The organism is Pseudomonas sp. NFACC56-3 (genome assembly GCF_900100025.1).
Taxonomy (GTDB): domain Bacteria; phylum Pseudomonadota; class Gammaproteobacteria; order Pseudomonadales; family Pseudomonadaceae; genus Aquipseudomonas; species Aquipseudomonas fluorescens_AA.
Window position 1 is genome coordinate 569877 of the sequence record NZ_FMTK01000001.1, and the last position, 56834, is coordinate 626710.

The following is a 56834-nucleotide window of genomic DNA, read 5'->3' on the forward strand; positions in this document are numbered from 1 at the left end:
ATGACGACCTCCTGATCAGGACGGCCTCTGCATGAGGCCCTTATTGGGTTTGAGGCACGGAAAAACACCCGGGTTTCATTTATTTGCGGGTCCTGGCCGACGGGGCGATAAAGGGAATGAAACACAACGGCGAAGGTCAACCCATCAGCATCCCTGAAGGACCGTCTGCCATGACTGTTGCCCAAATCCTGGTTGATTATTTGCGTGATCATGACCTGCGCCTGACCACGGCCGAATCCTGCACCGCCGGAAAGATCGTCACATTGCTGGCCGAGGTGCCCGGCAGTGGGTCACTGATCGAAAGCGGTTATGTGGTGTATTCTCCGGAGGCCAAGCAGCGCTTGCTCGGTGTCAGCCCACGCACCATCGAGACGTTCAATCTCACCAGCCGCGAAGTCGCCGAGGAGATGGCCCTCGGTGCCTTGCACGATGCCAATGCCAATACGGCGGTGGCCACCACCGGTCTGCTCGGGCCAGACGACAAGGACGGAATACCCGCCGGCACCGTCTGCTTTGCCTGGGCGTTCGACGTGGACGGTCAGCGAGCATTGTTCAGCCGTTGCGTGCGGTTCTTCGGCAGTCGCGGTCAGGTGCAATTGCAGGCCGCCGAATACGTGTTGCAACAACTGCCCGGCTTTCACCAGCGCGCCGTGGCCGGCGAGCGGCGATAGGGGGCGGGCCATGAGCGATCCATACGAGCAGGACGACCACCGGAGCCGCCAGTTTCCGGTACGCGAAGACATGGCGTTCCAGCATAAGGTCTGGCGTTTCGAACGAGTCGGCTGGTACGTGTTGGTGTTGTTGGTGGTCCTAGCCTTGCTGGGGCTGTTTTCCCGTGGCCCGCTGAGCAACCGGGAGCTGCACAGCGACGACGGCAGCCTTGGCGTCGAGTACCAGGCTTTCCACCGCAACGGCTCCAGCAACGCCTTGGTCATCCGTCTCAAGGGCCAGCCCAACGCCGTGTTGGAAGTCGAGTTGGGTGGCGATTGGCTGGAGGGTTTCGAGGTGCAAGCGTTGCAACCTGCACCGATGCGCTCGGCGGGCGCGGGGCAGGGCATGACCCTCTGGGTACAAGCCGATGAACGAGGCCAGGCCAGCCTGCACCTGTCATTGCTTGGCGATGGCTTCGGGACCTATCACTGTCGCATCGCAACCCCCCGCGGTGCCTCGGTGAGTTTCAATCAGTTCATTTTTCCTTAGGTGACCTATGGATTCGGTGCTGCGAGCTGCCGTGATGTACGCGGCGTTGATGGTGTTGTTCAAGATCGCCGGGCGACGTTCGCTGGCAGAACTCACCACCTTTGACTTCGTGTTGTTGATGATCATCGGCGAGGCCACTCAACAGGCGCTGTTGGGGGATGATTTCTCGATGACCAACGCGCTGATGGTGATCGTGACGCTGATTGCCATCGATGTCGGCTTCTCATTGCTCAAGCTGCGCTCCCAATGGGTGTCGCGCCTGATCGACGGTGGTCCGACCATCATCGTCGAGGACGGACGAATTCTGCGCGGCCGGATGCGTCATGCGCGGTTGGTGGAGGCGGACATCATGGAAGCGGCACGCTCCAGCCAGGGCATCGAGACCCTGGAACAGATCAAGTTTGCGATCATCGAGCGCAACGGGAAGATCTCGGTGATTGCCAAGGAGCCGTCCTGAGCACTGTCGCCGATACCTTGTGTCAAGGGCACTGCTGTTACCGATCGACTGGCTGGGCACAGTCCACTGTGGGAGCAAGCTTGCTCGCGATAGGGGCAGCCCAGGCAACATCAATGGTGACTGGTTCACCGCTATCGCGAGCAAGCTCGCTCCCACAGGTAAAACACTGCGCGATGCTTAAAGCATCGGCTTGCCCCCGGTAACCCCATAACGGGCCCCGGAGATGTAGCTGCCTTCGTCCGAGGCCAGCAGCACATAGATCGGCGCCACTTCAACCGGCTGGCCAGGGCGGCCAAGGGGTGTCTGGGAACCGAAATTCTGCACTTCTTCCTCGGGCATGGTCGCCACGATCAGCGGCGTCCAGATCGGTCCCGGGGCCACGCTGTTCACGCGGATGCCCTTGGGCCCGAGCATCTGCGCCAGGCCACCGGTAAAGTTGGCGATGGCGCCTTTGGTGGTGGCATAGGCCAGCAACGTCGGCTTGGGCATGTCGGAATTGACCGAGCTGGTATTGATGATCGAGCCACCAGGCTTCATGTGCGGCACGGCGGCCTGGCAGATCCTGAACATCGCCGTGATGTTGATATCGAAGGTGCGCACCCATTCTTCGTCGGGAATGTCCTCCAGGTTTTCGTGGGTCATCTGGAACGCGGCGTTGTTGACCAGGACGTCGATACGGCCGAAGCGGGCGACGGTTTCATCGACGATCTTGCGGCACAGGCCTTTGTCCGCCAGGTCACCGGGCAACAACAGGCACTGGCGTCCGGCCTGCTCGACCCAGCGTGCGGTTTCTTTGGCGTCTTCATGCTCGTCCAGGTAGGCAATCGCCACATCCGCACCTTCACGGGCGAAGGCAATGGCGACCGCGCGACCGATGCCGCTGTCGGCGCCGGTGATCAGGGCGATCTTGTTCGCCAATCGTCCGGAGCCGGTGTAGCTCTGTTCGCCGCAGTCCGGGTAAGGGTCCATTTTGCGCTGGGTGCCGGGCACCGGCTGGCTTTGTTTAGGGAAAGGCGGGAAAGGGTAGTCGACCATCGTCGTTCTCCAGGTGGGTTGCGATGGAGGGTGGACTTTGGGTTTTCGGGCAGAGTTCGGTCGAATTGTTCGGCCAGTCGATGAGCGTGACAAGCAGCGTTTCGTCGGCGAATAGAGAGGCCTGGCGAACATTGGACGAGCCTGTATTCTCCAATGTCAGTACAGGTGTCGTTTAAGGAGCGGGGCAATGTTCAGCCACATACAGATCGGCGCGCGCGATCTGCCGACAATGGTCGCTTTTTATGATGCAGTCCTCGGCTGCCTGGGGCTGGAGCGTATCGAGGGCGAAAACGATTCGGGCCCGCCGGGAGAAGGCTGGCGTCAGCCCGGCAAGCATTGGCCGCAAGTTTTTGTCCAGTTGCCTTTCAATGGTCTGCCCGCGACCTGGGGCAATGGCATGCAAGTGAGCTTCGCCGCCGATTCCCCGCAAACCGTCCGCGCCGCCTGGGAGCAGGCGATGGCCATGGGCGGTACCGACGAAGGTCCACCGGGGCCGAGGCCGCAGTATTGCGAAGGTTATTTCGGCGCGTACTGCCGCGACCCGGAGGGGAACAAGCTGTGCTTTGTCCATGCGCCGGATATGCATGAATAAAGCTCAAACCCTTGTGGCAAGGGGCTTGCTCCTTCACCACAAGGGGCATTGGCAGTTGAATCAGTCCCTGGCTTTCAGGCTGCGCTCCATCCGCGCGATGCCTTCCTCCAGCAACGCCCGCGGGCAGCCGAAGTTCAGGCGCACGAACTGCCCGGCATCGTCAGCAAAATCCAGCCCGGCACTCAGCCCGACCTTGGCTTCTTTCAAGAAGAACCCTTGTGGGTTATCCAGCCCCAGCCCGGAGCAATCCAGCCAGGCCAGGTAAGTGCCCTGGGGTACGGTCATGGTGATGCCCGGCAGACGGGTGCTCACCGCCTCGACCAGGTAATCGCGGTTGGCTTGCAGATAAGCTTTCAAGGCCTCCAGCCATGGGCCGGCTTCGCTGTAGGCCGCGCGGGTCGCTTCCAGGCCCAGGGCATTGACGCTGTCGACCATGCCGGCCCGCGCGTTGTTGACCCGTTCGCGCAGCTTGGCGTTCTGGATAATGGCGAACGATGTTTTCAGCCCGGCGATGTTGTAGGCCTTGCTGGCGGACATCAGGGTGATGGTGCGCTCGGCAATTTCCGGGCTGAGGGAGGCGGTCGGAATGTGCACCCGGCCGTCGAAGCACAATTCGGCATGGATTTCGTCGGAGATGATCCAGGCGTCCTGCGCCAGGCAAATGTCCGCCACGGCCTTGAGTTCTTCGCGGCCAAACACCTTGCCCAGCGGGTTGTGGGGGTTGCTCAGCAACAGGGCGCCGCCGCCCTGCAACGCTTCGCGCAACGCGGCCAACGGCGTGTGGAATTCCCCCTTGACCGGGGTGAATGGCAATTCCACTTTGTTCAACTGCCAGTGACCGGGGGCGTGGCGCAGCGGAGGGTAGTTGGGCACCTGCACCACGACATTCTGTCGGGGGGCCACCAGGGCATGCAGTGCCATGTTGAAACCCGGCTCGACGCCAGGCAGGAACACGATCTGTTGAGGTTCGACGCGCCAGGCGTACTTGCTCCACAGGTCCGCCACGATGGCCGCGCGCAGATTGTCCTGGGCGACGCTGTAGCCCAGCATCGGATGTTCGAGGCGCTTGTGCAGCGCGTCGATGACCACCGGCGGGGCGGGGAAGTCCATGTCGGCCACCCACATTGGCAACACATCGGCCGGGTAACGGCTCCATTTGGTACTGCCGGTGCCGTGGCGCTCCAATACGGTGTCGAAATCGAAAGTCATGGGGATTCCATCAGTCAGTCATGAGATGGCGGACATCATAAAGCAAAGGCCGCTGAGAAAAGCTTGGTGGCGCTGTGCTACTAATTGATGATAATCAGTTAAAGTTTCGTCTCGAAACGCCGCTAAGCCATTAGCGGTATTCGGCAACGGACCTCCAAGTCTCTGAAAAGGACGACCCCCATGACATCGCCCGTGCGCTTTAACGATCACCACCGTAAAGCCGACCGCATCATGCTGGGGCTGCTTTGGCTCACGCTGCTGTATTCCCTGGGCCTGGCATTCCTGCACTCGACGTTCACCCAGGCGTTGCTGGTGGGGGCGACAACCTGCGTGGCAAGCACCGCGCTTTATCGCGTCCTGGCTGGCACCCGGGTCATGCGCTGCGTCATCGCCGTGGCGCTGATGATCATGGCGGCATTGCACATCAACCAGACTCACGGCGTGATCGAATTCCACTTCGGGATCTTCGTGCTGCTGGCCGTGTTGACGTTCTACCGTGACTGGCTGCCGATTGTCGTTGCCGCCGCCACCATCGCGGTTCATCACCTTGGTTTTCACTGGCTTCAACACCAGGGTTATCCGGTATTCGTCATGGACACCCACGGTGGCTGGTCGATGATCTTTCTTCACGCGTTCTACGTGGTGGTGGAAAGCGTGATCCTGATTTACCTGGCGAACCAGAGCCTGGCCGACGCCACGGAAAACCAGGAGGTGCTCGACAAGGTACTGGCGGCGGCCGCGCAGTTGAGCAACGACGCCGACAGGCAGCGCAGCGACGGCGTCAAGGTCTCTTCGAGTGAGCGTTTCGATCATTTCCTCCAGCAGGTCACCCAACTGGTGGACGGCGTGGTGCGCGACACCCGCAACCTCTCGGACCTGGGCCAGGACCTGTCCCAGGTTGGCCAGACCCTGGAAACCGGTGCCCGCCACCAACTCGATGAGGTGGCACAGATGAGCGGTGCGATCAGCCATCTGGTGGAGGCCATGGAAAACATCGCCAGCCATGTCGACCAGACCCTGCAGCGCGCCGGCCAGGCCAACGAGCAGGTCAACCGCGGGCGCAGCACGGTTGACCAGACCCGGGAAGAGATTGTCGAGCTGGCAGGGCGCATCAACCTGACCAACGAAACCGTGCAGGTCCTGGCCGACCAGGCACAGCAGATCGGTCAGGTGCTGGATGTAATCAACGGCATTGCCGAGCAGACCAACCTGCTGGCCCTCAACGCCGCCATCGAGGCGGCCCGGGCTGGTGAGCAAGGCCGAGGGTTCGCGGTAGTGGCTGACGAGGTCCGCACCCTGTCACAAAAGACCTCGACGTCCACCACCGAGATCCAGCAGATCATCGCCAAGCTGCAGCAAGGCAGCCGCCAGGCCGCCGCCGCGATGCAAGACAGCCGCGATGGGGTGGAGCGCTGCGTGTCCGCCAGCCAACAGGCTTCGCAACTGTTGCACGCCGTCGTCGAGGACATTGCCGTGATCAATCATTTCAACGACCTGATCGCCAGCACCACCCAGGAACAATCCAAGGCGTCGATGGGCATCAACCAGCGTCTGCAAAGCGTGCAGGCCGTGGCTGAGCGCAACGCCGACAACATCGGCATCCTGACCCGCAGCAGCCAATGCTTGCCACCGTTGGCGGAGCGGTTGGCGGTGTTGGGGCAGGCGTTTCATGGGAAGCCACTTTAAGCGACTGGCCGGCCCCTCGATCGAAACCCGCAGCAAGCGCGTAACCCGCATGTATCTCTGTGTATCCAGGGACATGGCCGATACGTGCCGTTGCATTCAAGCCCGTCGCTGACACATCCGCGATACCTGGCCAACGTCAAATGGGGCCCATCGAGACAGCCCAAGCCGTCTCACCGGCTCACCCCACGTCGTTCGCAAGGAGCTTCACATGGATATAAACCCTACCTCCGCTTCCCGGCATCGCCGCCGGCTCGCGCCAACCCTTCTGGCGTTGGCAATGATGCAGCTTGGCGCCTTGGGATTGACCTCGTCCCAGGCAAGCGCGGCCGATGTGCCGGCGAGCACTGTCGGCGCGATTACCCCCGGCAGCCACACGTCGTTCGGCCCGCTCAAGCACGTCAAGGCCGGGCTGCTGGACGTTGCCTATGCCGAGGTCGGGCCCGCCGATGGGCCGGTGGTGATCCTGTTGCACGGTTGGCCCTACGACATCCATAGCTATGCGGATGTGGCGCCGGCGCTGGCAGAGAAGGGCTATCGTGTGTTGATTCCCTACGCCCGCGGTTATGGCGATACACGCTTCCTGTCTGCCAAGACCCTGCGCAACGGCCAGCCTTCCGCACTGGCAAGCGATCTCATCGATTTCATGGACGCGCTGAACATCAGGCAGGCGGTGCTGGGCGGTTATGACTGGGGCGCACGCACCGCTGACATTGTCGCGGCCCTTTGGCCGGAGCGGGTGAAGGCGCTGGTGGCGGTCAGTGGCTACCTGATCGGCAGCCAGGAGGCCGGCAAGGCGCCGTTGCCGCCGGCCGCGGAGTTGCAGTGGTGGTATCAGTTCTACTTTGCGACAGAGCGTGGCCGCCTGGGCTACGAGGAAAACACCCACGACTTCGCCAAGCTGATCTGGAAGCTGGCGTCGCCGAAGTGGAACTTCGATGACGCGACGTACGACCGAAGCGCCGCCGCCTTGCAGAACCCCGATCATGTCGCGGTTTCAATCTTCAACTATCGCTGGCGCCTGGGCCTGGTCAAGGGCGAAGCCAAGTACGACAGGCTGGAAAAGAAACTGGCAACGTTCCCGTCGATCGGCGTACCGACCATCACCCTGGAAGGCGACGCCAACGGCGCTCCCCATCCGCCCGCTGAAGCCTATGCCAAGCGCTTCACCGGCAAATATGAGCATCGCCTGATCGACGGCGGCATCGGTCACAACCTGCCGCAAGAGGCGCCGCAGGCGTTCGCCCAGGCTGTGATCGATGCTGATCATCTGCGTTAACGGCGCAAACCGAAGCAGGTGAAACCGTCGCCGGTCACGTTAACTTGAACGGCAACTCACGCAACGGTTTGCCCGTCAGGCTCGCCACGGCGTTGGCAAACGCCGGGGCCAGCGCTGGCAGGCCGGGTTCGCCCATTCCCGTGGGCGGCTCGGCGCTGGGCACGATGTGGACGGCGAATTCCGGCATGTCGGTAATGCGCGGCACGCTGAAGTCAGCAAAATTGCTCTGCTGCACGACGCCGTCTTTCAGGGTGATGGCGCCACCGGGCAGGCACATCGACAAGCCCATCAGCGCCGCGCCCTGGACCTGAGCCTCGACACTGCGTGGGTTGACGGCCAGGTTGCAGTGCACGCCAGCGGTCACGTTGTGCAGCACCGGACGGCCATCCTGCACCGAGGCCTCGACCACATAAGCCACCACCGAACTGAACGACTCGTGGACCGCCACGCCCCAGGCACGGCCCGCCGGTAGCTGGCGCTTGCCGTACTCGCTCTTGTCCACGGCCAATTGCAGCGCCGCGCGATGGCGTGGGCTCTGGTCGCCAAACAACTTCATCCGATAGGCCACCGGATCCTGTCTGGTGGTGCGGGCGATCTCGTCGATCAGTGTTTCCATCACAAAAGCCGTATGGGTGGAACCGACGCTGCGCCACCACAGTACCGGGACGTTGAGTTTCGGGTGATGCACCGTCAGGCGCATGGGCAGCGGATACGGGTTGCGCAGGCCCTCGGTAGCGGTCGGGTCGATGCCATTTTTCACCCGCCCGCCAAACACGGTGCCGGTGATGATCGATTGGCCAACCAAGGCGTGGTCCCAGGCGAGAACCTTGCCAGTGTCATCAAAACCGATGCGCGCACGGTGCAGGTGCATGGGGCGGTAGTAGCCGCCCTTGATGTCGTCTTCCCGGCTCCAGAGTGTGCGGATAGGCGCATCGACCCCGGCGGTGCGGGCGGCCTTGGCCACTTCGCAAGCCAGTACCACGAAATCGTTGGTGGGTACGCCGCGCCGGCCAAAACCTCCGCCAGCGGTTTGCACGTTCACCTGGATCTGCTCGGGCTTGAGGTCCAGCACCTTGGCGGCGGCGGCCGCATCGCCGCCGGGAAATTGCGTGCCGACCCACAACTGAGCGCCGTTGCCGGCAAGCTGCACGGTGCAATTGAGCGGTTCCATGGGGGCATGGGCGAGGTAGGGGAACAGGAACTCGGCCTCCAGTCGATGCGGCGCCGTGGCGAGTGGCGTCATGTCGGCATCGAAGTGCAACGGGCCGGGCTGGCTGGCCAACTCGCGGTATTGAGCCAATTGTTTTTCGCTGTCCACCTTTTCCACGGCGGACGCGTTCCATTCAACCTTCAGCGCATCCCGTGCCAGCTTCGCCTGCCAGTAGCTGTCGGCGACCACCGCGACACCTTCGGCGCCGCCATCCAGCGGTACGCGCAACACGGCCTTCACGCCTTTGGTGGCTCGCGCCGCGCTGTCGTCCAGAGCAGCGATTCTGGCGCCGAACACCGGTGGCCGGGCGACGACCGCCGTGAGTTGCCCCGGCAGGTGCATGTCGATGCCGAAGTCCTGCTGGCCGCTGCTCTTGGCCTTGGCGTCGATGCGGGTGGTGGCCTGGCCGATGATGCGGAAATCCTTGGGATCCTTGAGGGTGATCTGCTCGGGTACAGGCATCGCCATCGCGGCTTGCGCCAGTTCGCCGTAGCTCGCTTTACGGCCCTCCGGGCCGAGCACCATGCCGGCCTGGGTACTCAGGCTCGCCACGTCCACGTTCCAGCGCGCGGCGGCCGCACCCAGCAGCATGGCGCGCGCACGGGCGCCAAGTTCGCGGTACTGGGTGTAGCTGTTCTTGATCGTGTTGGAACCCCCCGTGAGGTGGATACCGAACGCCGGATCCATGTAGGCCGCGTCGTTGCTGCCGTTGCGACTGCGCACCAGGCTCCAGTCGGCATCCAGTTCTTCGGCGAGAATCATGGGCAGGCCGGTCTGCACGCCCTGGCCGAATTCCAACCGATTGATGGTGACCGTAACCTCGCCATTGGGCGCGATCTGCACGAATGCGGAAGGTTGCTGGGTCGGTTTGAGCGGCGCTGCGACGGCGCCATTGGCTTCCTGCGCCAGGGCCAGGTGTGGAAACGCACCCAAGGCCAGCCCGCCGATGCCGACGATCTTGAGGAAGCTGCGCCGGGGCAGGGCAGCGGGGCCGTCATCCTCGCCGCGTTCAAGCATATGTTGCAAGGCGCGGGGGAGCTCGTTTGGGAAGATTTCGTTCAGCATGGTCAGCTCCGATCAGGCAATGGCTTTGGCGGCATCAGCCACCGCGGCGCGGATTCGGGCGTAGGTGCCACAGCGGCAGATATTGCCGGCCATGGCCGAGTCGATCTCGGCCGCCGTAGGCTGCTTGCCCTTGGGCTGGGCCTTGAGAAAAGCCGTTGCGCTCATGATCTGGCCACTCTGGCAGTAGCCGCATTGCGCCACGTCGTGTTTGACCCACGCCTCGTGCACGGCGCTGCCGACCGGATCGCTGCCGTTGGTTGCCGCTTCGATGGTGGTGATCTTCTTGCCTTCGGCGGCGGCGATAGGGGTCACGCAGGAACGAATGGCCTGGCCATCCAGGTGCACGGTGCAGGCGCCACACAGCGCCGCGCCGCAGCCGAACTTGGTGCCGGTCATGCCCAGTGTGTCGCGCAGGGTCCAGAGGATAGGGGTGCCAGGGTCGACGTCGACCGTGTATTCACGGCCGTTGATGTTCAGGGCGCTCATAGGGGGACCAGCTCCAGATGGTTTGGCTCTGGTTAACTATAGGAAGGAATAGTCGGGGGGGCTTGCACGATCCGGGCTGATTATTGCCTGATCATGCGAATCAGCGTGCCCCCGCGAAGGTGCACGCTGTTGTGTCGGCGCAACAGGGCGGAGGAAAGGAGCCGCGGTGGGCGTGCTTCCGGCTCCTTCCTCCCGCACGGTTACATCAACGGAATGCTGTAGCTCACAAACAGGCGATTCTGATCCTGGTCGCGAGCAATATCGCTTCGCGACATCCCGTTGCGCCAGCCGAAGCCGACATTCTTCAACGCGCCGCTCTGGATCACATAGTCCAGGGAGATATCACGCTCCCATTCACTGGCGTCCCGGCCGCTGGCCGTCTGGATGTTATCGCCCTTGAGGTACATCACCGATGCCTTCAAGCCTGGAACGCCAAGTGCTGCGAAGTCATAGGCATATTGAGCAAATGCAGTGCGCTCGCCGGCCTGGATGAACGTCTGGATGGTACGGTCGGTGTAGAGATAAAGACTCGCGCCGCCTTCACCTTTGCCCACCAGGCCGCCCTGGTTCAGTTGCGTAAAGTTGCTGTCTTCGGAAACACGCTGGTAACCCGCGGTAATGGCGTGGCCGCCCAACGAATAAATGAACGCTGCGCTCCAGGTATCGTTGTCGATTTCGCCACTGCCGTCCTTGGTAAAGCCGCCGAGTTTGTAACCACTGGCGCGACCGGCGGCGCTGCTGTTCTTGCCATCGGACGTGGTCTTGAAGTAACGCAGGTCGGTTTTCAACGAACCGTATTCACCCAACGGTAAGACATGCAGCAAACCGGCGAAGTGCTGTTGATAGTAGTCTTCGAGATTGGCGTAGTAATACTGCGCGGTCAGATCCTTGGTCAGTTTGTAATCGCCACCGGCAAACGTGAATTTATTGCTTTCCTGGGTGCCGCCGGCAACAGCCAGGCCGGCACTGTCGCTGGACGCACGCCCTGTGGCGTGCTCCAACTGGCCAGCGGTGAAGGTCAGGTTGTCGATTTCATTGCTGGTGACTTGCCCCCCCTCGAACGTTTGAGGCAACAAACGGCCATCGTTGGAGACCAGGATCGGCAATTTCGGCTGTAAGGTGCCGTACCGCAGCTCGGTCTTGGAGACGCGCATCTTCGCCGTGGCACCGAGACGAGCCCATTGGTCCGCCGCCTTGTCCCCGTCATTGGGAAACATCGAGCCACCGACATGACGGCCCGCGCCACTGTCGAGCTTCAGGCCCAGCAACCCGATGGCATCCAGGCCGAACCCCACGGTGCCGTCGGTAAACCCCGATTGATAATTGAGCATGAAGGCCTGGCCCCATTCTTCGGTCTTCGAAGGTGCGGCGGCTCCATCACGGTTATCGTTGTTGAAGTAGAAGTTGCGCAAGTTCAAGTTGGCTTTGCTGTCGCTGATAAAATCAGCCGACGCCAACGGACTCAGGACCAGACTCACACCGCCAGTTAAAAAACTCAGTGTTTGCAATAGGGCTTTCATCAGGACGAACTCCACCGCGGAATCACTGTTCCGGGCATATTGAAAAGGCAGCAGGAAGCCTTCAGCCGATCAGTCGATTGGCCGAGGCGTGAATGAAAAACGTTAAGAAACTTCAATCAATGGAATGGGACAGTGGTTCAAACCTCCGAGGAGCACCTTCAGAACAGCACCATGAAAGTCCTTGGGTTATCAGTCGATCAATCCGTGAGCGTCATAAAAAGGATAGGGGCCGGGATACTCACCCAACACGCCGTTATGGGTCACCAGTCCGTGGGGATGCCAGTGATGCAACAAATACCCGGGCGGCTCCAGATTGAAGTGCGCTGGAGCGGTTTGCTGTAGATCCAACACGATTTGATGGGAGACGCCAGGGCATACACAGCTCAGGCTGCCACCGAAACGCCGCTGCATCGGCCGATGCAAATGCCCGCACAGCAAACGCTCAACCTGTGGGTGGCGGGCGATGACCTGCTCCAATGCCGGCGCGTTGATGAACGGCTCTCGGTCCATGTGGCCGATGCCGCTGATAAACGGCGGATGATGCAAAACCAGCAACGTTGGCGCATCGGGGCGGGCGGCCAGCTGTTCATCGAGCCAGCGCAACTGGCTGTCCAGCAAGCGGCCGCCATGGGCACCGGGAATGGTGCTGTCCAGGCCGATCAGGCGCAGCGGATGCGCCTCGACGACCCAGTCCAAGGGGGTTCCGGCCAGGCTTGGCAAATAGTCGTGATCGGCAAATGCCGCCCGCAGATGCTCGCGGTTGTCGTGGTTACCGGGCACCAAGTAGCAAGGCATGTGCAGGCGCGCCAGTTCGGGGTGCAGCACGGCATATTCATCAGGGCGACCGAAGTCGACCAGGTCGCCACTGATCACCACGACGTCGGGACGCGGCACGCGGGTATTCAAATGATCGATCGCACGACGCAACGCGGCGAGGGTATCGACCACACCATAGGTCAGCTTTCCCCCGGCTTTAAGATGCAAATCGCTGATTTGCGCAACAAGAAACGGACGCTTCAAGACAAACCCTCTGAAAATACGAATGTCACGACGACAGGGTGAACAGCACTTGCGGCTCGACGGCCAAGGCGATCAGGGCACCCGGGGCGTGGATGACGCTGTCGGTGCTGTCTACCAGCAATGGCTGGGTGGCACCGACCTCCACCAACAGGCGGCTTTGGGCACCCTGGAAAAACTGGCCCACCAGGTGCCCGCGCAGATGCCCCTCGCTGTCCATCACCCGCAAATGCTCCGGGCGGCAATAGACGGTGGCAGGCCGGCCAGCCCCCCGCCATGGCAACTCTCCGCCATGGACTTTCAAGCCTTGGGGCGTGTGCTCGAGCACTGGAAAAGCGTTGAGGTTGCCGACGAAACTGGCGACGAACGTGTTGGCCGGGTGTTGGTAGATGTCCCTTGGGCTGGCCAACTGCGCGACGCGACCGTGCTCCATGACCAGAATCCGATTGCCCAAGGCCATGGCTTCGCCCTGGTCATGGGTGACGAACACCGCCGTAATGCCCAGATGGCGTAGCAACTGATCCAACTCGCTACGCAGGCGTTCGCGCAACTGCGCATCCAGTGCCGCCAACGGTTCGTCAAGCAGCAATACCCGAGGCTTGGGCGCCAGGGCGCGGGCGAGGGCGACCCGCTGGCGTTGACCGCCGGACAGCTCGTGGATGCTGCGCTTGCCATGATCCTCAAGCCCCACCAGTTCCAGCAACTCCGAGCAACGCTTGTTTCGCTCTGCAGGCGCCATGCCGCGAATTTTCAAGCCATAAACGATGTTGCCGGCCACGTCCAGGTTGGGAAACAACGCATAGTTCTGGAACACCATGCCTACGTCGCGTCGTTCGATGGGCAGGCGGGTGACGTCGGTGTCGCCAAAAAACACCTGTCCCGCATCCGGACGCTCAAGACCGGCGATCAGGCGCAAGGTCGTGGTTTTACCGCAACCGGATGGGCCGAGGATCGCCAGGGTTTCCCCGGCATTGATGGTCAGGTCCAGATCATGTACGGCAACGGTGCCGTCCGCGAACGCCTTGCGGCAACCCGCCAGGCGAATGGTGGTTCCGGTCATCGTTTTTCTCCACGGGAAAGGCGGGCGCTGATGGCCTGCAACGCAATCAACAGCGGCACGATCATCAGCAGGAATATGAGGGTGTAGGCGCTGGCCACTTCCAGCCTGGCCGAGGCATAGCTGTCAGCCAGGCCTACCGGCAATGTCTTGGTCATCGGGGTGTGGAGCATCCAGGTCAGGTTGAACTCGCCCAACGACAGCGTGACGACCATCAAGACCCCGGCGAGGATTCCCGCCCGGCAGTTGGGGACCACCACACTGAAGAATCGTCGTAGCGGCCCGGCGCCCAGGCTGGCCGCGGCTTCTTCGAGGACGGGCAGGTGCTGACGTTGCATCACCGCCATCACCGGGCGCACCAGGAACGGCAAGGTGAACAGCACATGGCCGACGAGAATGAACAGCCAACTGCTGCGAAAGTCACCGAATTGCCCATAGGTGAGCAGCAACGCCAGGGCGCTGGCCAAGCCTGGCATCGCCACCGGCAGCACCATCAGTTCCTCGAACGCACGGCTGAAGCGGTTGTTCATCCGTACCAGCGCGTAAGCCGCTGGAACACCCACCACGCAGACGCACAGCGCACAGGCCACGGCCAGTTGCAGGGATAGCCAGACCGTTGGCGAATAGGCCTGCCAGACCTGCTGCAACCAATCGAACGTCAGGCCACTGGCGATGCCCTGGAAATAATTGCGCGTCAGTCCGGCCAGCAGCGACATCAGTACGGGCACCAACATGAATGCGCAGACCAGCAGGGTAAACACCAACTGACCGATAAACAGTGTTGAGCGCTTCACAAGACGGTCCTCGAGTTTTTCGCCAGCCGTCGGGCCAGTAGCAGTACCGCCCAGGTCAGCGCCCCCAACACCACCGACAGCGCAGCGGCCACGGCGAAATTGGCGTAGTTGGTGAACACGTTGTAGATCGCCACCGGGGTCACGTTCAGACGGGTGCCAAGGGTGAAGGCCGTGCCGAACGCCCCCATGGAGGTCGCAAAGCAGATCGCCCCGCACGACACCAATGCCGGTGCCAGGCCGGGGACGATGACATCACAGACCACTCGCCAGTGACCGGCCCCCAGGGATTGAGCGGCTTCTTCCAGGCTGCGATCCAGGCTTTCGCAGGCGGCCATTACCGTGAGGATCACCCGCGGAATCGAAAAGTACAGGTAACCCAGACACAACCCCATCAGCGAGTAGGCGAAGATCCAGCGTTCACCCGCCAGCTCGAGCCCGAGGCTGGCGAACAACCCTTGGCGCCCGGCCAGCAGGATCACCAGGAAGCCGACCACCACGCCGGGGAATGCCAACGGGAAGGTCAACAAGGCGACCAGCAGCGAACGGCCGAAGAAGCGTTGGCGGCTGAGAAAAAAGCCACTGATGCCGCCCACCAGGAGTGCCGCGAGGGTCGTCGCCAAGGCCAGCAGGCAGGTCTGAGCCAGACTGCCCAGGTATTGCGCACTGCTCAGTACCTGCCAATAGCCGCTTTCGCCGCCATCGCGATGTTGCCCGCCCAGTACGATCAGGTGCGCCAGCGGCAATAACCAGAATGCGAACAGCACCGCCGCCGCAGGCGCCAGGGCCCAGGCCGCGGTCAGCCGCAAACGCGGCGCCGTGGCCTGGCCCGAAGGGACTCCCCGGGCTTTTATTACCGAGGCGGTCACTTACTTGACCTCTTTTAGATAACGTGCGGAAAAGGCTTCCTGTACCGCCGCCATCTGCTGGTAGTCGACCACGCCGGCCCGTGCGTAATCGCTGTCTGGCAGGAACTGCGCAGCGATGTCGGCAGGCATCTTCGTCGCCCGTACCGGTCGCAAGTAGGCCTTGGCCCAGAGCGCCTGGCCCTGGTCGGACAGGACGAAATCCAGGACCTTCTCGGCATTGGCCCGATGCGGCGCGTTGCCGACGATGCTCATGACGTAGGGCACGCTGATGCTGCCTTCCTTGGGGATCACGAAAGCGACGTTGGCCTTGTCCTTGTAACGTGCCCGATAGGCGTTGAAGTCGTAATCCACCAGAATCGGCAACTCCCCGGACAGCACCCGCGCATAAGCGGTCTGTTTGGGCACGATGGGCGAGTTTTTCGCCAGTTTCTGGAAGTAATCGATCGCTGGCGTGAAGTCGTCGAGGCTGCCGCCCATGGCCTGGTTGATCGCCACCGCGGAAACGTAACCGACAAATGCGCTGGAGGGATCAAGGTAACCGACCATGCCTTTGTACTCGGGCTTGAGCAGATCGCCCCAGCTTTGCGGGACAGGCAAGCCGCCCAAGGCATCGACGTTGACCATGATGCCCAAGGTGCCGGAGTGAATGGCAAACCAGTGTCCCTGTGGATCTTTCAGGCCTGCCGGAATCTGTTCCCAACCCTTGGGTTGATAGGTGCCGACCACCCCGGCTTTTTGTGCCTGCAAACCGAAGGTCACGCCGTAATACACCACATCCGCCACAGGCGCGGCCTGCTCGGCGACCAGTTGAGCCAGTGCCTGCCCGGAGTTCTTGTTGTCCAGCGGGACCTGCACGCCAGTGGTATCGGCAATGGCCTTGAGCTGTGTGCCCCAGTCGGCCCACTCCGGTGGACAGTTGTAGCAAATCGCCGTTTCGGCGGCCTGGGCCAGGCTGGCAACGCCGCAGAACAGCAACGTCGCCAGGGTTTTACTGAAGCGGATCATCAAGTGTCTCCTCGTAGGATTGAGTACTTTCGCCCGGCCGGATATGGCAGGGCAGGCAATGGGAAACCGGTGTGGCGCCGGCGATCTGCGCGAGCAATTGATCGATTACGGTGCAGGCCAAGGTCTCGATGGGCTGCACCACACTGCACAACGTCGGGTGCATTTGAGTGCCAAGGGCGATACCATCGAACCCCATGACCGAGAGCTGCTGGGGCACGTGCCAGCCGTTGCGACGCAGTTGCGCGATCAGGCTGATGGCCAACAGATCGTTGGAGCAAACCAGTGCGCTGAGCGCCTGCGGACCTTGCAGGAAGGGGGCGATGGCCGCGAAGTCAGCCTGGGTATGGGCGGGCATTTCAATCACCGGCAGGCTGTCGAGGCCGGCCTCGCCCATGGCGTCGCAATAACCGGCGTAACGCAGGCGAGCACGGTCAGATTGCAGGGCCGGACCGGCAACCATGCCAATGCGCCAATGCCCGGCTTCCAGCAGATAGCGAGTGGCGAGGGCCATGCCGGCGCGGTTGTCCACCGACACGGCGCTGTAGTGCGGATTGCCCGGCTGGTGATAGGCCAGCACAAACGGCGTGTCCTCGCTGTCCAGGCTTTGCAGCACGCGGTTGCTTTCGGCGTCGGTTACCGTGAGGACCAGGCCATCGACCCGCTGGCGCAACAACTCCTCGACCACCAGGCTTTCGCGCTCGCTGCTGTAGTCGGTCGTCGCCAGGAGCAGGTTGTAGCCGCGCAAACGCGCAGCGCGCTCCATGGCCTGGAATTGTTCGGCGAACACGGGATTGAGCAGGTTGGGCACCACCACGCCGATCAGCTTGGTCACTTGCAGGCGCAGCTGACGACCCAGACGATTGGGCCGAAAACCCAACTGGCGGGCGGCGGCGAACACCTGCTCTCGGGTCGCCGGACGCACCACTTCAGGGGAGGCAAAGGTGCGGGCCGCGGTTGCCCGGGAAACCCCTGCCAAACGGGCCACTTCTTTCAAATCAGTCATTGTCACTCGCTTGAGATCGATCTCATTGGCGAGGACAGTACCCAAACGTCATGGCATTTCAGCGACAGTGGGATGACGATTGGATGTCGGTTTGGCGACGGTTGCTCTGGCGACCATCCGGGAGCGCACGTCGTACCTGGTTGAAGGTCGGCGAAATGGACGCTGGCACCTGCCTATGTCGCAGGCGGGTGCCAATGGGACGGTTGTTACTTGCGAATCAGGGCTATGACGTATTCGCACACTTGCGAGGTGGTGTTCTCGAACGTGCAGGCTTCTTCAGGCAGCCCCAATTGCAAGCAGTCGCCTTGCTCCAGGATGTAGGTGGTGGTGCCCTTGGTAAACGTCAGTGTGCCTTGCGTGGCCCACACCTGCTGATGAAGGAACGCGTAGGCCGTGGCGGGGTAGCTGATGCGCACTCCCGGGGGCAGTTGCACGCTGATGAGCTCCAGCGGCCAGCCCTCCCGCGGGGAGACTTGCTGGCGCGCGTAGCCCGTTTCCGGGTCTACCCAGCGCGGCTGCTCCGCCGCCCTTGAAAGAAGTCCCGAGCGTCCCTCGGCTCGATGCAGCAGGGTGGAGAGGGGCAAGCCGAAAGCCCCCGATAACCGGCCCAGGATGGTCGAGGTCGGGCTGACCTGTGCGTTTTCAATTTTGCTGATCATTGCCTTTGATACGCCCGATAACTGGGCAAGCTCGCCGATTGACCATTCTCGCGCCGTTCGTTCGGCTTTGATGGTGAGGGCTATATCGATGGGTTGGTTGTTCACTATAGAAGACTTCCAAATCGGGGTGATTTAATTTGAGCTTAGCGCCCGACATGCAGCTTGCTGGTGCAAAAAATAAATAACGCTCTGTTTTTGTGCGCAAAAACCATCTTGATTTATATGGCTTTGATTTTAAATAGAATTAATAACGCCATTTTAATGTTTCAAAATAAATCTATGGTTTATGCCTTCGTCGATTAAAAGTATCAATTTGTTTGCTTGCGCGGCTTGTTTACTATCTGAAACACGCAGCGACATCCTGTCACTGCCGTCCAAGCTACCTTATCGTATTTGGGGGGATCTATGCCGGCTCAGCAAATGGAACAAGGCTGTCTGACGGGTGAGCAAATCATCCATTCGATTAAAGGAATGATCACGGCTTCGGGGATCAATACCAATGCGTTCTATAAAACCTTTCGACAGGCCCCGCTGCCCAAAGCAACCCTGAAGAAAGTGTTCCAGCAGTACTTTTATTACATTCGGACCTTTCCGCAGATCCTGGCAGGTACTTCGCATCGCACCGACAGCGAAGTGATTCGGATGAAGTTGGCGCGAACGGTTGTATCAGAGCTGGGCGATGGGGCAGGCGAAGCCCACTTCATCATGTTCGAGCGTGTACTGGCCGGCGTCGGCATCACGTTGGATGACTGGAAGAAGGTTGAATACATTCCCGAAGCCAGTGATCTGGTCGATGGCCTGCGTCGAATTTTCCTCGAGGGGTCGACAGAACATGCCATTGGCGCTCATTACGTTATCGAAGAATTCGGCTTTCCGATGATCGCCAACCTGTACGAGGGCTTCCGTCTCTACGACGGTTGGAAACACGAAGACTTCACCTACTTCTATTTGCACATGCTGGTAGAAACCGATCATGTGCAATGGATCAGCGACGCGGTCATGGAGGCCGCCCGGGACACTGACAACGGCAACGACATTCTCGAGGGTGCTGCCGATGTTCTGAACTTGTTGACCCGATTCTGGCAAGGACTCAACCGAGTAGCCACTCACGCCTGACCGATCAAGCAAGGGGGCGGGAAGTCATGGATGATTTGACATTGATTGGTCGCGTGGCGCCCTTCAGGGATGCCAGTGCATATGCCGCATCCTCAGGGGCGTTGAACCTGTCCCAAGGACTTCCTGAACCCTTGTTCGACAATGCCATGAATGCGGCGTTGGCCCGCCAGGTCCGGGCGGGTTGGCAGTATGCCGACCCTCGCGGCGAGATGATCCTGCGCGAAAGCGTTGCGGCCCACATTGCCGGCTACGCGCCCGACAGCGAAGTGCTGGTGACCAGCGGCTGTACCGAAGCCTTGTATTTGGCCCTGTACGCTGCCTCCATGCAGTACGGCAGCAAGGTCGCGTTCTTTGAACCCTTTTATCCCTATTACCCGGGAATGGCCACGTTGCTGGGGGTGGAGTTTGTTGCCGTGCCGTTGTCGGTGGGGGCGTCGATCGGCCCCGATTGGGCAATGCTCGAGCAGCAATTGCGCGCGGGTGTTCGCATACTGCTGCTCAATACGCCTCACAACCCGACAGGGTGGTGCATGTCCGCTGATGATTGGCAGCACATGGTGGCGTTGGCCAAAAACCATGACTTCATGGTGATTGTTGACGAAGCCTATCGTTACTATCAGTACGACACAGACACACCGGTGCCGTACCCCCATCGGCAGATTCCCATGATGGTGGCCGGCAGCGCTTCAAAGTTGTTGTCCATGACAGGCGTCCGGATCGGCTGGTTATGCGCACAAGCCACTTTCATGGAACGAGCGTATGCCCACCACCTCTACCTGAGCTACTGCCAACCCAGCCCCATACAGGCCGCCGTTGCTGTTTTGCTGGATGAGTTGACCGCCGGGCGACTCGATCGCTTGCGTGAGCACTACAAGCACAAACGCGATCACCTGGCAGGTGCACTGATGGCCGCCGGGCTGGATATCCGGTTACCGGCGGGCGGCCATTACATCATGGCCGACTATTCACGGCGGGCGCCTTCATTGTCCGCCGTTGAATTCAGCCAACACCTGGCCGTTCGTTGCGGGGTCATGCCATTGCCTGCGACGCCCTTCTACCTGGGGCAGTGCCCCACCTTTGTCAGGTTCTCTTTCTCGGTAGCCAAACCCATTGTTGATCAAGCTTGTGCCCGCCTGGAGGATTTTTGAAATGGAACAGCATGTGTTCGACGTCATTGTGGTAGGCGGCGGCCCCGCAGGGCTTGGCGAGTGTATCCGGCTGATCGACCTGGGCCTGGAAGTCGCTGTCATCAGCGATGTATTCGGAGGGTGCATGGGCATGATGGGAGACCATCCATTGCAGTCATACTGCAATGAACTGGAGATCGAAGGCGCGCCCCATCCCTTGCATCGATTCATGCGCAAGCTGTGCGTCAGCCCCACCGGTGAGGAATACGCAGCCTATATCCGTAGCAACTTCGAAGCCTTGCCATTGACCCGGATCCAGCAACGGGTGGTCACCGTCAGCAAGGTCCAGGGGCTGTTCGAGGTGAGCCTGGAGCAGGGCTCCCAGCAGCGTGCCTTGCGTGCGCGGCAGATTATCCTGGCAACCGGGATTCGCCCGAAGGCGCCGCCCTTCGAAATGCCCAGTGTCCGCTGGTTGAATTGCTTTGAAGTCTACCAAATGGTTGCGCGGGGCCAGGGCCACCGTTTTCAGCAGCAGGACGTGGTCATCTTCGGTAGCGGTAACAGTGCGTTTCAAATCGCACTGCTGCTGGCCCCGTTCGCCCGTAATGTGTCGATCCTGATCAAGTCCTATCTGGGGCTGTATCCCCAAGAGACCGATGATCGCTTTGCCCTCAGGTCCCTGAGCCAACGCACGCTGGAAATGATTGCAAAAACGTCGTCCAGTTCCTTCCAAGGGCCGCTCAACAGCATCCACAGCACGGGCCGGGCCAATATCTGGCTGCATGCCTACAACCGCATTCGCCAGGATGGCGACAAGGTCGTGCTGGACGTGCCGGCGTCACTCAACGGCCATTCGCTGCTCCAGGCCTCCTGTCGCAAGGCTCAAGAGGCTGGCCGGTTGGTCGCCGCCCAGACATTCGAGGGGTATGAGCTGCACGTGGAGGTGTCGGCGAAGGACCAATGCCTGGTTTCGGCCATCGGCGTCACCGCACAACTCCCCGTCACTGACTGGCCACAACTGCTCAACCAGCAAACCGGCTTTACCTGCCACCAGGACGGGAAAAGTTCTGTGGCAGGCTTGTATTTCGCCGGGGCTGCCTCAGGTTATGCGTCGATCAACACGATGGTGCCCGCCGCGGCAGAAATGAGTGCCGCCACATCGCTGCAAGAAGGGCTGCGGTCATGGGCGTGAGCGTGTTCCAGCCGCTGCGCCTGACGCTGGGCGATGTGCTCGGGCAGTCGGCAGCCGAGCTCAAGCAGGCCATCGCACAAGCCAAGGTGCTGGTCATCGCCAACCAGGATGTCAGCGTTGCCCCCTATGTGCAGTTGATGCGCAGGCTGGGCTCGCCTGTCCATCATGTGTTGGCCAAGTACTGTCTCGAGGATTATCGCGAAGTGCTGACCGTGACCAATCTCCATCGGGACGGCCAGGCCTTGGGCGTGCATGAAGGAGGAGGGTATTGGCACACTGACATGTCGTACAAATCGGCGAACACGGTGTTTACGTCGCTGCTGTCGGTGCGTGTACCGGACCGACACGGCGAGACGCAGTTCATCGACTGTGTCGCGGGCCTGCATCAGGTTCGCCGGTGGCTGGAAAGTCCTGCCTGCCCGCCGCACCTGAAGAATCTTGACCTGGAAAACCTGCGGATTCACCACCGCTTTGGTAATCGTGACGCGTTGCGCAATGCCGACGCCGCAGTGCAACCGCTCAATTCCCAGGAGGCGGGCGCACTGGAAAACACCGTGGTTCACCCCTTGGTGTACAAACACCCGCTCGCTTGCACGGCGTCGCTGTATGCACCGGCTGCCACGGCCATGCAGATAGAAGGGGTAGCGCCTGCTCTGTCCCATCGGATTCTCGACAGCCTGGTGGACTTCCTTGTCCGGCACGCGCCGCGCTATCGGCATGCCTACCGCCCAGGCGACATCGTGATCTGGGACAACCTCTCAACGCTGCATAAAGGTCCGCCAATACCCAAAAGTGAAGGGGGCGCCGATGCGCGCCTTCTCTATCGCATGAACGTCGACTTCCAGTGAGGCATTACCATGATCAAGACCATCGTTTTCCTGACGCCCCATTACCTCAACTTCGCTTCCGAGAAGGCGTTGCAGACGCTGGGGCGAGATTGCCGGACCGTGCTGATCGCCTATCATGCCGACGTCCTGCCACCTGTGCTCGAGCGCAATGTCTCGCAGATTGTGCGCGTCGATGCCGACCTGCAGCGCAACATCCGCCCGCTGCTGGATCATGACCAATGTCGCAACATCATCAGCGATGAGCTGCGGGCCGTGCAGGGCAATACATCGTCGTTGCGTATTTTCTGCCAGGAAGAATGCCACGTTGAACTGGCGGCTCAGTTGCGCGAGGAGTTCGGATTAGAGGGCGATACACAGGCGATCGTGGCGAACTTTCGCGACAAAGTGCTGATGAAACATGCCGTCAGCCAAAAGGGGATACGCATTCCCGAGTTTGCGCCACTGGATCACGTACGGCTATCGGCTGAACCGCAGACTTACTATGCCGAGCTGGCGGCGCGACTGGGCTTGCCCCTGGTCCTCAAGCCGGTGAACGCAGCGGGCAGTTTCGAGGTGTCGATCATTCGCAACGAGGCCGAATTCCTCAAGGCCCGCGAACAAGTGTTGGCCTCACCCTATCATTTCGATTACGAGGTGGACGAGTTCATCGACGGCGCCATGTTCCAATGCGACTCGTTTGTAGTCGACGGCCAAATCCGTTATTGCGGCGTCCTGGAGTTGGGCTGCACCAACTTTGACTTTGTCCAGGGCAAACCCTTGAGTGTGATTCCCGTCGCCGACCCCACGCTCAAGGCGACCCTGGAAGCATTCAACCGGGATGTGATTGCGGCCCTGAACTTTCGCAACGGTTCGACGCACCACGAGGTCTTCGTGGACCGCAAGCGCGGTTATCCGGTGTTCCTGGAAATTGCTGCACGCGTACCGGGTGGCATCGGGGTGCCTTACCACGAGAAAAACAGCGACATCAACCTGATCGACGCCAATCTCTATCTCATAGCCGGCGCCGCAGCGCTCGATGACATCAAGCCCAACGAGAAAAACAACGTGGTGTCCGCCTTGTTGCCCTTGCGCAAAGGCCGGATCAGCCAGCTCAACGAGCCTCCCATCTCCAGTGCATACACCATCGACTGGCGGGTCGCACCCGGAATGACGGTGGATTCCCGGTCCCTGGCCGATACCGCGGGCATCCTGACTTTGTACAACACCGATCCAAAGGTACTTCGCGCCGACTTCGAGGCCTTGCAGCACTACGTACCGACCCAGGTGGAAGTGCTGGAGCCGGGAACCGCTTGATCGATCAGGTGGCGCGGCAAGCACAGGTTTTTCTCAAGGAGCAGGCATGAAGACAGGAATACTCGGTGCCGTCAGCATGGCGGTCTACTGCATCTCGACGGCGCTGTCGGCCGTCTGGGTCATGGTGGCGTTTACCCGTATCAGTGGGGCGGCGTTGACATTCATTACCTTCCTGATGGCCTGGGCGGTCTTTTTCCTGGTGCATACCTTGCGTGGTCATGATCCGTTTCGCCTGCTGCGCGAGGAATGGCGCGGCGTGTTGCTGCTCAATGTCCTGACGCTGTTCAGTTGGTGGCTGATGTTCATGGCGTTGCAGCGCATCGAGGCTTCGGTGGAGTCGGCCATCTATCAGGGCTGGATGCCGTTGGTGGTGGTGGTCTGTGAAAGGCTGGTGGCGCGGTCCTCGGTCAGTCGATCGCGGTGGCTGGGCGCGCTGCTGATCCTGTTGTCGCTGATGGCGCTGGTCCTTATGCGTCTCGCGCTTGGCGTCACGGCCCAGGTAAGCCTGGTCAACTTGCATGAGGGCATTGCCCTGGCCACTGTCGCCGGGATCACCGGCGGGATCTATGTGTTCTGCTCGGCTCGGCTGAACCGCGACAGCAAATACAGCGCCATGGATATCCTGTGCGTCAGGTTCTTCCTGCTCTTGATTGTCACGGGGTGGGTCGGCCGGGAAAACTTGCACCAGTTGCTCACGCTGGATACCGCCATGCTCGCCCAATTGATCAAGCTGGCGTTCGTCAGCGTGCTGATTCCGGTGTTCACCCTGCAATTTGCCATTCAGCACCTGGGAGGCGGGCGGGTATCCATTCTCACACCTTGCGTGCCGGTCATTGCCTTGGCCGCCGAGTTCGTGCTCTCCACCTGGCATAGCCCTTGGGTACCTGTCCTGGTGACGGTGGTGTGCGTGGCGGTGTTGTTGTCAAACGTCTGGTTTTCGCGAGACAGACACGTTGTTCGCTCAGGGCCCATGCCTGTTGCCCTTCAAAAATAGATACTGTTTGCTGGAGCATCCCATGACTCTTTCCTTGGCCTATGCGCAGGGGGCGGCAGACGCTTGCCCGAATGACGGCCGCAGCGTGCTGGCACGCACGTTGGAAATCGCACGTACCTTGATCGGTTTCCCTTCGGTCAGCGACCGCTCCAATCTGGACCTTATCGAGTGGGTGAGTGGCTACCTGCATGGCATCGGGGTGCAGGCCCAGATCCTACCGGATGCCTCCGGGCGCAAGGCGAACCTCTTTGCCAGCCTTGGGCCGCCGCGCCCTGGAGGCATCATCCTGTCCGGGCATACCGACGTGGTGCCTGTCGCTGGCCAGGCTTGGACGCAAGATCCGTTCAGTGCCCACCTGGTTCAGGATCGGCTGTACGGTCGCGGCAGTTCGGACATGAAGGGATTCATTGCTGTGGTACTGGCGATGGTTCCGGAGCTGATGGCGTCTACACGGCAAAGCTTTCACCTGGCCTTGTCCTATGACGAGGAGGTGGGCGCGATGGGGGCGAAACATCTGGCCCCCTTTATCACCCAGGCGCAGTTGGAACCCGCCGGTTGCATTATCGGCGAGCCAACTTCAATGGTGTTGGTGATCGGCCACAAAGGGCGTCATGAAATCAATTGCTGTGTCCATGGCAAGGTGGCGCACTCATCGTTACCGGGCGAGGGGGTCAACGCCATCGACTACGCCGCGCGGGTACAAATGCAGCTTCAGCAAGTGGCCAGGCGGCTTTCACAGGGGCCGTTGGACCACGGGTTTGATGTGCCGTACACCACCGTTCAGGTCTGCCGGGTCAATGGCGGTGTCGCTGGCAATGTCATTCCCGGTCAATGCAACTTTGACTTCGAGATTCGCTACCTGCCCGGGTGCGATGCCGAGCAACTGCTGGTACAGATCGAGGACGATGCCAAGCAGGCCATGCACAGTGAGATGAATGATCGTGCCGCGGTCGCGTCCATCGAGTTTTCCCACACGCTGCATACCCCGGGTTTGGATGAGAAGGGCAATCAGGCATTCGCACAGTGGGTCCGCGAGGCCAGCTCAATGGTCCATGGCCGACAGCGAGTGGCTTACAGCACGGAGGCCGGATTGTTCCAGGCCGCAGGGATCCCCACGATCGTCTGCGGCCCAGGGAGCATCAAGCAAGCGCACAAGGCGAACGAGTATGTGGACCTGGCTCAGCTCGAGGCGTGTGAACAGTTCCTGCGTCGCCTGGCACGTTGTGAGTCATTGCCTCCGCTTCCCGCCGGGGGTGAGCAATGAACACCACCGCCCTGGATCGCCAGGGTCGCGGGCGAGAACGCAGAAAACTGGTGCTGGCGGTGAGCGTAGGTGCCGCATTGGAATGGTTCGACTTCACCCTGTTTGCGATCTTCGCCTTGCAGATTGCCGCAGCGTTTTTCCCGGCATCCGACCCATTGATGTCGTTGCTCGCCTCTTACCTGGCGCTCGCCGTCGGCTTCGTGGCCCGACCGTTGGGCGCGTTGCTGATGGGGCGCTATGCCGATCGCCAGGGGCGCAAGGCGGCGCTGACCCTGTCCATCATGCTGATGGGCGCAGGGACCCTGATCATCGCCGTATGCCCGACCTACGAGGCCATCGGTTGGTGGGCACCGTTGAGCATTGTCGTCGCGCGCATATTGCAGGGGGTCGCAGCGGGGGGAGAGATCGGCGGCGCGCTGGCCTACCTTGTCGAGACGGCCCCTGCGGACCGTCGCGCACTGTTTGCGTCCAGTCAACAAGTAGCGCAAGCCGGATCATTCCTGCTATGTGGGTTAAGTGCGAGTCTATTGTCGAGCGCGCTGACGCCAGCCCAGTTGGATGAGTGGGGTTGGCGCGTGCCCTATTTCTTCGGACTGCTGGTCGTGGTGGCGGGCCTGAAAATTCGCCGCAGTCTCGAGGAAAGCGAACCGCTGCGCCGCTTTCTCGATAATCAAGATAAGCAAGCGATGGCAGGGAAGGGGCCTAGCCTTCGCCCCTATCTGCCCAGCCTCGTGATGGGGGTGTTGATCGTCGTTCTCTGGACGGTCGCGACTCAATTGATCAATTTCATGCCGACCTATGCGTCGATGGTCCTTGAGCTTCCACGCAACAAGGCATACCTGGGTTTGGTACTGGTCGGTCTCATCACGCTGCTGTGCCCCTTGACCGCACTGCTGTCGGACCGTATCGGGCGCTACACCGTCATGCTCATCGGTGCCGTGGGGGTCGCGCTCTGTGCTTACCCGGGGTTCGTATGGCTGAACAACAGCCCCAGTCTCCAGACATTGATCAGCTTCCAGTGCGGGCTGGCAGTGTTGATGGTGCTTTACACCGGGCCGGCTTCGGCGGCATTGGCAGAGCTGTTTCCGGTGCAAGTCAGGGCCCTGGGGGTCTCGTTGGCCTACGCGTTGTCGGTGACCCTCTTCGGCAGCGCCACGCCTTCGCTGATTACCCTGATCTACCGCCAGAGCGGGGATGCTCTGGCGGCGGCTCATTGGCTGTTCGCGGCGGCTTGCCTGAGTGCGATTCCACTGGTCTGGGTAAGCCTGTCGAAATACCGGGCAAGTGCCACCCCGGCGCTGACTGCAGAGCATGAGACTTGAGTGACGTTGATTCACGCTCCTCATTGAACGCTCTGCGCAAACCCGTACTGCCTGGCAGACCACACCACCGCCAACGCCAGCAGCAAGAGAACGACCAGGACCGGCGCAAACGCCACGACCCCCAGGTGGTCGAGCAGAATGCCGCCGACGATCCCGCCGCCGGCAATGGCGAGGTTCCAGGCCGTGACCAGCATTGACTGGGCGAGATCCGCCGCCTCTGCGGCTGTCTTGGCGATGGCCGTCTGGAACAGCGTCCCAGCCCCTCCGAAAGCGACTCCCCAAGCGGCCACGGCGATATACACCGCCGCAGGCCTGTCGCTCATTGCCCCGAGCATCATTGCCGAAAGGGCGAACAGCACCGTACCTGCCAGCGTCAACGCCCGCAGATGGCGATCGATCAGCACGCCGACGACCCAGATCCCCAGCAACGACGCGACGCCAAAGACCAACAGGAGCAGATCCGTCCGCTCGCCCAGGCCCGCCGCCGTCAAAAACGGAGCGATGTAGGTAAAGAGAATGTTGTGCGCCAGGACAAAAGCCAGTACCACGAACAACACCGAGCGAACCCCCGGCAGGCTGAAGACCTGGCCCAAGGCAAGACGTTTGTTGGAGGACTGCCCCGGAAAGTCAGGCACCTTGAGTCGTACCCAGACCATCAAGGCCACGGCGAACAGGCTCATGAGGGCGAAGCTCATTCGCCAGCCGACCAGATTGCCGAGCAGCGTGCCAGCCGGCACGCCCAGGGATAACGCCAAGGGCGCGCCCACCATGGCAATTGCAATCGCTCGACCTTTCTGGCTTTCGGGCACCATGCGGGCGGCATAACCGGCCAACAAGGCCCACAGCAGCCCGGCCGATACGCCACCCAGCAAGCGCGCGACAATCGTCAAACCATAATGGGTAGAAAACGTCGTGACGGTATTGGCAACGGCGAAACCGGCGATGGCCGTCAGCAAGAGCGATCTGCGTCGCATGCCTTGGGTCGCGGCGGTCAATGGAATGGCCGCCAGCAAGGAACCGATCGCGTAGACCGTGACCAACTGGCCGGCGAGGGCTTCGGAAATCGCCAGCCCGTCGCTGATCTGGGAAAGAAGACCGGCGGGCAAGGCTTCGGTGAGGATGGTCAAGAACGCCGCCAGTGCGAGGGCAAACAGTGATCCTATGGGGAGCGGCGCAGTGTCTTGAACAACCTCGGCATCTGCATCGATAGGGGGGCTGGCAATCGTCATGTGTCACCTGCTTGGAGCGCTCCTGACCCGCCGGGACGACGCGGTCAATCGCGGATTGATAAGTACTACGGTAGGCGCCCCTCTTTGGCGAGACAAGAATGCTAGAGTGCACAACACATCGGAAAAAATGTCCGCAATAGGAGCTGGCGTGGAATCACTGAGCGGGATTGATTTTTTTGTACGCGCGGCCGAAACCCGCAGTTTTTCAGAGGCGGGCAGGGCGCTGGGCATTTCGTCTTCGGCGGTGGGCAAAAGCGTCGCCCGGCTCGAGGAGCGGCTGGGTGTGCGGCTGTTTCATCGCAGCACGCGAAGTATCACGCTGACGGCGGAAGGGACGCTGTTTCTCGAACGTTGCCGGCGCATTCTCTGCGAAGTCGAAGCGGCCGAGCAGGAACTGTCGCAAACCCGCCAAGCGCCACGGGGCAAACTGCGCGTGAGCCTGCCCCTCGTTGCGGACCTGGTCATGCCGACGCTGATCGCCTTCATGCGGCGCTACCCCAGTATTGAACTGGACCTGGATTTTTCCGACAGGCTGGTGGACATCATCGAGGAGGGGTTCGATGCAGTCATTCGGACCGGAGAGCCGAACGACTCCCGGCTGATGTCCCGTCCGTTGGGCCCGTTCAAGCTGGTTGTGGTCGGTTCGCCCCGGTACTTCGCCGAACACGGCACACCGCATGTACCGACGGATCTTCTGCGCCATGCCTGCCTGTTATACAAGTTTCCCAGTACTGGCAGGATGCAAGTCTGGCCGGTAACCGGGGACGGGGAGCCGGAACTCAACCTGCCGGCGACCCTGGTCTGCAACACCACCGAGGCGTTGCTGCACGTGGTGCATGATGCGCTGGGGATTGCCTGCGTGCCGGATTTCACTGTGCGTAAGGCCATCGCGGCCGGTGAACTGGTCACCGTCCTGGACGACTTCAACAGGCATCAGAGCACCTTCCGCATGCTCTGGCCCTCAAGCAAACACCTGGCGCCGAAACTGCGGGTGTTCATTGATTTCATGAGCAGTGAGTTATTCAAATGACTGGCCCAGCCCCCTGTGGGAGCGAGCTTGCTCGCGATCGCGGTGGTTCAGTGACAGGGATGCTGGATTGGCTGCCTTCATCGCGAGCAAGCTCGCTCCCACAGCGGGCCGGGCCATGGATTCAGATCACGGGGCCTTGTTCTCCACCAGGCAGTTGCCGCCATCCACCACGATGACTTCGCCCGTGATGTAGCTCGCCTCTGAAGACGCCAGAAAAGCCACCAGTGCCGCCACCTCTTCGGGACGTCCCGCCCGGCCCATCGGTGTGTAGCCTGCCGCCGTGGCTTCCTCGGCAGTGGTCGACCCTGTGGTGATCCAGCCGGGCGCGACGCTGTTTACAGTGACCCCTTGCTGGGCGACTTCCAGCGCCGGGTGATTGCCAGGTGTAGGAGCGCTATATAAACATCCTGATCAACGCCCGAACACCGCCGTCATCCCCAACAACCGCTTTTGCCGCCAAGCCGGTGCGCTGGTAGGGAAAAGCACCTCGTCTGGCCGGAAGCGGGCGAGACCGCAGGCCGCGGCGATGCGCTGGCGTTGCTGACCGCGGACAAGGGCTTGCTGAAAGCTCTGTTCGCTATGGGCCAATCCCAGCATATAACGAGTCCCCTCTTGGAAGTGTCCGCCGTTGGCTTGCCACCAACGTTCGATTGCCTGCGGGTCGGGCCAGGGCAGGTTTTCATCGGGGTCCATGGCCACATTGGGATCTTCAGGATTGTCGTTCGGGCCTGCATCGAAATCCGGCAGGTCCTGCAATTCCAGATCAAGCAACGCCAGGTCAGCGCCGGTGATCACGCTGAAGGCTTCACCGGCGACGCGGGCATAGGGCAGGTCGCTCATCTGCTGGATCAACCAGGGCACGCTGACCGGATCGCCCAGCAGTCCAAGAGCCTGGATGCCGACGCGCCGATCCCGGGGATCCTGTACCCACTGGCGTATCCAGGCGATGCTGGATTCGCGTTCTTGCCAAGCCAGCAGTACGCAGAGCGCGCGGTACTGGAACTCGCCCGGTTGCTCGGCGAATGAGCGCAGAGGCTCCAAGGCCTGCTGGTCGCCCATTTGGACAGTGGCCCAATTGGCCCAGAAGCGCGTGGCGGCGTCTGCATGCTGGCGGTGGGCACGAATCGTCGGGAACAGGTCACGCCGGCGCAGTTCGCCAGCCGTGCGGGCGGCACGTGCCAGCACGCTTGGGTCGGCATCGGAAAGTCCGGCCAGCAGGGCGGGGCCGGGGTCGTGGCGATGCATGCCACAGGCGGCCAGGCCGAGGCGGCGAAACAGTGGGTCGGGGGAGGCGAGCATGCGCTCGATCCAGGGCGACACCCGTTCCCAGTCGAGCCACCCCAGGGCCATCAGATAACCGCGCTCCGTTTCCAAGGCACTGCGCAAATGCTCGCTGAGCCGCGACAGCACTTTGCCGTTAGCCGCTTCGAAAGCCAGCACCACGCTGGCGAACATCTCGCCGATGGCGTGGGGACTGAGCTGGGCCAGCAGGATTTGCAAACCCGTGGAGCCAGCGATCCGCAGGCCGTCGAGATGGGCGTCGATGCGCTCGTCGAGTGTGCGGAGATCGTCCAGGTCGTAGTGGGGAGCGCGTAATGCATAATCGCGCAGGACGGCCAGGAAACTGGCTTCTTCGACATGCAGGTCAAGGACGATGGGCAGTGTTTTCATCAGCCATCGATCCTGATGTACGGGCAGGCAGGGTCAGTCAATTTGCAGGCACCGTTTCCAGTTCGCACCATCGAACTCCATGACGTCCTTGGGCCCGATGGACCACATGATGCCGTCGGCCGCGCTCAGGTGATAACACGTGCGCGGTGCGTCGTCGCCAAAGTCGATGGGGATCAGCTTGCCGTTCTCGAGGCGATAGACAAAATGGGTGGACGACACGTACAGCTGTCCATCGAAGTACTCCATGCCCCAGAGGTCTTCCCGGGTGCTGTCATGCTCGATCACTTCCCATTGGTCATCGCGTCCTCGCAACAAAGTGCCGAGCTGGCCGCAGGCATAGGCAAAACCGTCCGGCGCGCAGCGAACCTTGTAGAGCGCCAGGTTGGTCGGGCTGTTCTGCTGGGTGAAGACGGAACCGTCGTACTTCCAGATTTCACCTTCCCAACCGACTGTGTAGATTTCCTGTTCGCTGAACCCGTCGATCGATTCGAAGCTGGTGTCGGTGATGGGGGTGTCGCCGACCTGGGCGCTCTGGTCGATGCAACGCCACTGGTCCTCGTCATCGCGGACGTAGGCCTGGCGGCAGGTGCCTACGGCGTAGGCCCGGCCTTTGGCGATGCCGCGGATTTCGCGCAGAGGGCCGCGTTTTTTGGGGTCTATTCCGCAGTTTGCGATGGGGGCTTCTTCTTTTATCGCGCCGCCGCCACTAGTACGTACCGCTCCATTGGTGCCCAGTACCACGTAACGTTCGGCCGGTGCATGGCAAACCGTGCCGGAACAGGCAAGCCAGGGCACCGTGCCGGCCCCCCAGGTTCCTCGATGTAGCGTGAACAATATCGACCCGGTGTACCCTTCACTGATAGAGGCGTCGTTAGTGGTAATCAAATAACTGAGGTCGGAGTAGCGAACGACCCCAGTACCAACGCTGAGTCCACTGAATCGTGAGTCTAGAGGGTCCATCTTTGGTCTCCTGATGTGAATACATTAAAGGTCACACTCGTTATCGAACATGTCGCGCGCAGCCTTGTCCCGCTCATGCTGATTACTGGTCATGGAAACGCTGGCATTGATCGGTTGCTCATCCCCAGCGTCCTTTGCCCCGTTGTGATACTCATTCAACTGGCCTTCCAGGCACTCCTGAGAACAATCAGAGTCCGGGAAGGTTTTCCTGGCCGCTTTGGCCCCTGTCTCTGTGGCCTTGGCCCTTGACCACTCACCTTTTGCATCGGCCTCACGCAAGGCCACCACCCCACGCCGGGTATGCATCTGCCCGTGGGTGGCGGTGGTCTGATTGGGGCCCTCGACGCACATTACCGGGGCCTTGTCGGTCTTGTATTTGCTCCAGCCGGCTTTCGTCGGATGCTGGTTCCTGGGTTGACCGACGGAGGCCGGGCCGTCCGTAAAGGAAGCCGAATCTATGAGGTGGTCTCCGGTTTGTCCCGGGCAACATCTGTTGGGTTTATACGGGGCGAGAAAGCAACGCAGCGCCTTTTGGCAAGCGTTTGCGTTGATACTCGTTGCCAAGGACGAATACTCGCCTTGGACCCCCGCGTGTGCAGCCAGATAGGCCGGATCCGTTTTAAATGCATCACCGGCATTTTTTTTTGCGGCGCTGCGGGCTTTGATGGCATTTTTCAGCTTGTCGGTATCCGGGCAGCTCGTTTCTTTATTGGTGCCTTCGCAAGCGGTGTTGGCTCGTTTCCTTTCGCCTTCGCATTGGGCCAGATCCTTGGCAAGAGCCATTCTGTCCGTATAGGGCCAGGGCACGGTATTGCCAGGCTGGGAAGCATGGTTGTGAGTAGTCAGGTCCATATGCCGGACAACATTCTTGCCTTCATACTTCACGTCCATCGACCAGGAAGTGAAATACACCTTCCCCTTGTTCCGGGTCGTGACGATCCCCTTTTTCGGCGCATTCCCAGCCTCGTCCCCATAGCTGGTCTTGAAGTGGCTCTTGTCCTTGAGCATCACTTCCTTGCCACTGATCTTCACCGTGCGACTGCCCTTGGTGGTGTCCTTGGCCATGCCCGTGTTGGGGTAGGGGATGGGCACACCGAGCGGGGTGGGCGGGGCCTGGGGTGGGGTGAAACAGACATCCGGGAAGCAGGCGATCGACTTGCCGTCAGCCGCCTTGCAGGACACTTCCATATTATTGGCGAAGACTTCGTTGGCCATCAGGCGGCCCTCACAATCTGGTAACTGAGCAGCGCGGCGGCGCGTTGGCCGGCGTCGTTGCCCAGGTGGCAGAAGATGTTCGGTCCTTCGCCGTAGCCCTTGCGACTGGCAGCCAGGGCCACGGCGAGCATCACGGGGCCGATGGCGGCGCCGACTTCGCCGATGCAGTCGGCAGGGTGCCAAAGATGGAAGAACTCCTTGCGTACCCGCAGGCTGCGGCTCAGGGCCAGGGAGGCCTCCTTGAAGTAGTACTGTTCGCCGGAAATATCCGTCAGCCGATAATCCATCTGCTCCAACCCGCAGCCTGCTTCGCCCAGGGCGGCCCGTATGGCCTGGGTCAAGCCTTCGGCGCGCAGAGGCAGGTCTTCGGATTCCACCGTGGCCTGTTCCACACCGAAACCCAGACCGATACAGATCAATTGCGGCTGTTCATTGGCAACGGGAGCGGCCAGCACCACCGCTGCGGCACCTTCGCCGGGGATAAAGCCATTGGAATTCTCGCTGGTAAGCAGGCGTTCGCGTTGTTCGAAAGCGGTCAGGGTCGCTCCATTAAGGAGGGAGTCGACCCCGGCAATGATCACGTGACGATGGCCATCCTTATGTATCAACGCACGCGCGTTGAGCAGGGCCACGGCGGCACTGACCCGGCCCCGCGCGATGACGTAGGAACCAGGATGAAAACGGATGCCCAGTTCGGCTTCGATGGCCTGCAGCAGTCCCTGATCGAGACCGGCGAGGCGACCGGGACGTTCAGCTTCCGCCAGCCCCAGCAACAGCGGGGTCTTTTCCGGGTCGAGCCCCGGAGCACTCTGCAGTGCCTCGGCAATGGCGCGGGCCGCCATCTTGATCAGCTTGGTGCGGCCGCGCCAGGGTTGCTCCAAAGGCACGCTCGCGGCAATCAGCCATTCACCGGCGCCGTCGATAAAGCGGGTTTCCTGGAAGTTGTCGATGGCACAGCGGATCGCCGCGCAGCTCGCCGGCGCGCTGAGGCCGACAGCGCTGACCATTCCCGATCCAATGATGCAAAGCGCGCTCATCAGCCCGTCTCCTCGGGAGAGCGCTTGGCTTTCACCAAGGCGCCAAGTGACGGGTAGTAATCCTTGCCCAGCTCACGGGCACGCCACCACGCTGTGGACATCGTGCCGACCAGCACCTGGGCAATCTCGAAAATATTACGCCGTAGCGGGCGAGCGACACGCCACGTCAACTGCACCTGGCGAGCGTCGGTGTCGATCAGCAAGGTGTCGATCACCGCCGACACCGTTTCATGACCGCCTTTTTTCAGGAAGAAAGTCACCGGCACATCCATTTCGGGGATGCGAAAGCCTGCGCGCTCCTGGGGCGTGAGGTTGAGCAGCTGTACGTTCTCGCCGCCCCGCAGGTGAGGAATCTGCTGGTCGTCAGGGGCCGCCTGGAAGTAGCGATTGTCGAAATCCCCTGGCAGAAACGGAAAGCAGTCGGCCAACCAGGCATCGTCGTAAGTACCGGCGAAACGGGCGCGTTGCGGCCAGCTACGGCCGAGGGGGCCGAGGGCCATGGGGCGAAAGTCGCCAGAGGGGCTGTCGATTGGCTTGCCCAATTCCTCGGTGTTCGGCATTGGCATGCCCAGGATATCAGCACTACTCAGACGGTGCGGATACCAGCCGCAACCGGTCGGATTGGCTGGGTAGCAGTGACGCATGTCGGGCTCGTTCGCCATTGGATGGCTGCCTCCAAAGGCTTGGGCATACGAGATGTCCTGCTCGGAGAAGGGCTGGGGTAAGCCAGGAGAAGCGCCCAATAGTCCTGGTTGCCATTGCCGGGGACCAAGGACGGAAAAGGCTTTGGTCATCTGACCCACCCGAATGCCCGCGGTCAACTGCGTCACGGGCCGGCCGCCTGGCGCGTAGGCTTTGCCACACACCAGTACATCGCAATATGGCTTGACCGGGGCGAAGTCCATTTCCTGCCGGGGGGCGCTGAGGCCCGGTTCGCCAAGAAAAGTGTCGGCCATCAACAGCGGTTGCTGGATGTCAGCGAGGGTCGCGGCGCGGCCGTCCAACGGAAGATCGAAAGTGCCCTTGGCTACCACAACCAGGGACTCGCGGCCGTCGCTTGCCATGCCCAGGGTGTAGGCAGCCACCAATTTGCTGGCGTTGAGCAGTTCCATGGATCGCCTACCTTCTAATTGATCTGCACCGAACCGCCCTTGATGCGGTTCACGCCGGATGACCGGTTCGAAAGATAGGTCCCACGGATCAGCACCTTGCCCTCACGGGTGAGGGTAATGCTCGCCTTGCCGCAGCGCAGGACGATTTCCCGCTCTGCCGTGAACTCCAGGCGCTCGCCGTCCAGGTGGGCGGCGGTTGGCGTTGCGGTTTGCGGCAGGCGCTGGATGCGACCGATCACCAGCGGCCGGGTCAGGTCGCCGGCCTCGAACATCAGCGCGACCTGGGCGCCGATGTCTTCACGGGAGAACGGGGTGGTGGTGCGCGCGGCGAGGCCCGTTTCGCCGGGGCAGCCCGGGAAGGCCACCACCGGGGCGTCCGCCCCGGGCACATCCAGCAGCACCCCGATCACGACGCCATCCACGCGCGCGGGCGTGGCGGTGGGGGAAACGGGGAAATGATATTCAACGGTCATGGCGCCCACTCCGTGGCTAGTTCTGCAGGATTTTCTGGCCTTTGACGACCACGTTCTTGTTCGCCTTGATGTTGATGGCGCCGGAGCCGTCGATGGTGATGTTCTTGCCGCTGATCACGATGGTGCCGTCCTTCTTCATGGTGATGCTGGCCGCGCCCGTGGTCAGGCTGATGGAGTCGCCAGCGTTGAGGGCGAAGTGCTTGCCCACGTCCAGGCTGTCGTTCTGCTTGATGCCCGTGCTGCGGTTCTGGGCGACGTCGCGGGATTCGTTCTGGCCGATCTGGGTACTCTGGTTGCCGTTGATCTCGATGCCTTCATTGCCCTGGACCGTTTCGTTACGGTTGCCGCTGATGCCGATGGTCTCGTTGCCACCCACGTCCTCGGTCCGGTTGCTGGCGATGGAGATTTTTTCGTTCGCACCGACTTTTTCCGTGCGGTCGGCACCGATGGTGATGGTCTCGTTATTGCCCACGCGCTCGGTGCGATTGGCGCCAATGGTGATTTTCTCGTTGCTGCCGACATCCTCGGTGCGGTTCACACCAATGGAAATGGTTTCGTTATTGCCGACCTTTTCCTTGCGATCCACACCAATGGTGATGGTTTCGTTGTTATCGACGGTTTCGGTACGGTCGTGTTTGACGTGCACGGTCTCGTCGTTGTCGATGGTCTTGCGGCGGTCATGGCCAACCCAGTGGGTCTCGTCGTTCTCGACCTCGATGTCCTGGTTTTTCTCGGCGTGGATAAACAGCTGCTCGGCGCCTTTCTTGTCCTCCATGCGGATTTCATTGAAGTTGGCCGGTGAGCCGCCCTTGCTTGAACGGCTTTTCACCCCGCTCTGGGTGGCATTGGCAGGCAACCCGTAGGGCACGGTCTGTTCGGCGTTGTAGACGCGGCCGGTGATGATCGGCCGATCCGGATCGCCCTCGAGGAAACTGACGATCACTTCCTGACCGATCCGCGGGAGTTGCACGGATCCCCAGTTCTTGCCGGCCCAGGCCTGGGAGACGCGAATCCAGCAGGAGCTGTTTTCATTGGACTGGTCATGGCGATCCCAATGGAAATGCACCTTGACCCGGCCATATTGGTCGGTCCAGATCTCCTCGCCACTGGGGCCCACCACCACGGCGGTCTGGGGGCCGCGGACGATGGGCATCGGCGTGAGGGGCAGAGGGCGGAAGGCCTGGTTGGCATCCATGCAGTCCAGCTCGCTGACGAACTGTTCGGTGACGTCCGACTGTCCGCTTTCATAGGCATCCTGACGAATCTGATAACGGGCGGCCACCACCAGATACTCGCGGTTCTGGTCCGCACGGTCGTATCCCGTCAGTGTGAACACATGACCGCAACCGATTCCGCGGGCGCGTCCGCGTAACTGCACACGCTCGAACTGACTGTGAATGGCTTCGATGCGAGTACGCGCATAGTGATCGCCATCGTTGCTCTGGACGTATTCACCGGGGTAGTCGTAGAGCGGGTAATCGGCGTTGGTGTGGTTGCGCGCAACGCTGGAGCGCACCTCGAGGCTGGCGCGCGGGCGCAGGAAGTCGTAGTCGTTCAGCGCCAGCGAGCCGGGTTGGACTTCCCGTGCCAGTTGCCAGTCGTAGAAATGATCGCGCTCGCGCATTTGCCGATCGGGCGGGTAGAAGGGCACCGAGGCATAGTCCGCCGCCGTGGAGTGGGCACCATAGGCATCGGCCAGCACCAGCACATGACGGTTTTTTTCATGGCGAAAGTAGTAATAGATGCCTTCCTGCTCCATTAGCCGGCTGACGAAGTCGAAGCTGGTTTCACGGTACTGCACGCAATATTCCCACTCGCGGTAGCTGCCGCTCAGGCTGTCTTCGAAATCGGAGAAGCCGAGGTCGCGGAACACCTGCTTGATGATGTCCGGCACCGTCTTGTTCTGGAAAATCCGGCAATCTGAGGTGCGCGTGAGCAACCAGAACCAGGGCCGCAGGCTGACGCGGTAACCGGCGAACTGACCGTGCCCGGTCAACTGCCGGCAACTGCAGACGATGCCGTGGAAATAGCGTTTTGCGCCGTCGTACAGCTCCAGGGTCAGCCCCATCGGCTTGCCCAGCAACTGGTCGAACGTGATCGCCCGGTCTTCGGAGGTCAGGTCCAATTCGTAGTGGAACAACCGCCCCAACTCTTCGCTGCCCTCCATGCTTTGCAGCAACAGGACATCGCCGCCCAGAGGGCTGTCGACCTGCACCAAACGGTTGTTTTGGGTGATTGCCATGAGCGGCTTCCTTGGCTCGGGTTCGGGCGTCAGTGGGCCGTCGTAAGAAAGGTGGCGCCGTAGGCAAAGGCGCCGCCAAAAGGAACGTGAAGGGAAATCAAGCTCAACGTCTGCTGCACATCCACCACAGAGGTGATCTCCTTATCAGTCTTGCGGTCTTTAGCATGCGGCCAGATTGGCAGATGCTGAGGTCAAGATAGGTGACTGAAAGGTCGTTTGCTTAGTTTCATTAGCTATATATCTGATTCCTTAATCGAATAATCATGAAAATGAATGCTGACTCAGACACCCTGGCCATAGGGGCGTGAAGCTGCGTACTCACTGCTGCTCTTCTAGGGTTTCGCCGGGTTCAATAGCTCGGTTTCCATGGCTGAACGTCTATCGATGCGCGCCACGGTGTAGGCGCACACACCCAGCACCGCGGGACACAGGGCCAATACTGCGAAGCTCTTCACGACAGGCATGCCGCTGTTGAGCACATGGGCACCGAGCAGCGGCCCGCATACCGAGCCGAACTTGCCCATGGAGGCGGCCCAGCCGGCGCCGTTGCCGCGAATGGCACTGGGGTAGAAAATCCCGGCGATGCTGGTGATGCCGTAGTGACTGCCCTTGACGAAAATGGCGCCGACCATGCTCAGCGCAATGAAGGCGTTACCTTGCAGGTCGCCAATGCCCAGCGCCAGCAGGAAGGGTAATGAAAGCAGGGGATAGATCATCACCGCATAGGGCCCCCGGGTGTCGACGACGCGCATCAGCACAAGCCCGGCCATGGCACCGCTGAAGGACGCGAAGGAGCTTACCCAGGACGCGGTAGCCCGGTCGAAGCCCGCATACTGATACACCAGCGGGCTCCATGACGCGAGGAAATACATGGCCATGGAGCTTGCGCCAAAGCCGATCCAGATCATGGGCGTGATCCATTTCAGTTTGCCGATGAACAGTTGGCCGACCCGAAATGGCTGGCGGCCGATGTCGATTTCATCGGCCAGGAAATAGCGATCCCCGGCGCGCACATCGATGGCGGGATCCAGGCGCTTGAGGATTCGCAGCACGGTTTGCGGTTGCTTCTGCTTGCTCACCAGGAACCGCACCGACTCCGGCAGGGTAAAAAACAACAGGACGCTGGAGAGCAGCGTGGCGATACCGCCCAGCACGAACACACTGGCCCAGCCGTACTGAGGTGCGAGCCATACGGTCAGTGGACCGGCTGCCGCGCCCCCCAGGCTGAAGCCGACCATGATGAGGGTGATCACGCTGGCACGGTAGCGCTTGGGCACGAATTCGATATTCAGTGCCCAGCACAGCGGCAGCATGGCGCCCAGGGCGAAACCGTTGAGAAAACGCAGCACCAGCAGAGAGGTGTAGCTGTCGGCGAAGGTGAACAGCAGCGTCAGCACACCAAAGGCACTGGTGGACAGAATGATGGTCGGACGGCGCCCGATCCGGTCGCCGAGATAACCGAAAAAGAACCCGCCCAGCATCATGCCGAACAACCCGATGGAAAAAATGTTGCCCAGTTGCAGTTTGTCCAGGCCGATGTCCTCGGCCATATAGGCGGCGGTATGGGACAGCATCAACAAGTCGAAACCATCGAGGAAGGTGATCAAGACCGACACGCAGATGATCAGATAGTTGAAGCCCGACAGTTTGCGCCCCTCGATCAGGGCGGCGACATCAATGGCGCGTGACGACGTCATGGGTGTTCTCCCGGTAAGACGTATGCGAGCGAGTGTTCCGGTGGGCGGGGCTCACCACAGTTTCCAGGTGTAGGCCACGATCAGGCGGTTCTCATCGAGTTGCTGGGTCAGGCCGTTTCCGGAGCGGAAGGTGAGGTTGCGCCAACGCACGTTCAGGCCTTCCAGGGCACCGCTTTGGAAAACGTAAGCCAGGTCGGTGTCGCGCTCCCACTCACTGCCGTCGCTGACGGTGCGCGTGTGGATATCGCTGCCTTTCACGTAACGGGTCATGAACGTCAGGCCGGGTACGCCGAGCGCGGCGAAGTCATACTCGTAGCGCAACTGCCAGGACTTCTCGTTGGCTTTGATGAACGAGTTGTAGGTGACCAGGTTCGCCACGTAGGGCGTGCCGGTGTCGATGACCGGAAACACACTCTCGCCCGACAGCCGCTGGAACGCCGCGGAGAAGCGCTGCGCCCCGACGGTCAGGGTGAACATGCCATTGAAGTTGCGGTTATCGATTTTCCCGGCTTTGCCAACACCGATATCATCGCTGTCGACGTAGCGCAGGTCGGAGCGCAGGCTCACGCCTTCCCCCAGGGGCAGTACATGGATCAGGCCGGCGAACTGCTGGCGGTAGATGTCTTGCAGCTCACCGTAGTGGTAGCGCAGGGTCAATTGCTTGCCGACGGTGTAATCGCCGCCGAGCAGGTCCAGGTGATCACTGCTTTGGCCGGCATAACCGATGTCGTCGTTGCTGGATGAGTCACGGCCATTGGCCTTGGTCAGTCTTGCCGCGGTGACGGTCAGGTTGTCGAGTTCGCCGGACGTCAGGTAGGCACCGGTGAAGGTAGATGGCAGCAGTCGGGTATCGCTGTAATACGCCAGCGGATGAATCGGCATCAACGTTCCGACCTTGAGCTGGGTCTTGGACAGGCGCATTTTTGCGGTCAGCCCCAGTTCGCTGTAGTCGTCCACCGGTTGATTGCTGTCGGGGCCATAAGGCAACAGCCCACCGCCACGGCGGCCCGCACCGGAATCGAGTTTGATCCCCAGTTCACCCAGGGCATCGAGTCCGAAGCCAACGGTGCCTTCGGTGTAGCCCGACTGAAGTTCGGCAATGAAGCCTTGGGTCCATTCCTCGGCCTTGGCCTGAGGCGCATCGCTCTGGCGGAAATCGCGATTCAAGTAAAAGTTGCGCGTCGTCAGCGTCGCGCTACTGTCTTTGATGAAGTCCGCATGGGCGCAGGTGACTGAACCACAGAGCGTCAGGGCGGCGGCGAGAAGAAGGTTCCTGTTCATTTTTATTGGTCTCAGGATCAGTAGGATTTTCAGGACGAGTTTTGCCTGACCGCGTCGATAGCGACGCGGTACGGGCTGCCTGGGTCAGGCGCGGTAAGCCGGCAGAAAGGTGCTCAGGTTTGTGATGGGGCGGGCAGTGGGTCTGCCCCGCGATGGCGGCGTGTCAGGTGGCCGATGACGAAGGCACAGGCCGCCAGCACGGCGGGGCAGATCGCCAGGACCAGGAAACTCTTGACCACCGGCAGGCCACTATTGAGCACATAGGCGCCCAGCAATGGGCCGAGGATCGAACCGATCTTGGCGATGGAGGTGGCCCAGCCGGCGCCATTGGCGCGAATGGCACTGGGATAGAACACCCCGGCGATGCTGAGGATTCCATAATGGGAGCCTTTGACGAACACGCCGCCGACCAGGCTCAACATCAGGAACGCGGTGCCTTGCATGCCGGTGATGCCCAGTACCAGCAGGAAAGGCAAGGCCAGCAACGGGTAGATCATCACCATGTACGGTCCACGGGTATCGACGAAGCGCATCATCGCCAGGCCCGCCATCGCACCGCTGAAGGATGCGATCGAGCTGACCCACGACGCTGTCGCGCGATCGAAGCCGGCGTATTGATAGACCAGCGGGCTCCAGGAGGCGAGGAAATACATGGCCATGGAGCTGGCGGAGTAGCCCAGCCAGATCATGGGCGTGATCCACTTCAAGCGGCCGATGAACAACTGGCTGACCCGAAATGCCTGGCGACCGATGTCCGGCTCGTCCAGCAGGACGAATTGGTCAGTGGGACGCACGTCCAGGTTCGGGTCCATGCGCTTGAGAATCGCCGCGATTTTCTCCGGTGCCTGACGCTTGCTGGCCAGGAAACGCACCGATTCGGGCAGGGTGAACAACAACAGCACCCAGGCGCACAACGTGACCACGCCGCCGAACACGAACACGCCCTGCCAACCGATATGCGGCGCCAGCCACACCGTCAGCGGGCCGGCCATCGCGCTGCCGAGGCTGAACCCGACCATGATGATGGTGACCACCGTGGAGCGATAACGCTTGGGAACGAACTCGATGTTCAAGGCCCAGCACAACGGCAACATGGCGCCCAGGGCGAAGCCGTTGAAGAAACGCAGGACCATCAGCGACGCGTAGCTGTCGGCCATGACAAACAGCAACGTCAACAGGCCGAACGAGCAGGTGGAAAACAGAATGGTGGGACGCCGTCCGATGCGGTCCCCCAGGTAACCGAAGAAGAACCCGCCCAGCATCATGCCCAACAGGCCGATGGAGAAGATTTCGCCCAGTTGGATCTTGTCCAGGCCGACCTCATCGGCGATGTAGGAGGCGGTGTGGGAGAGCACCAACAAGTCGAAGCCGTCGAGGAAGGTGATCAAGACCGAAACCAGAATCACCACGTAGTTGAAACGTGACAGTTTGCGCGCCTCTATAAGCGCCGCGACATCCAGGGTACGGGACTGTGACATGTGCGTTCTCCACTGCATTTTTTATTGTTGTCGGAGTGGCGCCCCCCGTTCACATGGCGGGCGCATCGAACTGCTTGAAAACCTATTCCAGATTGAATGCCAGCCGTTCGCGCAACACCTGCGCGGGTATATCACTCAGGCGCCCGTCCGGGCCAGCCAAATCCAGTGCATGGGCGGCCGCGGCCCCCATGGCGATACACGGCCCCATCACGCGCACACTCGACAGCGCGGCCGCGTCGGCGTCAATGCAGCGGCCCGCGACCACCAGGTTATCGCTGCCCTCGGGGAGCATGCTGCGCAACGGCACGCTGTGGACATGATCGTCGCCAAAGGGCTCCCACTGGTAACCGGTGCTGTCGCCGTGCAATTCCACCGGCCAGGAGGTGCGCGCCACCGCATCCGGAAACATCGTAGCGGCACGCACTTCATCGGTGGTCAGGTGATGTTGGCCGACAATCCAGCGGGTCTGGCGAATGCCGGGCAGTGCATACGCCCGTACCTTGGCCTTGCCGTAGGCCTGGGGATACTCCGCTTTGAGGAAACGGATCACCTGATCCACCTGTTGGCGCCCGGCGAGGGCGACGTGAGACGCGGCGACCGGATCCAGGGGCGTTTCGATGTGCGTCATGTTGAACGCTGCCGTGCCGCGTCCGGGGAACTGGAAGAACAGGCCGTCGTCGCGCTCGATACCGTAGTGCCTGGCTTTTTCCTTGACCCGTTCGGTGAATTGCGCGCGCGTCGGCAGGTGGGCTTCATCGATATGCTCGAGAACGAACATCTGGGTGCCGTAGATGGGCGTGTCCGGTTCGCGACAGGCGAGCCCGGCGTTCCAGACCAGTGCCGCATCGCCGCTGGCATCGATAAAGCCGTTGGCCGCCACGCGCACGTCGCCATAACGGGTGGCCAACTCCACTTCCTGGACCCGCGAGCCTTCGCGCACCACCTCACGCAACACCGCACCGAGCACCACGGTGATGCCAGCGTCGAGCACCTTTTGACCAATCCAGCGACCGAGGGCCACTTCGTCGTAGTAAACCACGGTGGTCAAGGGACCGATGGCCTGGTGCAAATCGCCCGAGGCGCCCAGGTCGCGAAGGATGCCGTCGGCGATGCCATGGGTCAGCAACTGGCGGTTCGGACCATTGGAGAACAAGCCGCAAAAAGTCCCGATGATCGAGCCGACCGCCTGGCCACCGAGCATGGGCAGGGCATCGAACAGCACGACGCGCTTGCCGAGCGCGGCGGCCTCCAGGGCGGCGGAAATACCGGAAATACCCGCGCCGGCGATGCAAACATCAGCCTGCAGGCGTTGCGGGGTGGGGGCGCTGGTACGGCGTACCGTGCGAATGACATGAGCCATAAAACTTCCTTTGTGGGGTAAAAAGGCAGCCGAACCCGAACCCGTTGGCCGGTGGCCACGGGGAGCGGTTGTTTTCAGCAGGTTTCTTCGGGTTACGACGGCGCCGGCGTTCGCTGCGGACCGTTGGGCTGTTGCGGTAGGGGCGGGTCATTGCGCGATGAGCGTGGGGTCACTTCGACGATCCCGGCGTCGGCATCGACGCGCACCCAGTCCCCGGTACGGATCCGCTCCAGCGGGTCCTCGGTAAAGCCAGTCATGGCGGGTGCGTGCACGACCACCGCGCCCAGGCCCATTTTCGCGGTCATTTCGTTGAACAGCATGGCGCCAGGGGCCACGCCGGCGAGGCGCGCGATGTGGAACTGCGAAGACCAGCCGGACGAGCCCTTGGCCCCCGGAAACACCAGGACTTTGCCGGCGAAACTGATGCCCTTGAGTTCGTGGCGGGTCTCAATGACGGTGCCGCTGCGCGGGTCGATGCCACCCCAGCCAGAGATACGGTCATGGGTCACCAGGGCTTCGCCTTCGAAGCAGCCGCCAACGACCTTGCGGCCTCGGAGCGTAAAGGTTGCGCTCATCTCAATACTCCTTTCCAACGGCCGTCGATGGCCGCCTGGATGCATTCGGCGGTGGTGCCGAACCACGCCTGGATGCCCATGATCGCCGGCAGGTAATGGGCCTGTTTGGCCGAGTCCACGGCCGCCACTCGTGTGCCCTTGGGCAGCACCTTGCCGATTGCCGAGCAGGTATCGGTCATCACATGCCCGCCGGCCTGCTCGATGATGCGGGTGTAACCGGCCACGTCAGCCAGTTGCTTGATCGACGCGGCGGTAAATATCCAGAGCTCGGTGTTCGCACTCAGGCGCTGGCCTTCCAGCAGCTGGCAGACTTCCCAGATTTGTTCGAGGCTGTAATGCGGACAGCCCAGCATGACGAAGTCGACTTGTGCATCGTGCGCCGTGACGTTGACTTGCTCGTAGGCCCAGCGCCGTTCGGCTTCACCGAAGCGCAAGATGGCTGAAGGCCGGGAGGCGCCGAACGCTTGCTCGCGGGTGCGTGCTTCCGGCGTGACCCCGACCAGGTGATACATCTCCACGCCACCGCTGGAAGCTGCCGCCGCGCCGAAGTGCTTGAGGCGAGCCAGATTGGGCTGGTGGCTCACACCTTCGATGACCGGGATGCAATCCTGCACCTGTTCACCGACCCAGTAACCGAGCAGTCCCCAGTCGGCGGTGGTGCTCACGTCCATGTCCAACTGGATCAGGTGGGTGCCGCGGCGGTTCTCGTCCAAGTGCAGGCCCCAATAGGGAATCTTGCCGGTCAGCATCGCCGCGCCAGTGCTTTCCCGGCCCTCGGCATTGGTTCGGGCGCCGAGCACCGAGTTGATGTAGATCACGGCGGAAGACTCCATCCAGGCGCAGTGCTCGCCTTTCACCGGTACGTTGCCGACTTGATAAGGCGTGCAGGTGTTCAACGGTTGGACGCCCAGGCCGCTGCTGTAGGCCTGGCCGGTTTCATAAATGCGCACCACGTCCTCGCCAATGCCCTGGCGCTTGGCGTGCCGAGGGTCGATGCCTTGTTGCAGGTGACTGCTGAAGACCTTGACCTTGGGGATCCGGACCACCTCGGCGCTGTCGAGGTTGAACTCGCTGAACACCGCGTCCATGCCGCCCTCACGTTCGGCGTACTGACGCAGGAAAGGGGTGGTGGCGCCGATGGTTCCGGCCACATTCCGCGTGTCCACCAGGCATTGCGCATCCAGGGCCTCGCCATAACGCACCAGCAGGTCCATGGCTTTCTGCACGGCCGGGCCTTGATCGCCGGCAAGCATGGCTTTCTCGTCGTCACGCAACCTCATTGCGGTTGTTCTCCGGCGTGGGTGATGTCGCGCGGCTTGATCAGTACCGCACCGCGCTCCATGGAAGACACGTTATGGCGGTAGATATCCAGCCAGCCGCCACCGAACTGCGGCGCCAGAGGCTGCCAACGGGCGCGCCGCGCCTGCATGTCGGTTTCGCTGACATGGGCGTCGAGGCTGTTGTGGTCCAGGTCGATGGTGATGATGTCGCCGTCCTCGACCAGCGCCAACGGGCCACCGACGGCCGCTTCAGGCGCGACTTCGGCCACCACCAGCCCCTTGCACACCAACCCTGAAAGATGGCCGTCCGTCAGCATGGCCACATGGTCGCCGAGCCCGGCACCGTCGATGGCGAACACCACTTTCGAGGCGCCGCCGCCCATGGCCGGGCCGCCGCGCACACCCGCACCGCGCATGACCACCACGTGGCCAGGTTGTATGCGGCCATCCTGCAAGGCTTGGATGGCATCGGCGGAGCGCTCGAAACAGATCGCAGGGCCTTCGAAGCGGCGCATCTTGTTCGGGTCGATGCCGTATTTGACGATGCCCGCCTGGGGCGCGCTGTTGCCACTGAGCATCACGATGGCGGGCTGGGTGGCGAAGGGGTTGTCCAGCGGGCGGATCACCGCGTCATCGCTGACGGTCACCCCTTGCAGGTTCTGCTTCAAGGTTTTCCCGGTGACCGTCAGCACGTCGCCATGCAGCAGCGGTTCCAGGCGCTTGAGCAGCCCACGCCCGCCGCCCGCGGCCTCCATCTGCTCGATGCTGTGTTCTCCCACCGGCCGTACACCGACCAGCACCGGCACCTTGTTTCCCAGGTCCCTGAAGAGTTGATAGACGTCGACCTCGACGCCGCCTTCGGCGGCCACCGCCTGCATATGTTTGATGGTGTTGACGGAGCCGCCCGCGGCGAGAATGGTCGCGACGGCGTTGGCAAAGGCATTGGGGGTCAGGATATCCCGAGGCTTGAGGTCTTCCTCGACCATTTCCACAATGCGCTGGCCGGCCTGACGCACGAAATCGAACATCTGCGGGCTGTTGGCGGCAATCGGCGCGCTGCCGGGCAGGGCCATGCCCAGGGCTTCGCACACCAGGTGCATCGAGTTGGCGGTGCCCATCCCCGAGCAGACCCCGGGCCCCTTGATGGCATTGCGGGCCATGCCGGCCAGTTCCTCGACCGGCAGCGTGCCGGTCACCACGTGCATGGAACTGATGAACACGTCTTCGATATCGACATGCTTGCCGTTGTACTCGCCGCTTGGCTGGTAGCCGCAGACCACCACCAGGGTCGGGATATTCAGGCGGGCGGCAGCCATCAGTTGGCCGGGTACCGTTTTATCGCAAGAGGCCAGGCAGATCATGCCGTCGAGCTGAGCCCCTTCGACCGCGACTTCGATGTCGTTGGTGATGAGGTCGCGGGCGGCGAGCATGTAGGCGCCGCCGGCACCGGCACCGGTAATGAAGTCGCTGGGGGCGGCCGTGCGAATTTCGAAGGGCAGGGCGCCGGCATCGCGTATCGACTGCTTGAGGAGGTCCGCGATGCCATCCAGGTGACTGAAGCAGATCGCCAAGTTGGACGATGAGTTCACGATGGCGATCTTGGGTTTCTCCAACTCGCTTTCGTCGATGCCCAAGGCGCGCCACTGGGCGGCGCGTACAGCCCATAAATAAGAGCCATAGGGAAAATTGCTGCGCAGCTTCTTGGGCATGGTGTGCTCCGTTATTGTTATGGAGATTGTCAATTCGGTTAATCGAGTTAACGATCTTGTACCGAGTCTAGGCTTCGACCTAGAATCCGAAAACCTTATTTCACTTATAGATAAAATCCAAAATATGGATATCAAGGACGTCGATCTCAACCTGCTGAAAGTCTTCGATGCGCTGCGCAAAAAGCAAAGCGTGACCCTGGCCGGTGATCTCATGGGGCTCAGCCAACCTGCCATGAGTTTCGCCCTGGCCAAGCTACGCACGCTGTTCGACGATCCTTTGTTCATCCGGACTTCCCGCGGCATGCAGCCTACCGCCAGGGCCCTGCAGATCGCCGAGCCGGTGCAACGGATCCTGGAGATGGTCAGCAGCGAAGTGTTGCCGTCCACGGGCTTCATCCCTGAACACTCCGACCGACAACTGGTGCTGTGCATGTCGGACATTGGCGAAATGGTGTTCCTGCCCCGGCTGATGCGCATGCTCGACAAAGCCGCACCGAATTTGAGAATTCGCACCCAGGCATTGTCGTCGGAACAATTGGAGGAGGGCCTGGACGCCGGCGAGGTGGACGCGGCCATCGGCTATTTCCCACGCCTGCTCAACACCTCGATCCGCAATAGGGCGCTGTACAGTCACTCATTCGTGTGCATCGTGCGCAACGATCACCCCACCATCGGCGACAGCATAAGCGCCGAACAGTACCAGCAGGCCGTGCACGTCGCGGTCCAGGCCGAAGAGCGAGGCATGAGTGTGCTGGACCGTGAACTGGCCGCCCATGGCGTCACGCGCCGGGTGCGTTTCAGCCTGCCACGGTTCATGGGCGTGCCGTTTCTGGTGGCCGAGTCCGACATGATCGCCACCGTGCCCCTGGCGGTCGGCCGACGTTTCGCCGAAATCACCGATGTGCGCCTGGTGCCGCTACCTTGGGCCATTTGTGGCTACGACATCCATCTTTACTGGCATACGCGGTTCCACCATGACCCGGCGAATCGTTGGCTGCGTCAGTCCTTCATCGAATTGCTCGCCGATTTCTCTCCCGCGGAAACGGTATCCATCTGAGCCGTGGTTATCGTGCGTCGAGGTTGGCCATTGAACCGTTTCTGACAAGAATGTCAGGAAGCGGTCAGCCTCCAGACACTTTCGCTGTCTAGACTCATTGGGTTGCCCCCGTTGCCGCAGAGGAACCAGTTGATGCGTTTGCTCATTGTCGAGGACGAAGAAAAAACCTCCTCCTACGTCCATCGTGGCTTGACCGAGCTTGGCTATATTGTCGACGTCGCGACCAATGGCATCGATGGGCTGCATTACGCCCTGGAATGGGATTACGACGTGGTGATCCTGGATGTGATGCTGCCGGGCAAGGACGGCTACGACGTGCTGCAAGGCCTGCGCCTGCAAAAGAAAACCCCGGTCATCATGTTGTCGGCCAGGGGGACGGTGGATGATCGCATTCGCGGCCTGCGCGAGGGCGCCGATGATTACCTGGGCAAACCTTTTTCATTTGCCGAGCTCGTCGCGCGTGTCCAGGCCTTGATCCGTCGTCACGCGGGTGACACGGCCGACCTGACGCATTTGCGCATCGACGACCTGGAGGTCGATCTGCAAGCGCGCAAAGTGACCCGGGGTGGGCTGCGGCTGGACCTGACGGCCAAGGAGTTCTGTCTGTTGAGCCTGTTGGCGCGGCACCAGGGCGAGATCCTTTCCAAGCTGATGATTGCCGAGCAGGTCTGGGACATGAATTTCGACAGCGACGCCAACGTGGTCGAGGTCGCGATCAAGCGGGTACGCGCCAAGGTGGATGCCCCGTATCCGCGCAAGCTGTTGCATACCGTTCGCGGCATGGGGTATGTACTGGAAAGCCGAGAGGAAAATGGGAGACAAAACGGTACGCCTTGATGAAACGATCGATCGCCAAGCGGCTCGCCCTGATGTTCGCCCTCGCTGTCCTGCTGATCATGTCGATCAGCGCGACGCTGTTGCGTTGTTCCTTGAAACAATCGCTCAATGAACAGATGCAGAACGAGTTGATCCTGCGCCATTCCGTGCTCGACCCGGTGCTGGCGAAATACGATTCGCCAGCGTTCTGGGTCGGCTTGCGCCAGAAGCTCGACAGCCTGACGCCCGCGGATGAACGGGTCCGCTATTGGATCCTGGTCGATGACCCGGCCTTCAGCTACGGCGGGGCGATGCCGGACGGCCAGGATTGGTCGACGCGCGCCGATGGGCTTTTTACCCTCGATCTCCCTGAGCGCGAGCGCCCCATGATGGTATTGCTCAAGACCATTGCGGCCATGGGCGACCGTCCGGAACTGCGCTTTATCGTAGGGCTGGATTCAACGCCCTTCAGGAAGACCCTGGACCACTTCACCAAAATACTGATCCTGACCTCGGCGTTGGGCATCGGGCTGGTTGCGCTGCTCGGTTACTGGATCGCGCGTTTCGGCCTGGGGCCGGTGAGGCGCTTGAGCCATCAAGCCAATAGCCTGCCGCCGGGGGATTCGAAACAACGACTGGACACCGAGGCGCTGCCGGGCGAATTGCAGGAGCTGGCGGTGTCGTTCAACGGCGCCCTGGCTCGCCAGGAGGCGGCCTGGTGCCAGCTCGAAGGGTTCAATGCCAATGTCGCCCATGAACTGCGAACGCCCTTGACCAACCTGATCGGACAAACCCAGGTGGCATTGGCCCACGGGCGTGAGGTGAGCGAGCTGCAGGACTTGCTGCAGTCGAACCTCGAAGAGCTGGAGCGGATGGGCACCATCGTCAACGACATGCTGTTCCTGGCCGGGGCCGAGAGCGGCCAACGGGCAACCGAGCTCAGCGATGTCTCGCTTTATGAGGAGGCGGCGAAGACGGTGGAGTATCTGGAGCCGGTGTTGCACGACAAACAGCTGAGCGTGGTGATTCAGGGCGACATGCGCGTGTGCATCGACCGACGTCTTTTTCACCGTTCCCTGGCCAATCTGCTACAGAACGCGGCGCGGTACGCGGTGCCGACCAGCATTGTCACGGTAAGCCTGGTCAACCACGGCATGCAGGTCGAGGTGAGCGTTTCCAATGCCGGCGAGCCCATCGACAGCGTGCACCTGGAGCGTTTGTTCGAGCGTTTCTACCGTGCCGACGCCGCCCGGACGCGAAGCGATGCGCACCATGGCCTGGGCCTTTCCATCGTGCGAGCGGTGGCATCCATGCACGGTGGGCGCGTGTTCGCCCACAGCGAGAATGGGCTCAACACCTTCGGATTTTCCTTGATGAACCAGGCGACGTCTTAGTCGTCGCCCTGGGAGTAAAGTCCGCCCGCGTTTGACATCTTCCTGTCAGCCAGCAGTCACCTTGACGTCAGTCGCCCCCTCCTAGAGTGCTACGACCGTCCCCCGAGGACACAGTGTCGTGGAGTCCACTATGAACACTCAAAACCTGTCGATTGCCGTCCTGCTGGTCGTCATCGCTCTGAGCGGTTCGCCGCTGCTCGCCAAAGAACAAACGCAAGTCCCGGCCTACGAATATGGCATGCCGCTGGACATCGCCAAGGTCATCCGTATCGAGGCGCCGACAACGCCGATGTGCGAGGTCGTGCAAGCGAAGATGACCTACTTGAATACCCAAGGGGTAAAGAAACACCTCAGCTTCCTGCAGTTGGCCGAGGCGTGCTCGAGACAGTGACCGTCCGGCGATGCCGGTTCATTCTTCAGACAGGGACCATCACCATGTGGAATAGCACAACAACCCCCGCCATTGGCCGCATGAGCAACATCAGCCGGCTTGGAAGACTGGCGAAAACCCTTGCCGCTGGCGTCGCGCTGCTCAGTGCGGTGAGTATCGAAGCGTCCACTCGCGTCGCACCGAAACCAGACTGGTCGACCGGCGACATACCGTCCCAGAAAGGCCGGATTGTCCTGATCACCGGTGGCACCAGTGGCATGGGCTACGAGGATGCGCTGGCCTTGGCCCGCGCCGGCGCTGAAGTCATCATCGCTGCGCGTAACCCGGAGCGCGGCGCGCAGGCCATTGCGCGTATTCGCCAGTCCGTGCCCGACGCCAAGGTGCAGTTCGAGGCGGTGGACCTGGCCGACCTTTCATCGGTGCGCGGCTTGGCCCAGCGGCTCAATCAGCGGTTGCCGCGCCTCGACGTGTTGATCAACAACGCGGCCGTCATGGCGCCTCCCGAGCGAGGTACGTCCGCCGATGGCTTTGAACTTCAATTGGCTACCAATTACCTGGGGCACTTCGCCCTGACCGGCCTGCTGGTGCCGCTCTTGCGTCAAAGCGAGGACGCCCGCGTGGTGAGCCTGTCAAGCATTGCCGCGGCGCGTGGCGCGATGAACCTCGATGACCTTCAGAGCGAGCAGAAGTACGACCCCTACGCGGCCTACGCACAATCGAAACTGGCCGTGCTGCACTGGGCCTTTGCCTTGCAGCGACGCAGTGACGCCGAAAACTGGGGCATTCGCAGCATCGCGGCGCACCCCGGCGTTGCCGTGACCGAGTTGGTCGAACGAGGGCCAGGCCTCGACAGCGAGTTCGGTCGGCGCTGGGCAAAGGACCGCGATGCGTACCACTCAGCGGCACAAGGGGCGTTGCCCACGTTATATGCCGCCACGGCTGCCCAAGCCGTAGGCGGGGCATATTACGGCCCGACCGGTGACGGAGAAAGACGCGGTCCGCTGGGGTTCGCCAAGACGCCGCCTGCCGCCAGCGCGGAGGCGGATGCCGAGCAGCTCTGGGCGGTCTCCGAGCGCCTGACCGGCGTGACCTATCGCTGATGTAACCCTGGGCGCGGGCGTCCGTCCCGCGCTTGACCTTTGCCTTGTTGCCGTCTCCCCGGAGTCCCTATGAGTACGCCTTCCTATGTGCACCGGCTGAGTCTCGCCCTGAACGCCCGCGATGGCGAGTTGCGTCCGGCGCTGTGCGGGTTCCTGCTGTTTCTTTGCCTCTTCACCGGTTACTTCATGCTGCGTCCGATCCGTGAGTCGATGGGCATCGCAGCGGGGGTGGAGAATTTGCAATGGCTGTTTACCGCGACCTTCCTGGTCATGCTGGCAGCCGTACCGTTGTTCGCCTGGCTCAGCGCCCGAGTGCCGCGCCTGCGCCTGATCGACTGGGTGTACGGCTTCTTTGGCTTCAACCTGCTGATGTTCGTCGAGCTGTTCCAGTTCCAGCCGGACAGTATCTGGCTGGCCCGGGTCTTTTACGTCTGGATCTCGGTCTATAACCTGTTCGTCGTCTCCGTGGCCTGGAGCCTGATGGCGGATGTATTCGACAGCGAGCAGGCCAAGCGTCTGTTTGCCTTCATCGCCGCGGGCGCCAGCGTTGGCGGCCTGCTGGGGCCGGCCCTGAGCGCGCTGCTCATCGGTCCTCTCGGCGCCTCGGGGTTGATGTTGCTGGCGGCCTTGCTGCTGGGGGCCACGCTGGTGTTGAAACGAGCGTTGATGGGATGGCGCGAAAAGGGTGGGGCTGGCCGTCCCGACGCTGCGCCGACGCAAAGCCCCCGGCAGCCACTGCAGGGCAATCCGTTCAGCGGTTTGACGGCGGTGCTCAGGTCATCTTATCTGTTGGGAATCGCCGGGTTCGTCGTGCTGTTGGCGACGGTCAGCACCTTTCTCTACTTCGAGCAGGCGCGCCTGGTGGCCGAACTCTATCCAGATCGCGCGGCGCAAGTGCGCATCTTCGGCACTATCGACATCATCGTGCAGGCCGGTGCGTTGCTGTCCCAACTGTTCATCACCGGTCGTATCGCGCCGAGGCTGGGGGTGCGTGCCTTGCTGGCCATCGTGCCGCTGCTCATGTGCATCGGTTTCCTCGGCCTGGCGTTGGCGCCGGGGTTCGCGCTGCTGGCAGCGCTGATGATCGTGCGACGGATCGGCGAGTACGCGTTCGTCCGACCGGGCCGGGAAATGCTGTTCGCCCCCCTGGATGCCGAGAGTAAATACAAGGCCAAGAACTTCATTGACACGGTAGTGTACCGCGCCGGTGACGCCATGAGCGGCTGGGCCAAGAGCCTGCTCGACCTGCTAGGGCAAGGCGCCGGCCCGGCCGCGATGATTGGCGCCTGTTGCGCGTTGTTGTGGGGCTATTTGGGCTGGCAATTGGGACGGCGGGCGGACAACGCCGCTTCCAGGGAGCTGCGCTTGGCGGCCATCGCGGCCAGGGCATGAAGACCGTGCCAACCCAACTGATCTATTGTCCGTCGCATCGTTGCGACGAGTGAAAGGTGATACGGATGAGTTTGAAAAATAAAGTACTGGCGGTCGGTGCGGTGATTGCCTTCCTGGCATTCTCCAGCGTGTTTGCGGGCAAAGAAAATGCCTTGGTCGGGACATGGCGCATGGTCAGCGCAACCGTTGAGAGTCAGGGCAGCCGATCGGAGGCTTATGGCCCCAATCCCCATGGCTGGCTCGTCTTCACGCCAGAGCTGACGTTTGTCGAAGTACTCACTGATCCGCGCGTGCCGGTGTTTCGATCCAATGCTCGTGGCGAAGGCACCGATGAGGAAAACCGGGCCGCGATGGCGGGGAGCATCGGTTTCTTCGGGCGATACACCGTCGACCAGAACGGTGAGTTCACGGGCAATACTGTCCTAGGCTCTACGTTCCCGAACTGGGTGGGCGCCGTGCGTACCCGCGACGACCTGCAGTTGAAGGTCGACGGTGACCAGATGGTGGAGGATTTTCGCCGCCCCGATGGGGCGAAGGTTCACATCGTCTGGGAGCGTGTGAAGTGATGTGCCCTAGGGCATTCGGGCACATCTGCCATCGCCGTGTGGACAGCTGGCACCGAAGCCCGAGGCGTTGCGAGAAAAGGGTGCCTAGATACGCGAAGAACCTTCAGGCGGTTCGCCAAACCCAACGATCGCCTTGGTTTCCAGGTATTCCTCAAGGCCGAAGACGCCGTACTCTCGGCCATTGCCCGAACGCTTGTAGCCTCCGAATGGCGCCATGGGGTTCCAGGCCGGGTAATTCAGGAGCACTTGCCCCGCACGGATACGAGCGGCCACTGCACGTGCCAGCTCGATATCCTGTGACTGAACATGGGCGCCAAGCCCATAGATCGTGTCGTTGGCGATAGCGACTGCCTCGTCGATGGTTTCGTAGGCAATGATGCACAGCACCGGCCCGAAGATTTCTTCCTGGGCGATCCGCATGGCGTTATCCACCTCGGAGAACACAGTCGGGCGGGTGTAGAAGCCCTTTTCAAACCCCGGCACGCGTCCGAGCCCGCCGCAGAGCAATTTTGCTCCCTCCTGCAGGCCGGTCTCGATCATGGCTTGCACGCGATTGAACTGGGCTTCATTGGCGATGGGGCCCAGTACCGTTTCCGGTGATTGCGGATCACCCACGATGATCCCGTTGGCGGTGGCGACCGCCAGTGCTTCGACCTCCGCCAACCGGTCCTTGGGCACGATCATCCGGGTAGGGGCGCTGCAGGATTGTCCGACGTTGCGCAACGCCGTCATCACACCCAGTGGGACGGCTTTGGCAAAGTCGGCATCGGGCAGCAGAATGTTCGGGGATTTGCCGCCCAGTTCCTGCCCGACCCGTTTCGCCGTCGGGGCAGCCGCCTGGGCCACCAGCGCGCCCGCGCGGTTTGAGCCGGTAATCGAGATCATGTCGATGTCGGGATGGGCGGCCATCGCAGCGCCGACGACATGGCCGCTGCCGTTCACCAGGTTGAAGACACCCGCTGGAACGCCCGCCTCATGGACCACTTGCGCAAACAGAAGGGCGCTCAGCGGCGACAGTTCGCTGGGCTTGAGGACCACCGTGCATCCAGCCGCCAGCGCCGCGGCGACTTTTGCGGTGATTTGATAAAGCGGCCAGTTCCATGGGGTGATGAGGCCGCAGACGCCGATGGGTTCGCGTTGGATCGCGGTCCCGTTCTCGACGGTCTGGAAACGATAGGTGGAGAGCAGGTCGCGGGCGACCCGGACGTGTTCGGCGGCCAGGGGCACTTGCATCGCCCGTGCAGAACCGATGGCTGCGCCCATTTCCAGGGAGATCGCCTGGGCGAAATCTTCTTTGCGCTCAAGGATAAGCTCATGGAGCTTGCCCAGCACCCGCGCGCGCGACGCCGTGGAAGTGGCCGACCAACCGGCGAACGCGGCACGCGCCGCCGCGACCGCCCGATCGACATCCTCGGCAGACCCGCTGGCGACCTGGGCAACGACCTCTTCGGTCGCCGGGTTGACCACCGGCAAACTGGCCGGGCTTGCCGGCGCGGACCAACCGCCATTGATATAAAACAGCTGGGCGGTTTGCGGATCAATGTAGCTATTCGAAGATTGAGTCATCATCCAAGGTGTTCCTTTAGAGCGGTCTGTCGAGTCTGCTCAATAAGCTAACAAAGCAGCCCAGACGAAAGATGCCGTTGTTCAAGTGCGCAAAGGAGAATCTGCCGTATCTGCCGGGATAACTTGGCATTGCCCCGTGGCGAGGGCCATCGCTTCGATTTCGATCAGGTAGCCATGATGCAAGGCCGGAACGGGCACTACCGCTCGCGCTGGCCGATGCTCTCCCAGGTAACGGGCGTAGATTCGATCGAACGCGGGCCAGTGTTCGATACCTGCGACATAGACAGTGACCTTCAGCAGGTCGCGTGTGCTCCGGCCTGCTGCGTTGAGGATCGCCACCAGGTTATCGAGGGCGATGGCGACCTGGACCTCGAACGGTTGGTCCACACTGTGGACGCCATCGGCGCGTATGGGCAGTTGCCCGGACACATACAGAACGCCCTGGTGCACGACCGCCTGGGCGTAATGTCCACCCGGCGCCGCGGCGTTGGCCGTGCTGATCAAATGGATCGAGCCTGCTTGATTACCAGCCATGCAAGCGACGCCAGGTGTGCACGCCACCCTCGGCGTCAACCGCGTGATAGTCCGGGAATTGCGCGCCTGTGGCGCAGGCATGGTTGGGCAGGATGCGCAGGCGGCTACCGATGGGAAAGCGCGCGGTGATGTCGCCACCCTCGGCCGTTTCAAGCGCGATAATACCGTGCTGGGATGTCAGTGACGCCATTACCGACAAGCGTCTGGTTCGGGTGTTGGCGGATTGGCAATTCGACAGTGCGCCGATCAACCTGCTGGTGCCTTCACGAAAACTGCGTAGCCCGCGGGTGCAGACTTTGGTGGCGTTTCTGGAGGAGGCATTGAAAGCATGATCGGCAGACTGCCCGCGAAGGTGGTTCATCGTCGATGGGACGTT

Annotated in this window: 52 protein-coding genes and 3 pseudogenes (1 of these 55 only partly in view); 23 read left to right on the forward strand and 32 right to left on the reverse strand. The window is 61.5% G+C overall.

What is annotated here, in order from left to right; all coding sequences use genetic code 11:
- A protein-coding gene (locus BLO80_RS02350; RefSeq protein WP_092326498.1) for a Yip1 family protein crosses the window boundary here: on the reverse strand, positions 1-2 show a 2-nt sliver of it. Its footprint begins 610 nt before the window's first position; a 2-nt sliver of its 612-nt coding sequence is all that appears in the window; its start codon straddles the left edge of the window (only 2 of its three bases are visible, at positions 1-2); its stop codon lies off the left edge, out of view.
- A gap of 168 nt (positions 3-170) precedes the next feature.
- On the opposite strand from BLO80_RS02350, the gene BLO80_RS02355 reads away from it, so the two are divergent.
- The 3 genes from BLO80_RS02355 to BLO80_RS02365 are packed head-to-tail and all read left to right on the forward strand — an operon-like array spanning position 171 to position 1657.
- A complete protein-coding gene (locus BLO80_RS02355) occupies positions 171-671 on the forward strand; it encodes a CinA family protein (RefSeq protein WP_092326499.1) in 501 nt (166 codons plus the stop codon).
- A 10-nt stretch (positions 672-681) separates the two neighbouring features.
- Positions 682-1200, forward strand: a complete 519-nt coding sequence (locus BLO80_RS02360) for a hypothetical protein (RefSeq protein WP_092326501.1) — start codon at positions 682-684, stop codon at positions 1198-1200.
- 7 nt (positions 1201-1207) lie between these two features.
- Positions 1208-1657 carry a DUF421 domain-containing protein gene (locus tag BLO80_RS02365; RefSeq protein ID WP_072405547.1) on the forward strand — a complete coding sequence of 150 codons (450 nt, stop codon included), beginning with the start codon at positions 1208-1210 and terminating at the stop codon, positions 1655-1657.
- Positions 1658-1834: 177 nt separating this feature from the next.
- Here the strand turns inward: BLO80_RS02365 and BLO80_RS02370 are convergent, their stop codons facing one another.
- Positions 1835-2692: an SDR family oxidoreductase gene (locus tag BLO80_RS02370; RefSeq protein WP_092326503.1), complete on the reverse strand. Its 858-nt coding sequence runs from the start codon at positions 2690-2692 to the stop codon at positions 1835-1837.
- Positions 2693-2879: 187 nt separating this feature from the next.
- Here BLO80_RS02370 and BLO80_RS02375 point away from each other — a divergent pair, with 187 nt between their 5' ends.
- Positions 2880-3284 carry a VOC family protein gene (locus BLO80_RS02375; RefSeq protein ID WP_072405549.1) on the forward strand — a complete coding sequence of 135 codons (405 nt, stop codon included), beginning with the start codon at positions 2880-2882 and terminating at the stop codon, positions 3282-3284.
- A 60-nt stretch (positions 3285-3344) separates the two neighbouring features.
- On the opposite strand, the gene BLO80_RS02380 is transcribed toward BLO80_RS02375, so the two are convergent.
- The gene (locus tag BLO80_RS02380) at positions 3345-4493 is read right to left on the reverse strand and encodes a MalY/PatB family protein (RefSeq protein ID WP_092326504.1); all 1149 of its coding nucleotides are present in this window, start codon (positions 4491-4493) and stop codon (positions 3345-3347) included.
- Positions 4494-4673: 180 nt separating this feature from the next.
- On the opposite strand from BLO80_RS02380, the gene BLO80_RS02385 reads away from it, so the two are divergent.
- Positions 4674-6179, forward strand: coding sequence for a methyl-accepting chemotaxis protein (locus BLO80_RS02385; protein WP_092326506.1), 1506 nt, complete (start codon positions 4674-4676; stop codon positions 6177-6179).
- 208 nt (positions 6180-6387) lie between these two features.
- Positions 6388-7455 (forward strand): alpha/beta fold hydrolase, encoded by a 1068-nt coding sequence (locus tag BLO80_RS02390; protein ID WP_092326508.1) that lies wholly within the window; start codon positions 6388-6390, stop codon positions 7453-7455.
- 34 nt (positions 7456-7489) lie between these two features.
- Here the strand turns inward: BLO80_RS02390 and BLO80_RS02395 are convergent, their stop codons facing one another.
- The 10 genes from BLO80_RS02395 to BLO80_RS02440 all read right to left on the reverse strand — a co-directional run bounded on the left by BLO80_RS02395 (position 7490) and on the right by BLO80_RS02440 (position 18242).
- Positions 7490-9730 (reverse strand): xanthine dehydrogenase family protein molybdopterin-binding subunit, encoded by a 2241-nt coding sequence (locus BLO80_RS02395; RefSeq protein ID WP_092326510.1) that lies wholly within the window; start codon positions 9728-9730, stop codon positions 7490-7492.
- Between the two features lie 12 nt (positions 9731-9742).
- A complete protein-coding gene (locus BLO80_RS02400; RefSeq protein WP_092326511.1) occupies positions 9743-10216 on the reverse strand; it encodes a (2Fe-2S)-binding protein in 474 nt (157 codons plus the stop codon).
- 200 nt (positions 10217-10416) lie between these two features.
- Positions 10417-11736, reverse strand: coding sequence for an OprD family porin (locus BLO80_RS02405; RefSeq protein WP_092326513.1), 1320 nt, complete (start codon positions 11734-11736; stop codon positions 10417-10419).
- Positions 11737-11925: 189 nt separating this feature from the next.
- On the reverse strand, positions 11926-12756 hold the full coding sequence (locus BLO80_RS02410) for a phosphodiesterase (RefSeq protein WP_092326514.1): 831 nt from the start codon (positions 12754-12756) through the stop codon (positions 11926-11928).
- Positions 12757-12781: 25 nt separating this feature from the next.
- A complete protein-coding gene (locus BLO80_RS02415) occupies positions 12782-13813 on the reverse strand; it encodes an ABC transporter ATP-binding protein (protein WP_092326516.1) in 1032 nt (343 codons plus the stop codon).
- On the reverse strand, positions 13810-14604 hold the full coding sequence (locus BLO80_RS02420; RefSeq protein ID WP_092326518.1) for an ABC transporter permease: 795 nt from the start codon (positions 14602-14604) through the stop codon (positions 13810-13812). Before BLO80_RS02420 ends, BLO80_RS02415 begins: the two co-directional genes overlap by 4 nt.
- A complete protein-coding gene (locus tag BLO80_RS02425) occupies positions 14601-15455 on the reverse strand; it encodes an ABC transporter permease (RefSeq protein ID WP_092165015.1) in 855 nt (284 codons plus the stop codon). Before BLO80_RS02425 ends, BLO80_RS02420 begins: the two co-directional genes overlap by 4 nt.
- Positions 15456-15470: 15 nt before the next feature.
- On the reverse strand, positions 15471-16475 hold the full coding sequence (locus BLO80_RS02430) for an ABC transporter substrate-binding protein (RefSeq protein ID WP_092164552.1): 1005 nt from the start codon (positions 16473-16475) through the stop codon (positions 15471-15473).
- On the reverse strand, positions 16459-17478 hold the full coding sequence (locus BLO80_RS02435) for a LacI family DNA-binding transcriptional regulator (RefSeq protein WP_092199789.1): 1020 nt from the start codon (positions 17476-17478) through the stop codon (positions 16459-16461). Before BLO80_RS02435 ends, BLO80_RS02430 begins: the two co-directional genes overlap by 17 nt.
- A 206-nt stretch (positions 17479-17684) precedes the next feature.
- On the reverse strand, positions 17685-18242 hold the full coding sequence (locus tag BLO80_RS02440; protein WP_092326519.1) for a helix-turn-helix domain-containing protein: 558 nt from the start codon (positions 18240-18242) through the stop codon (positions 17685-17687).
- 300 nt (positions 18243-18542) lie between these two features.
- Here BLO80_RS02440 and BLO80_RS02445 point away from each other — a divergent pair, with 300 nt between their 5' ends.
- The 8 genes from BLO80_RS02445 to BLO80_RS02480 are packed head-to-tail and all read left to right on the forward strand — an operon-like array spanning position 18543 to position 27293.
- A complete protein-coding gene (locus BLO80_RS02445) occupies positions 18543-19253 on the forward strand; it encodes an iron-containing redox enzyme family protein (RefSeq protein WP_092326521.1) in 711 nt (236 codons plus the stop codon).
- Between the two features lie 26 nt (positions 19254-19279).
- The gene (locus BLO80_RS02450) at positions 19280-20401 is read left to right on the forward strand and encodes a pyridoxal phosphate-dependent aminotransferase (RefSeq protein ID WP_092326523.1); all 1122 of its coding nucleotides are present in this window, start codon (positions 19280-19282) and stop codon (positions 20399-20401) included.
- A 1-nt stretch (position 20402) separates the two neighbouring features.
- Entirely contained in the window at positions 20403-21572 is a 1170-nt protein-coding gene (locus BLO80_RS02455) for an NAD(P)/FAD-dependent oxidoreductase (RefSeq protein WP_092326524.1), read from the forward strand.
- Positions 21563-22420, forward strand: a complete 858-nt coding sequence (locus tag BLO80_RS02460; protein ID WP_092326525.1) for a TauD/TfdA dioxygenase family protein — start codon at positions 21563-21565, stop codon at positions 22418-22420. Before BLO80_RS02455 ends, BLO80_RS02460 begins: the two co-directional genes overlap by 10 nt.
- Positions 22421-22429: 9 nt before the next feature.
- Positions 22430-23713 (forward strand): ATP-grasp domain-containing protein, encoded by a 1284-nt coding sequence (locus BLO80_RS02465; RefSeq protein ID WP_092326527.1) that lies wholly within the window; start codon positions 22430-22432, stop codon positions 23711-23713.
- A gap of 46 nt (positions 23714-23759) precedes the next feature.
- Entirely contained in the window at positions 23760-24707 is a 948-nt protein-coding gene (locus tag BLO80_RS02470; RefSeq protein ID WP_092326529.1) for an EamA family transporter, read from the forward strand.
- A 22-nt stretch (positions 24708-24729) separates the two neighbouring features.
- Positions 24730-25971, forward strand: coding sequence for an acetylornithine deacetylase (gene argE, locus BLO80_RS02475; RefSeq protein ID WP_175459437.1), 1242 nt, complete (start codon positions 24730-24732; stop codon positions 25969-25971).
- Positions 25968-27293, forward strand: a complete 1326-nt coding sequence (locus tag BLO80_RS02480) for an MFS transporter (protein ID WP_092326530.1) — start codon at positions 25968-25970, stop codon at positions 27291-27293. The genes argE and BLO80_RS02480 overlap by 4 nt, the downstream gene beginning before the upstream one ends.
- A gap of 20 nt (positions 27294-27313) precedes the next feature.
- On the opposite strand, the gene BLO80_RS02485 is transcribed toward BLO80_RS02480, so the two are convergent.
- Positions 27314-28522, reverse strand: coding sequence for an MFS transporter (locus BLO80_RS02485; protein WP_092326532.1), 1209 nt, complete (start codon positions 28520-28522; stop codon positions 27314-27316).
- A 148-nt stretch (positions 28523-28670) separates the two neighbouring features.
- On the opposite strand from BLO80_RS02485, the gene BLO80_RS02490 reads away from it, so the two are divergent.
- Positions 28671-29552 (forward strand): LysR family transcriptional regulator, encoded by an 882-nt coding sequence (locus BLO80_RS02490; protein ID WP_092326533.1) that lies wholly within the window; start codon positions 28671-28673, stop codon positions 29550-29552.
- 126 nt (positions 29553-29678) lie between these two features.
- Here BLO80_RS02490 and BLO80_RS02495 read toward each other — a convergent pair.
- The 15 genes and pseudogenes from BLO80_RS02495 to BLO80_RS02565 all read right to left on the reverse strand — a co-directional run.
- Positions 29679-29921, reverse strand: a pseudogene (locus BLO80_RS02495) (SDR family oxidoreductase); the annotation flags it as partial.
- A gap of 42 nt (positions 29922-29963) precedes the next feature.
- Complete coding sequence (locus tag BLO80_RS02500) at positions 29964-31223, reverse strand: TIGR02270 family protein (protein ID WP_092326535.1); 1260 nt, start codon at positions 31221-31223, stop codon at positions 29964-29966.
- Positions 31224-31256: 33 nt separating this feature from the next.
- The gene (locus tag BLO80_RS02505; RefSeq protein ID WP_256574078.1) at positions 31257-32183 is read right to left on the reverse strand and encodes a hypothetical protein; all 927 of its coding nucleotides are present in this window, start codon (positions 32181-32183) and stop codon (positions 31257-31259) included.
- Between the two features lie 24 nt (positions 32184-32207).
- Positions 32208-33398: a PAAR-like domain-containing protein gene (locus BLO80_RS02510; RefSeq protein WP_092326537.1), complete on the reverse strand. Its 1191-nt coding sequence runs from the start codon at positions 33396-33398 to the stop codon at positions 32208-32210.
- Positions 33398-34438, reverse strand: coding sequence for a 3-oxoacyl-ACP synthase (locus tag BLO80_RS02515; protein ID WP_092326538.1), 1041 nt, complete (start codon positions 34436-34438; stop codon positions 33398-33400). The genes BLO80_RS02510 and BLO80_RS02515 overlap by 1 nt, the downstream gene beginning before the upstream one ends.
- Positions 34435-35547, reverse strand: coding sequence for a DUF2169 family type VI secretion system accessory protein (locus tag BLO80_RS02520; RefSeq protein ID WP_092326540.1), 1113 nt, complete (start codon positions 35545-35547; stop codon positions 34435-34437). Before BLO80_RS02520 ends, BLO80_RS02515 begins: the two co-directional genes overlap by 4 nt.
- 14 nt (positions 35548-35561) lie before the next feature.
- Positions 35562-36020, reverse strand: coding sequence for a DUF6484 domain-containing protein (locus BLO80_RS02525; RefSeq protein ID WP_092326541.1), 459 nt, complete (start codon positions 36018-36020; stop codon positions 35562-35564).
- A gap of 16 nt (positions 36021-36036) precedes the next feature.
- A complete protein-coding gene (locus tag BLO80_RS02530; protein WP_092326543.1) occupies positions 36037-38262 on the reverse strand; it encodes a type VI secretion system Vgr family protein in 2226 nt (741 codons plus the stop codon).
- Positions 38263-38594: 332 nt separating this feature from the next.
- Entirely contained in the window at positions 38595-39959 is a 1365-nt protein-coding gene (locus BLO80_RS02535; RefSeq protein ID WP_092326545.1) for an MFS transporter, read from the reverse strand.
- Positions 39960-40010: 51 nt separating this feature from the next.
- Complete coding sequence (locus BLO80_RS02540; RefSeq protein ID WP_092326546.1) at positions 40011-41240, reverse strand: OprD family porin; 1230 nt, start codon at positions 41238-41240, stop codon at positions 40011-40013.
- 113 nt (positions 41241-41353) lie between these two features.
- Positions 41354-42718 (reverse strand): MFS transporter, encoded by a 1365-nt coding sequence (locus BLO80_RS02545; protein ID WP_092326548.1) that lies wholly within the window; start codon positions 42716-42718, stop codon positions 41354-41356.
- An 82-nt stretch (positions 42719-42800) separates the two neighbouring features.
- Complete coding sequence (locus BLO80_RS02550) at positions 42801-44078, reverse strand: FAD-dependent oxidoreductase (protein WP_092164538.1); 1278 nt, start codon at positions 44076-44078, stop codon at positions 42801-42803.
- Between the two features lie 92 nt (positions 44079-44170).
- On the reverse strand, positions 44171-44653 hold the full coding sequence (locus BLO80_RS02555; protein ID WP_175459438.1) for an aconitase X swivel domain-containing protein: 483 nt from the start codon (positions 44651-44653) through the stop codon (positions 44171-44173).
- On the reverse strand, positions 44650-45933 hold the full coding sequence (locus BLO80_RS02560; RefSeq protein WP_092326551.1) for an aconitase X: 1284 nt from the start codon (positions 45931-45933) through the stop codon (positions 44650-44652). The genes BLO80_RS02555 and BLO80_RS02560 overlap by 4 nt, the downstream gene beginning before the upstream one ends.
- Positions 45930-47642, reverse strand: coding sequence for a dihydroxy-acid dehydratase (locus BLO80_RS02565; protein ID WP_218189352.1), 1713 nt, complete (start codon positions 47640-47642; stop codon positions 45930-45932). Before BLO80_RS02565 ends, BLO80_RS02560 begins: the two co-directional genes overlap by 4 nt.
- A gap of 124 nt (positions 47643-47766) precedes the next feature.
- Here BLO80_RS02565 and BLO80_RS02570 point away from each other — a divergent pair, with 124 nt between their 5' ends.
- From BLO80_RS02570 to BLO80_RS02600, 7 genes are all read left to right on the forward strand, one after another.
- Positions 47767-48699 carry a LysR family transcriptional regulator gene (locus tag BLO80_RS02570; RefSeq protein WP_092199741.1) on the forward strand — a complete coding sequence of 311 codons (933 nt, stop codon included), beginning with the start codon at positions 47767-47769 and terminating at the stop codon, positions 48697-48699.
- Between the two features lie 132 nt (positions 48700-48831).
- The gene (locus tag BLO80_RS02575; protein WP_092326553.1) at positions 48832-49536 is read left to right on the forward strand and encodes a heavy metal response regulator transcription factor; all 705 of its coding nucleotides are present in this window, start codon (positions 48832-48834) and stop codon (positions 49534-49536) included.
- Entirely contained in the window at positions 49536-50909 is a 1374-nt protein-coding gene (locus BLO80_RS02580; RefSeq protein WP_092326554.1) for a heavy metal sensor histidine kinase, read from the forward strand. The genes BLO80_RS02575 and BLO80_RS02580 overlap by 1 nt, the downstream gene beginning before the upstream one ends.
- 130 nt (positions 50910-51039) lie before the next feature.
- Positions 51040-51300 (forward strand): DUF2790 domain-containing protein, encoded by a 261-nt coding sequence (locus tag BLO80_RS02585; RefSeq protein WP_092326556.1) that lies wholly within the window; start codon positions 51040-51042, stop codon positions 51298-51300.
- 44 nt (positions 51301-51344) lie between these two features.
- On the forward strand, positions 51345-52400 hold the full coding sequence (locus tag BLO80_RS02590; RefSeq protein ID WP_092326558.1) for an oxidoreductase: 1056 nt from the start codon (positions 51345-51347) through the stop codon (positions 52398-52400).
- 69 nt (positions 52401-52469) lie between these two features.
- Positions 52470-53792 carry an NTP/NDP exchange transporter gene (locus BLO80_RS02595; RefSeq protein WP_092326559.1) on the forward strand — a complete coding sequence of 441 codons (1323 nt, stop codon included), beginning with the start codon at positions 52470-52472 and terminating at the stop codon, positions 53790-53792.
- Between the two features lie 65 nt (positions 53793-53857).
- Entirely contained in the window at positions 53858-54358 is a 501-nt protein-coding gene (locus BLO80_RS02600) for a lipocalin-like domain-containing protein (RefSeq protein ID WP_092326561.1), read from the forward strand.
- Positions 54359-54442: 84 nt separating this feature from the next.
- Here BLO80_RS02600 and BLO80_RS02605 read toward each other — a convergent pair whose 3' ends face one another.
- The 3 genes and pseudogenes from BLO80_RS02605 to BLO80_RS02615 form a co-directional block, all read right to left on the reverse strand.
- Positions 54443-55927, reverse strand: a complete 1485-nt coding sequence (locus BLO80_RS02605; RefSeq protein WP_092326563.1) for an aldehyde dehydrogenase family protein — start codon at positions 55925-55927, stop codon at positions 54443-54445.
- Positions 55928-56005: 78 nt separating this feature from the next.
- Entirely contained in the window at positions 56006-56458 is a 453-nt protein-coding gene (locus tag BLO80_RS02610; protein WP_092326564.1) for a RidA family protein, read from the reverse strand.
- Positions 56448-56630 (reverse strand): annotated as a pseudogene (locus tag BLO80_RS02615) (DSD1 family PLP-dependent enzyme); the annotation flags it as partial. The pseudogene BLO80_RS02615 and the gene BLO80_RS02610, both read right to left, overlap by 11 nt.
- Between BLO80_RS02615 and BLO80_RS02620 the strand changes: the two are divergent.
- Positions 56629-56790: pseudogene (locus BLO80_RS02620) on the forward strand (LysR substrate-binding domain-containing protein); the annotation flags it as partial. The pseudogenes BLO80_RS02615 and BLO80_RS02620 sit on opposite strands and share 2 nt — an antisense overlap.
- Positions 56791-56834 lie beyond the last annotated feature (44 nt).

What these genes read in the sequence shown, in the direction of transcription:
- BLO80_RS02565 (WP_218189352.1), bottom strand. Translation starts at nt 47,642, where the DNA reads ATGCCCAAGAAGCTGCGCAGCAATTTTCCCTATGGCTCTTATTTATGG.
- argE (WP_175459437.1), top strand. Translation starts at nt 24,730, where the DNA reads ATGACTCTTTCCTTGGCCTATGCGCAGGGGGCGGCAGACGCTTGCCCG.
- BLO80_RS02365 (WP_072405547.1), top strand. Translation starts at nt 1,208, where the DNA reads ATGGATTCGGTGCTGCGAGCTGCCGTGATGTACGCGGCGTTGATGGTG.
- BLO80_RS02525 (WP_092326541.1), bottom strand. Translation starts at nt 36,020, where the DNA reads ATGACCGTTGAATATCATTTCCCCGTTTCCCCCACCGCCACGCCCGCG.
- BLO80_RS02505 (WP_256574078.1), bottom strand. Translation starts at nt 32,183, where the DNA reads ATGGACCCTCTAGACTCACGATTCAGTGGACTCAGCGTTGGTACTGGG.
- BLO80_RS02460 (WP_092326525.1), top strand. Translation starts at nt 21,563, where the DNA reads ATGGGCGTGAGCGTGTTCCAGCCGCTGCGCCTGACGCTGGGCGATGTG.
- BLO80_RS02530 (WP_092326543.1), bottom strand. Translation starts at nt 38,262, where the DNA reads ATGGCAATCACCCAAAACAACCGTTTGGTGCAGGTCGACAGCCCTCTG.
- BLO80_RS02370 (WP_092326503.1), bottom strand. Translation starts at nt 2,692, where the DNA reads ATGGTCGACTACCCTTTCCCGCCTTTCCCTAAACAAAGCCAGCCGGTG.
- BLO80_RS02390 (WP_092326508.1), top strand. Translation starts at nt 6,388, where the DNA reads ATGGATATAAACCCTACCTCCGCTTCCCGGCATCGCCGCCGGCTCGCG.
- BLO80_RS02570 (WP_092199741.1), top strand. Translation starts at nt 47,767, where the DNA reads ATGGATATCAAGGACGTCGATCTCAACCTGCTGAAAGTCTTCGATGCG.
- BLO80_RS02360 (WP_092326501.1), top strand. Translation starts at nt 682, where the DNA reads ATGAGCGATCCATACGAGCAGGACGACCACCGGAGCCGCCAGTTTCCG.
- BLO80_RS02535 (WP_092326545.1), bottom strand. Translation starts at nt 39,959, where the DNA reads ATGACGTCGTCACGCGCCATTGATGTCGCCGCCCTGATCGAGGGGCGC.
- BLO80_RS02380 (WP_092326504.1), bottom strand. Translation starts at nt 4,493, where the DNA reads ATGACTTTCGATTTCGACACCGTATTGGAGCGCCACGGCACCGGCAGT.
- BLO80_RS02555 (WP_175459438.1), bottom strand. Translation starts at nt 44,653, where the DNA reads ATGAGCGCAACCTTTACGCTCCGAGGCCGCAAGGTCGTTGGCGGCTGC.
- BLO80_RS02560 (WP_092326551.1), bottom strand. Translation starts at nt 45,933, where the DNA reads ATGAGGTTGCGTGACGACGAGAAAGCCATGCTTGCCGGCGATCAAGGC.
- BLO80_RS02595 (WP_092326559.1), top strand. Translation starts at nt 52,470, where the DNA reads ATGAGTACGCCTTCCTATGTGCACCGGCTGAGTCTCGCCCTGAACGCC.
- BLO80_RS02520 (WP_092326540.1), bottom strand. Translation starts at nt 35,547, where the DNA reads ATGGAACTGCTCAACGCCAGCAAATTGGTGGCTGCCTACACCCTGGGC.
- BLO80_RS02400 (WP_092326511.1), bottom strand. Translation starts at nt 10,216, where the DNA reads ATGAGCGCCCTGAACATCAACGGCCGTGAATACACGGTCGACGTCGAC.
- BLO80_RS02500 (WP_092326535.1), bottom strand. Translation starts at nt 31,223, where the DNA reads ATGAAAACACTGCCCATCGTCCTTGACCTGCATGTCGAAGAAGCCAGT.
- BLO80_RS02550 (WP_092164538.1), bottom strand. Translation starts at nt 44,078, where the DNA reads ATGGCTCATGTCATTCGCACGGTACGCCGTACCAGCGCCCCCACCCCG.
- BLO80_RS02435 (WP_092199789.1), bottom strand. Translation starts at nt 17,478, where the DNA reads ATGACTGATTTGAAAGAAGTGGCCCGTTTGGCAGGGGTTTCCCGGGCA.
- BLO80_RS02480 (WP_092326530.1), top strand. Translation starts at nt 25,968, where the DNA reads ATGAACACCACCGCCCTGGATCGCCAGGGTCGCGGGCGAGAACGCAGA.
- BLO80_RS02465 (WP_092326527.1), top strand. Translation starts at nt 22,430, where the DNA reads ATGATCAAGACCATCGTTTTCCTGACGCCCCATTACCTCAACTTCGCT.
- BLO80_RS02385 (WP_092326506.1), top strand. Translation starts at nt 4,674, where the DNA reads ATGACATCGCCCGTGCGCTTTAACGATCACCACCGTAAAGCCGACCGC.
- BLO80_RS02450 (WP_092326523.1), top strand. Translation starts at nt 19,280, where the DNA reads ATGGATGATTTGACATTGATTGGTCGCGTGGCGCCCTTCAGGGATGCC.
- BLO80_RS02355 (WP_092326499.1), top strand. Translation starts at nt 171, where the DNA reads ATGACTGTTGCCCAAATCCTGGTTGATTATTTGCGTGATCATGACCTG.
- BLO80_RS02545 (WP_092326548.1), bottom strand. Translation starts at nt 42,718, where the DNA reads ATGTCACAGTCCCGTACCCTGGATGTCGCGGCGCTTATAGAGGCGCGC.
- BLO80_RS02605 (WP_092326563.1), bottom strand. Translation starts at nt 55,927, where the DNA reads ATGATGACTCAATCTTCGAATAGCTACATTGATCCGCAAACCGCCCAG.
- BLO80_RS02590 (WP_092326558.1), top strand. Translation starts at nt 51,345, where the DNA reads ATGTGGAATAGCACAACAACCCCCGCCATTGGCCGCATGAGCAACATC.
- BLO80_RS02485 (WP_092326532.1), bottom strand. Translation starts at nt 28,522, where the DNA reads ATGACGATTGCCAGCCCCCCTATCGATGCAGATGCCGAGGTTGTTCAA.
- BLO80_RS02405 (WP_092326513.1), bottom strand. Translation starts at nt 11,736, where the DNA reads ATGAAAGCCCTATTGCAAACACTGAGTTTTTTAACTGGCGGTGTGAGT.
- BLO80_RS02600 (WP_092326561.1), top strand. Translation starts at nt 53,858, where the DNA reads ATGAGTTTGAAAAATAAAGTACTGGCGGTCGGTGCGGTGATTGCCTTC.
- BLO80_RS02375 (WP_072405549.1), top strand. Translation starts at nt 2,880, where the DNA reads ATGTTCAGCCACATACAGATCGGCGCGCGCGATCTGCCGACAATGGTC.
- BLO80_RS02470 (WP_092326529.1), top strand. Translation starts at nt 23,760, where the DNA reads ATGAAGACAGGAATACTCGGTGCCGTCAGCATGGCGGTCTACTGCATC.
- BLO80_RS02540 (WP_092326546.1), bottom strand. Translation starts at nt 41,240, where the DNA reads ATGAACAGGAACCTTCTTCTCGCCGCCGCCCTGACGCTCTGTGGTTCA.
- BLO80_RS02445 (WP_092326521.1), top strand. Translation starts at nt 18,543, where the DNA reads ATGCCGGCTCAGCAAATGGAACAAGGCTGTCTGACGGGTGAGCAAATC.
- BLO80_RS02455 (WP_092326524.1), top strand. Translation starts at nt 20,403, where the DNA reads ATGGAACAGCATGTGTTCGACGTCATTGTGGTAGGCGGCGGCCCCGCA.
- BLO80_RS02510 (WP_092326537.1), bottom strand. Translation starts at nt 33,398, where the DNA reads ATGGCCAACGAAGTCTTCGCCAATAATATGGAAGTGTCCTGCAAGGCG.
- BLO80_RS02430 (WP_092164552.1), bottom strand. Translation starts at nt 16,475, where the DNA reads ATGATCCGCTTCAGTAAAACCCTGGCGACGTTGCTGTTCTGCGGCGTT.
- BLO80_RS02610 (WP_092326564.1), bottom strand. Translation starts at nt 56,458, where the DNA reads ATGGCTGGTAATCAAGCAGGCTCGATCCATTTGATCAGCACGGCCAAC.
- BLO80_RS02575 (WP_092326553.1), top strand. Translation starts at nt 48,832, where the DNA reads ATGCGTTTGCTCATTGTCGAGGACGAAGAAAAAACCTCCTCCTACGTC.
- BLO80_RS02395 (WP_092326510.1), bottom strand. Translation starts at nt 9,730, where the DNA reads ATGCTGAACGAAATCTTCCCAAACGAGCTCCCCCGCGCCTTGCAACAT.
- BLO80_RS02415 (WP_092326516.1), bottom strand. Translation starts at nt 13,813, where the DNA reads ATGACCGGAACCACCATTCGCCTGGCGGGTTGCCGCAAGGCGTTCGCG.
- BLO80_RS02585 (WP_092326556.1), top strand. Translation starts at nt 51,040, where the DNA reads ATGAACACTCAAAACCTGTCGATTGCCGTCCTGCTGGTCGTCATCGCT.
- BLO80_RS02580 (WP_092326554.1), top strand. Translation starts at nt 49,536, where the DNA reads ATGAAACGATCGATCGCCAAGCGGCTCGCCCTGATGTTCGCCCTCGCT.